The organism is Nioella nitratireducens (assembly GCF_001879715.1).
Classification (GTDB): domain Bacteria; phylum Pseudomonadota; class Alphaproteobacteria; order Rhodobacterales; family Rhodobacteraceae; genus Nioella; species Nioella nitratireducens.
Map to the genome: position 1 here is coordinate 169,432 of NZ_MNBW01000008.1, position 54,445 is coordinate 223,876.

The 54,445-nt window shown below is 63.6% G+C and carries 55 protein-coding genes and 1 tRNA gene (2 of these 56 running past the window's edge); 30 read left to right on the forward strand and 26 right to left on the reverse strand.

The annotated features are described in order from the left end of the window. From BKY27_RS10030 to BKY27_RS10050, 5 genes are all read right to left on the reverse strand, one after another. Positions 1 to 100 carry the 5' portion of a DUF3035 domain-containing protein gene (locus tag BKY27_RS10030; RefSeq protein WP_071674334.1) on the reverse strand. The gene continues 422 nt to the left of window position 1, outside the view, so only the first 100 of its 522 coding nucleotides appear in the window; the start codon lies at positions 98 to 100; its stop codon lies beyond the left edge, outside the window. Positions 101 to 145: 45 nt separating this feature from the next. Continuing rightward, a complete protein-coding gene (gene lspA / locus BKY27_RS10035) occupies positions 146 to 619 on the reverse strand; it encodes a signal peptidase II (protein ID WP_071674335.1) in 474 nt (157 codons plus the stop codon). A 145-nt stretch (positions 620 to 764) separates the two neighbouring features. Beyond that, positions 765 to 2,354: a bifunctional phosphoribosylaminoimidazolecarboxamide formyltransferase/IMP cyclohydrolase gene (gene purH, locus BKY27_RS10040; RefSeq protein WP_071674336.1), complete on the reverse strand. Its 1,590-nt coding sequence runs from the start codon at positions 2,352 to 2,354 to the stop codon at positions 765 to 767. A 16-nt stretch (positions 2,355 to 2,370) separates the two neighbouring features. Next, entirely contained in the window at positions 2,371 to 4,137 is a 1,767-nt protein-coding gene (locus BKY27_RS10045; protein WP_084667926.1) for a heparinase II/III family protein, read from the reverse strand. Between the two features lie 45 nt (positions 4,138 to 4,182). Further along, the gene (locus tag BKY27_RS10050) at positions 4,183 to 5,445 is read right to left on the reverse strand and encodes an RsmB/NOP family class I SAM-dependent RNA methyltransferase (RefSeq protein ID WP_071674337.1); all 1,263 of its coding nucleotides are present in this window, start codon (positions 5,443 to 5,445) and stop codon (positions 4,183 to 4,185) included. A gap of 69 nt (positions 5,446 to 5,514) precedes the next feature. Between BKY27_RS10050 and BKY27_RS10055 the strand changes: the two genes are divergently transcribed. Further along, entirely contained in the window at positions 5,515 to 5,706 is a 192-nt protein-coding gene (locus BKY27_RS10055; RefSeq protein WP_071674338.1) for a DUF1674 domain-containing protein, read from the forward strand. Positions 5,707 to 5,811: 105 nt separating this feature from the next. Here the strand turns inward: BKY27_RS10055 and dapB are convergent, their stop codons facing one another. Beyond that, positions 5,812 to 6,624 (reverse strand): 4-hydroxy-tetrahydrodipicolinate reductase, encoded by an 813-nt coding sequence (dapB, locus tag BKY27_RS10060; RefSeq protein ID WP_071674339.1) that lies wholly within the window; start codon positions 6,622 to 6,624, stop codon positions 5,812 to 5,814. A 117-nt stretch (positions 6,625 to 6,741) separates the two neighbouring features. On the opposite strand from dapB, the gene rbfA reads away from it, so the two are divergent. The 6 genes from rbfA (at position 6,742) to BKY27_RS10090 (ending at position 11,363) form a co-directional block, all read left to right on the forward strand. Continuing rightward, positions 6,742 to 7,152, forward strand: a complete 411-nt coding sequence (rbfA, locus tag BKY27_RS10065) for a 30S ribosome-binding factor RbfA (RefSeq protein ID WP_071674340.1) — start codon at positions 6,742 to 6,744, stop codon at positions 7,150 to 7,152. A 1-nt stretch (position 7,153) separates the two neighbouring features. Next, positions 7,154 to 7,900, forward strand: a complete 747-nt coding sequence (locus BKY27_RS10070) for a phosphodiester glycosidase family protein (protein WP_084667927.1) — start codon at positions 7,154 to 7,156, stop codon at positions 7,898 to 7,900. A gap of 41 nt (positions 7,901 to 7,941) precedes the next feature. Beyond that, complete coding sequence (gene truB, locus BKY27_RS10075) at positions 7,942 to 8,844, forward strand: tRNA pseudouridine(55) synthase TruB (protein ID WP_071674341.1); 903 nt, start codon at positions 7,942 to 7,944, stop codon at positions 8,842 to 8,844. A 161-nt stretch (positions 8,845 to 9,005) separates the two neighbouring features. Beyond that, the gene (locus tag BKY27_RS10080; protein WP_071674342.1) at positions 9,006 to 9,863 is read left to right on the forward strand and encodes a DUF2189 domain-containing protein; all 858 of its coding nucleotides are present in this window, start codon (positions 9,006 to 9,008) and stop codon (positions 9,861 to 9,863) included. 39 nt (positions 9,864 to 9,902) lie between these two features. Further along, positions 9,903 to 10,415, forward strand: coding sequence for a DUF1643 domain-containing protein (locus BKY27_RS10085; protein ID WP_071674343.1), 513 nt, complete (start codon positions 9,903 to 9,905; stop codon positions 10,413 to 10,415). 48 nt (positions 10,416 to 10,463) lie between these two features. Continuing rightward, the gene (locus tag BKY27_RS10090; RefSeq protein ID WP_071674344.1) at positions 10,464 to 11,363 is read left to right on the forward strand and encodes an alpha/beta fold hydrolase; all 900 of its coding nucleotides are present in this window, start codon (positions 10,464 to 10,466) and stop codon (positions 11,361 to 11,363) included. A 53-nt stretch (positions 11,364 to 11,416) separates the two neighbouring features. Here BKY27_RS10090 and BKY27_RS20580 read toward each other — a convergent pair whose 3' ends face one another. Next, positions 11,417 to 13,210, reverse strand: a complete 1,794-nt coding sequence (locus BKY27_RS20580) for a calcium-binding protein (protein WP_071674345.1) — start codon at positions 13,208 to 13,210, stop codon at positions 11,417 to 11,419. A gap of 391 nt (positions 13,211 to 13,601) precedes the next feature. On the opposite strand from BKY27_RS20580, the gene rpsO reads away from it, so the two are divergent. Then, positions 13,602 to 13,871 carry a 30S ribosomal protein S15 gene (gene rpsO / locus BKY27_RS10100; protein WP_071674346.1) on the forward strand — a complete coding sequence of 90 codons (270 nt, stop codon included), beginning with the start codon at positions 13,602 to 13,604 and terminating at the stop codon, positions 13,869 to 13,871. Positions 13,872 to 14,166: 295 nt separating this feature from the next. Then, positions 14,167 to 16,296, forward strand: a complete 2,130-nt coding sequence (gene pnp, locus BKY27_RS10105) for a polyribonucleotide nucleotidyltransferase (RefSeq protein ID WP_071674347.1) — start codon at positions 14,167 to 14,169, stop codon at positions 16,294 to 16,296. Positions 16,297 to 16,508: 212 nt separating this feature from the next. Here the strand turns inward: pnp and BKY27_RS10110 are convergent, their stop codons facing one another. Beyond that, entirely contained in the window at positions 16,509 to 18,653 is a 2,145-nt protein-coding gene (locus BKY27_RS10110; protein ID WP_199559095.1) for a hypothetical protein, read from the reverse strand. 198 nt (positions 18,654 to 18,851) lie between these two features. On the opposite strand from BKY27_RS10110, the gene BKY27_RS10115 reads away from it, so the two are divergent. Next, positions 18,852 to 19,412, forward strand: a complete 561-nt coding sequence (locus BKY27_RS10115; protein ID WP_071674348.1) for a L,D-transpeptidase — start codon at positions 18,852 to 18,854, stop codon at positions 19,410 to 19,412. 208 nt (positions 19,413 to 19,620) lie between these two features. Here the strand turns inward: BKY27_RS10115 and BKY27_RS10120 are convergent, their stop codons facing one another. Beyond that, positions 19,621 to 20,274, reverse strand: coding sequence for a peroxiredoxin (locus BKY27_RS10120; protein ID WP_071674349.1), 654 nt, complete (start codon positions 20,272 to 20,274; stop codon positions 19,621 to 19,623). A 226-nt stretch (positions 20,275 to 20,500) separates the two neighbouring features. On the opposite strand from BKY27_RS10120, the gene BKY27_RS10125 reads away from it, so the two are divergent. Further along, on the forward strand, positions 20,501 to 21,946 hold the full coding sequence (locus BKY27_RS10125; protein WP_071674350.1) for an aldehyde dehydrogenase family protein: 1,446 nt from the start codon (positions 20,501 to 20,503) through the stop codon (positions 21,944 to 21,946). A 70-nt stretch (positions 21,947 to 22,016) separates the two neighbouring features. On the opposite strand, the gene BKY27_RS10130 is transcribed toward BKY27_RS10125, so the two are convergent. Both BKY27_RS10130 and BKY27_RS10135 read right to left on the reverse strand, forming a co-directional pair. Further along, positions 22,017 to 22,667: an RluA family pseudouridine synthase gene (locus BKY27_RS10130; protein WP_071674351.1), complete on the reverse strand. Its 651-nt coding sequence runs from the start codon at positions 22,665 to 22,667 to the stop codon at positions 22,017 to 22,019. Positions 22,668 to 22,706: 39 nt separating this feature from the next. After that, on the reverse strand, positions 22,707 to 22,979 hold the full coding sequence (locus tag BKY27_RS10135) for a hypothetical protein (RefSeq protein WP_071674352.1): 273 nt from the start codon (positions 22,977 to 22,979) through the stop codon (positions 22,707 to 22,709). Positions 22,980 to 23,104: 125 nt separating this feature from the next. Here BKY27_RS10135 and BKY27_RS20135 point away from each other — a divergent pair, with 125 nt between their 5' ends. The 3 genes from BKY27_RS20135 (at position 23,105) to BKY27_RS10145 (ending at position 24,457) form a co-directional block, all read left to right on the forward strand. After that, on the forward strand, positions 23,105 to 23,269 hold the full coding sequence (locus BKY27_RS20135; protein WP_158514972.1) for a hypothetical protein: 165 nt from the start codon (positions 23,105 to 23,107) through the stop codon (positions 23,267 to 23,269). Between the two features lie 92 nt (positions 23,270 to 23,361). Further along, entirely contained in the window at positions 23,362 to 24,087 is a 726-nt protein-coding gene (locus BKY27_RS10140; protein WP_158514973.1) for an SDR family NAD(P)-dependent oxidoreductase, read from the forward strand. A gap of 52 nt (positions 24,088 to 24,139) precedes the next feature. Then, positions 24,140 to 24,457, forward strand: a complete 318-nt coding sequence (locus BKY27_RS10145) for a DUF3775 domain-containing protein (protein ID WP_071674354.1) — start codon at positions 24,140 to 24,142, stop codon at positions 24,455 to 24,457. Between the two features lie 58 nt (positions 24,458 to 24,515). On the opposite strand, the gene BKY27_RS10150 is transcribed toward BKY27_RS10145, so the two are convergent. The 3 genes from BKY27_RS10150 to BKY27_RS10160 all read right to left on the reverse strand — a co-directional run bounded on the left by BKY27_RS10150 (position 24,516) and on the right by BKY27_RS10160 (position 27,451). Then, positions 24,516 to 25,655: a saccharopine dehydrogenase family protein gene (locus BKY27_RS10150; protein ID WP_071674355.1), complete on the reverse strand. Its 1,140-nt coding sequence runs from the start codon at positions 25,653 to 25,655 to the stop codon at positions 24,516 to 24,518. Between the two features lie 70 nt (positions 25,656 to 25,725). Then, complete coding sequence (locus BKY27_RS10155) at positions 25,726 to 26,775, reverse strand: saccharopine dehydrogenase (RefSeq protein ID WP_071674356.1); 1,050 nt, start codon at positions 26,773 to 26,775, stop codon at positions 25,726 to 25,728. 16 nt (positions 26,776 to 26,791) lie between these two features. Beyond that, positions 26,792 to 27,451: a histidine phosphatase family protein gene (locus BKY27_RS10160; protein WP_071674357.1), complete on the reverse strand. Its 660-nt coding sequence runs from the start codon at positions 27,449 to 27,451 to the stop codon at positions 26,792 to 26,794. Positions 27,452 to 27,572: 121 nt separating this feature from the next. Here BKY27_RS10160 and BKY27_RS10165 point away from each other — a divergent pair, with 121 nt between their 5' ends. Continuing rightward, the gene (locus BKY27_RS10165; protein WP_071674358.1) at positions 27,573 to 28,781 is read left to right on the forward strand and encodes a hydantoinase/carbamoylase family amidase; all 1,209 of its coding nucleotides are present in this window, start codon (positions 27,573 to 27,575) and stop codon (positions 28,779 to 28,781) included. Here the strand turns inward: BKY27_RS10165 and BKY27_RS20245 are convergent. The 4 genes from BKY27_RS20245 to BKY27_RS10180 form a co-directional block, all read right to left on the reverse strand. Next, entirely contained in the window at positions 28,778 to 28,939 is a 162-nt protein-coding gene (locus BKY27_RS20245) for a hypothetical protein (RefSeq protein WP_199559096.1), read from the reverse strand. The genes BKY27_RS10165 and BKY27_RS20245 overlap by 4 nt on opposite strands. Positions 28,940 to 28,966: 27 nt before the next feature. Next, positions 28,967 to 29,365, reverse strand: a complete 399-nt coding sequence (locus tag BKY27_RS10170) for an MAPEG family protein (protein WP_071674359.1) — start codon at positions 29,363 to 29,365, stop codon at positions 28,967 to 28,969. Between the two features lie 88 nt (positions 29,366 to 29,453). Beyond that, positions 29,454 to 30,155 carry a response regulator transcription factor gene (locus tag BKY27_RS10175; protein WP_071674360.1) on the reverse strand — a complete coding sequence of 234 codons (702 nt, stop codon included), beginning with the start codon at positions 30,153 to 30,155 and terminating at the stop codon, positions 29,454 to 29,456. Continuing rightward, positions 30,152 to 32,080 (reverse strand): PAS-domain containing protein, encoded by a 1,929-nt coding sequence (locus BKY27_RS10180; RefSeq protein ID WP_071674361.1) that lies wholly within the window; start codon positions 32,078 to 32,080, stop codon positions 30,152 to 30,154. Before BKY27_RS10180 ends, BKY27_RS10175 begins: the two co-directional genes overlap by 4 nt. Positions 32,081 to 32,285: 205 nt before the next feature. Here BKY27_RS10180 and BKY27_RS10185 point away from each other — a divergent pair, with 205 nt between their 5' ends. From BKY27_RS10185 to BKY27_RS10215, 7 genes are all read left to right on the forward strand, one after another. Continuing rightward, on the forward strand, positions 32,286 to 34,262 hold the full coding sequence (locus BKY27_RS10185; protein ID WP_071674362.1) for an AMP-binding protein: 1,977 nt from the start codon (positions 32,286 to 32,288) through the stop codon (positions 34,260 to 34,262). Positions 34,263 to 34,264: 2 nt separating this feature from the next. Further along, complete coding sequence (locus BKY27_RS10190) at positions 34,265 to 35,080, forward strand: ABC transporter ATP-binding protein (protein ID WP_407668417.1); 816 nt, start codon at positions 34,265 to 34,267, stop codon at positions 35,078 to 35,080. Positions 35,081 to 35,181: 101 nt separating this feature from the next. Next, the gene (locus BKY27_RS10195; protein WP_071674364.1) at positions 35,182 to 36,171 is read left to right on the forward strand and encodes a branched-chain amino acid ABC transporter permease; all 990 of its coding nucleotides are present in this window, start codon (positions 35,182 to 35,184) and stop codon (positions 36,169 to 36,171) included. A 3-nt stretch (positions 36,172 to 36,174) separates the two neighbouring features. After that, positions 36,175 to 36,396 carry a hypothetical protein gene (locus BKY27_RS10200; protein ID WP_071674365.1) on the forward strand — a complete coding sequence of 74 codons (222 nt, stop codon included), beginning with the start codon at positions 36,175 to 36,177 and terminating at the stop codon, positions 36,394 to 36,396. Positions 36,397 to 36,399: 3 nt separating this feature from the next. Further along, positions 36,400 to 37,476 (forward strand): branched-chain amino acid ABC transporter permease, encoded by a 1,077-nt coding sequence (locus BKY27_RS10205; protein ID WP_071674366.1) that lies wholly within the window; start codon positions 36,400 to 36,402, stop codon positions 37,474 to 37,476. Positions 37,477 to 37,559: 83 nt separating this feature from the next. After that, complete coding sequence (locus BKY27_RS10210) at positions 37,560 to 38,843, forward strand: ABC transporter substrate-binding protein (RefSeq protein ID WP_071674367.1); 1,284 nt, start codon at positions 37,560 to 37,562, stop codon at positions 38,841 to 38,843. 79 nt (positions 38,844 to 38,922) lie between these two features. Beyond that, entirely contained in the window at positions 38,923 to 39,783 is an 861-nt protein-coding gene (locus BKY27_RS10215) for an ABC transporter ATP-binding protein (RefSeq protein WP_071674368.1), read from the forward strand. A 62-nt stretch (positions 39,784 to 39,845) separates the two neighbouring features. On the opposite strand, the gene BKY27_RS10220 is transcribed toward BKY27_RS10215, so the two are convergent. Beyond that, positions 39,846 to 40,697, reverse strand: a complete 852-nt coding sequence (locus tag BKY27_RS10220) for a hypothetical protein (protein ID WP_071674369.1) — start codon at positions 40,695 to 40,697, stop codon at positions 39,846 to 39,848. A gap of 128 nt (positions 40,698 to 40,825) precedes the next feature. On the opposite strand from BKY27_RS10220, the gene BKY27_RS10225 reads away from it, so the two are divergent. Further along, positions 40,826 to 42,043 carry a phenylacetate--CoA ligase family protein gene (locus tag BKY27_RS10225; RefSeq protein WP_071674370.1) on the forward strand — a complete coding sequence of 406 codons (1,218 nt, stop codon included), beginning with the start codon at positions 40,826 to 40,828 and terminating at the stop codon, positions 42,041 to 42,043. 36 nt (positions 42,044 to 42,079) lie between these two features. Then, complete coding sequence (locus BKY27_RS10230) at positions 42,080 to 44,146, forward strand: peptidoglycan-binding protein (RefSeq protein WP_084667931.1); 2,067 nt, start codon at positions 42,080 to 42,082, stop codon at positions 44,144 to 44,146. Between the two features lie 77 nt (positions 44,147 to 44,223). Here BKY27_RS10230 and ykgO read toward each other — a convergent pair whose 3' ends face one another. Together ykgO and BKY27_RS10240 are read right to left on the reverse strand one after the other, a co-directional pair. Beyond that, on the reverse strand, positions 44,224 to 44,349 hold the full coding sequence (gene ykgO, locus BKY27_RS10235; RefSeq protein ID WP_012177066.1) for a type B 50S ribosomal protein L36: 126 nt from the start codon (positions 44,347 to 44,349) through the stop codon (positions 44,224 to 44,226). A 68-nt stretch (positions 44,350 to 44,417) separates the two neighbouring features. Further along, a tRNA-Val gene (locus BKY27_RS10240) sits at positions 44,418 to 44,492 on the reverse strand. 134 nt (positions 44,493 to 44,626) lie between these two features. Here BKY27_RS10240 and BKY27_RS10245 point away from each other — a divergent pair. Then, positions 44,627 to 45,502 (forward strand): N-formylglutamate amidohydrolase, encoded by an 876-nt coding sequence (locus BKY27_RS10245; protein ID WP_084667932.1) that lies wholly within the window; start codon positions 44,627 to 44,629, stop codon positions 45,500 to 45,502. Between the two features lie 108 nt (positions 45,503 to 45,610). On the opposite strand, the gene BKY27_RS10250 is transcribed toward BKY27_RS10245, so the two are convergent. After that, positions 45,611 to 46,864 (reverse strand): DNA polymerase IV, encoded by a 1,254-nt coding sequence (locus BKY27_RS10250; protein ID WP_071674372.1) that lies wholly within the window; start codon positions 46,862 to 46,864, stop codon positions 45,611 to 45,613. 103 nt (positions 46,865 to 46,967) lie between these two features. Here BKY27_RS10250 and BKY27_RS10255 point away from each other — a divergent pair, with 103 nt between their 5' ends. Together BKY27_RS10255 and BKY27_RS10260 are read left to right on the forward strand one after the other, a co-directional pair. Continuing rightward, positions 46,968 to 47,870, forward strand: coding sequence for an SPFH domain-containing protein (locus tag BKY27_RS10255; RefSeq protein ID WP_071674399.1), 903 nt, complete (start codon positions 46,968 to 46,970; stop codon positions 47,868 to 47,870). After that, the gene (locus BKY27_RS10260) at positions 47,870 to 48,157 is read left to right on the forward strand and encodes an NfeD family protein (RefSeq protein ID WP_071674373.1); all 288 of its coding nucleotides are present in this window, start codon (positions 47,870 to 47,872) and stop codon (positions 48,155 to 48,157) included. The genes BKY27_RS10255 and BKY27_RS10260 overlap by 1 nt, the downstream gene beginning before the upstream one ends. A 117-nt stretch (positions 48,158 to 48,274) precedes the next feature. On the opposite strand, the gene BKY27_RS10265 is transcribed toward BKY27_RS10260, so the two are convergent. After that, entirely contained in the window at positions 48,275 to 48,646 is a 372-nt protein-coding gene (locus BKY27_RS10265; protein WP_071674374.1) for a winged helix-turn-helix transcriptional regulator, read from the reverse strand. A 108-nt stretch (positions 48,647 to 48,754) separates the two neighbouring features. Between BKY27_RS10265 and BKY27_RS10270 the strand changes: the two genes are divergently transcribed. After that, entirely contained in the window at positions 48,755 to 49,378 is a 624-nt protein-coding gene (locus BKY27_RS10270) for an NAD(P)-dependent oxidoreductase (protein WP_071674375.1), read from the forward strand. On the opposite strand, the gene pyrF is transcribed toward BKY27_RS10270, so the two are convergent. Both pyrF and BKY27_RS20140 read right to left on the reverse strand, forming a co-directional pair. Continuing rightward, complete coding sequence (pyrF, locus tag BKY27_RS10275; protein ID WP_071674376.1) at positions 49,375 to 50,064, reverse strand: orotidine-5'-phosphate decarboxylase; 690 nt, start codon at positions 50,062 to 50,064, stop codon at positions 49,375 to 49,377. The genes BKY27_RS10270 and pyrF overlap by 4 nt on opposite strands. A gap of 217 nt (positions 50,065 to 50,281) precedes the next feature. Continuing rightward, positions 50,282 to 50,458 (reverse strand): hypothetical protein, encoded by a 177-nt coding sequence (locus tag BKY27_RS20140; protein WP_158514974.1) that lies wholly within the window; start codon positions 50,456 to 50,458, stop codon positions 50,282 to 50,284. A gap of 225 nt (positions 50,459 to 50,683) precedes the next feature. Between BKY27_RS20140 and clpB the strand changes: the two genes are divergently transcribed. Further along, on the forward strand, positions 50,684 to 53,299 hold the full coding sequence (gene clpB / locus BKY27_RS10280) for an ATP-dependent chaperone ClpB (protein WP_071674377.1): 2,616 nt from the start codon (positions 50,684 to 50,686) through the stop codon (positions 53,297 to 53,299). A gap of 72 nt (positions 53,300 to 53,371) precedes the next feature. On the opposite strand, the gene BKY27_RS10285 is transcribed toward clpB, so the two are convergent. After that, on the reverse strand, positions 53,372 to 53,854 hold the full coding sequence (locus BKY27_RS10285) for a fasciclin domain-containing protein (RefSeq protein WP_071674378.1): 483 nt from the start codon (positions 53,852 to 53,854) through the stop codon (positions 53,372 to 53,374). A gap of 273 nt (positions 53,855 to 54,127) precedes the next feature. On the opposite strand from BKY27_RS10285, the gene BKY27_RS10290 reads away from it, so the two are divergent. Next, positions 54,128 to 54,445 carry the beginning of an FMN-binding glutamate synthase family protein gene (locus BKY27_RS10290; RefSeq protein WP_071674379.1) on the forward strand. The gene runs 1,170 nt beyond the window's last position, so 318 of the gene's 1,488 nt are visible here — the first part of the coding sequence; its start codon is at positions 54,128 to 54,130; its stop codon lies beyond the right edge, outside the window.

Genomic DNA, 54,445 nt, shown 5'->3' on the forward strand with positions numbered 1-54,445 from the left:
CGTCTGCACGCAGGTTCAGCAGACGGGGGTCCCCCCGGCTGCACGCCGCCAGTGCCATAAGCACAAGGCCCAAACCGATCGCTGTGCGAAACCTGCTCATCCAGTCTCTCCTCTCGGTCGGGTTTAGCGCAAGATTACACCGACGTCACGGGGTCATCTTCTTCGTATCGGCGAAGATCAGCAAGCCCAAGGCGCCCACGAAAATGCCCACATCCGCGATGTTGAAGGCAAAGGGGTTCTCGAAGCCGCAGCAGCTGGTGTTCAGGAAGTCGGCAACAGCCCCGTAGATCACCCGATCAGTCGCGTTCGACAGCGCCCCGCCCACGATCGCGCCAGCCGACAGCCACGAAATGGGGCGATGCATGCCATTGCGCGCCCACCACAGCAGCCACGCGGAAATGACGAAGGCCAGCGCCACCAGAAGCCAGCGGGTGGCGTTGGCGTCATTCGACAGCAGGCCGAAATTGACCCCGGTGTTCCAGCCCATGCGGAAGGTGAGATAGGGCGGGAAAACCGCGATCTCGCCTGCGTCGCGCAGGTTCATCCCGTAGAGGACAGCCCATTTGCTGATCTGGTCGATGCCGAACCAGAACAGGGCGGAAAGGAGGGTGAGACGCATGGCAGTGCCTTTTACTGGGCCGGTCAACTGGGCGGTCTGGGTGTTTCACCGCCTTGCGGCGGCGATGCGTGGCAGGGTGCTGCCCCCACACCCCCTAAAGTACCTCCCCAAGAAGAAGGGCTGGAGAGAGAAGGTTCAACCCCTTTCAGTGCCGGAAATGGCGCATCGCGGTGAAGACCATGGCAAGACCGGCCTCGTCTGCCGCCGCGATCACTTCGTCGTCGCGCATCGACCCGCCCGGCTGGATGACGCAGGTCGCGCCTGCGGCGGCGGCTTCCATCAGCCCATCGGGGAAGGGGAAGAACGCATCCGACGCAACGGCGGCCCCCTTGGTCAGCGGTTCGGGCAGGCCGAGCGCCTCGGCCATCCGTTCGGCCTTTTTCGCGGCGATCAGGGCAGAGTCGACTCGGCTCATCTGGCCCGCACCGACCCCCACGGTCGCGCCGTCACGCACGTAGACGATGGCGTTGGACTTGACGTGCTTGGCCACTTTCCACGCGAAAAGAAGGTCGCGCATCTGGGCGTCTGTGGGGGCCAGCTTGGTCACGACCTTCAGGTCGTCCATGCCGACGAAGCCGTTGTCCTTGTCTTGCAACAGGAAGCCGCCCGCGACCTGCCGGAAGGTCTGCCCGCCCGCGCGCGCATCGGGCAGGCCGCCGGTGGTCAGCAGGCGCAGGTTCTTCTTGGCGGCGAAGACCTCTTTCGCCTCGTCCGAGGCACCGGGCGCAATCACCACCTCGGTGAAAATACCGGTGATTTCGCGGGCGGTTTCTGCGTCGAGCGGCTGGTTCAGCGCAACGATCCCACCGAATGCACTGGTGCGGTCACAGTCGAAAGCGGCCTTGTAAGCATCGAGCAATGTCGCGCCGGTGGCCACGCCGCAAGGGTTGGCGTGCTTGATGATAGCGCAGGCGGGGCCCTGGGCCGGAGTGAACTCGGCCACCAGTTCAAAGGCCGCGTCGGTGTCGTTGATGTTGTTGTAGCTAAGTTCTTTACCCTGATGCTGGACAGCGGTGGCAACCCCTTCGCGACCCGAGCCATCGACATAGAAGGCGGCCTGCTGATGGCTGTTTTCGCCGTAGCGCAAAGTCTGCTTCAGTGTGCCGGCAAAGGCGCGGCGGCGGGGGGCCTTGTTTCCGAGTGCTCCGGCCATCCAGGCCGAGACAGCGGCATCATAGGCGGCGGTGCGGGAATAGGCGGCCAGGGCCAGTTGCTGGCGGAAGGAATAGGTCGTCGCGCCATCGTTCCGGGCCAGTTGGTCAAGCAGGGCGGCGTAATCCTCGGGGTCGGTCACGACGTTGACGAAAGCGTGGTTCTTGGCCCCGGCGCGGATCATTGCGGGGCCGCCGATGTCGATATTCTCGATGCAGTCGGCATAGTCCGCGCCCTTGGCGACGGTCGCCTCGAACGGGTAGAGGTTGACGACCAAAAGGTCGATGCCCTCGATCCCGTGCTCCTGCATCGCGGCCAAGTGGGCTTCGTTGTCGCGCAGGGCCAGCAGGCCACCATGCACCTTGGGGTGCAAGGTTTTCACGCGGCCATCCATCATCTCGGGAAACCCCGTGACCTCGGCCACGTCCTTGACCGCCAGGCCCGCTTCGCGCATCGCGCGGGCCGAGCCGCCGGTAGAGAGCAGCTCCACGCCCCGGTCGGCAAGCGCCTTGGCGAAGTCGATCAGGCCGGTCTTGTCGGAAACGGAAAGAAGGGCGCGGCGCAGCGGCACGAGGTCGGTCATGGTATCTCCTGTCATCTCAGAGCCGGAGAGGGTCTTGCGAATAGTCGCGGCGTCCCCGCGGCGCGTCGGCGGGTTTGGCAAGGCTCCAGCTTACGGCGCTGCCATAATCGGTTACGCGGGAAGATAGAACGATTTGTTTTGTCGCGCGCGGCTTCAGACGGCCGGATTCGAGGTAAACGCTCTTTTCCAGCGTCAGATTTGCCTCTCGACCGTGACGAAACACCCAGACTTCGCCGCCGCGCAGGGTCAACGACACGGCCGCGCCGCCCAGGTCCAGTTCGGCCTCGACATCGGGGTGCAAGTGGAAGCGCACGGAATAGGGGATGCCTTCGATGGGCAGGCGGGTCATCACCCGGTCCAGCGTGTCGCGGTCCTTGTCGGTAATGGCGGCCAGCCCATCTTCGCCTCGCAAAAGCCGCCCGTCACTTTCCAGACTGAGACTGCGCAGGTGGATCAGGCCGTGGGTCCGGCGGTATCCGTCATGGGAAAAGGCGACGGCGCGGGCGCCGCCGCTGTCGCTTTCCTGCACCTCAACGGTTTCCGGGCCTTCCAGAAGCGGTTGCTTGACCACGCCGTGATAGGCCGAGCGCGGTCCGAGCCGCGCCGAGGAATAGCCGTCGATGGCCAGTGTCGAATGCGAAGAGGTGGCCCGCCCCGCCCGGCGCCAGTCAGCCCCGAACCCCGCGCCGGACCCGCAATTGACGATCACCGGACGGCGACCGGACGTCAACTCGAAGGCCAGCGTGGAGGCGTGGGAATTATAGGCTTCTGGCCCCAGCATCGGCGCGGCCGCATCGACCACGACCGAGGTGCGCCCGCCGGCCAGCCGAGCATAGCCCATGGCAAGCCCCGAAACCGTTGCGGGCCGCACGCCCGATTGCGCCAGTGCCTGGTCGAGCCGCCCGGTCTGCCCACCCCCGCCGCCCTGAAACCGCGCCAGCCCGCCATCGGTGTGGCGCAGGCTGCGCAGGGTCGGCGCGATGCGCATGATCGCGGTATCGACCGCCGGGTCCGGGCGCTTGCCGGATTCCGCCAGCACGGCGGCGGTCCAGGTCAGCAGGGTAAAGACACCCAGCAATTCTTCCGGATTGCGTGTGACGATCCCGCCCGAGGCATCGACCTCGCGTGCGCATTCCTGTGCCAAGGCCTTGAGCGCCGGTTTCAGGTGGTGGGCCACACCCGTCAGCGAACAAGCCGAGTAGATCAGCCCTGTCAGTGCTTCGAACCGCGGCAGCCCGTGCGAGGTGGTGCGCCAGCGGCGGGCGAGGAAATCGGCCTGTCGCCCGAGGGTGGCATACAAGGCGCGTGTGTCGGTCTGGTCCTGCCCGCTCATCAAAAAGAGCGCATGGCTGATCCAGCGAATCTGGCGACGCCCGACAAGATCGGGGGTCCAGCCCGGCCCCTTGCCGGTGCCGTAGCGGGTCAGCCAGCTTGCCAGCCAGTCCTGAGCCATCGGGCGGCCCGATCCATCGGCCACGGCGGCCAGATGGTCGAGCCATTCGAAGCCATGCAATTCGTCCTCGAACGCGTCCGAGGGCGGATCGAGTGCCCATGGCACATCCCGTGGCATCTGCACCAGAACCCCGGCGAACAGCAGGTTTCCGGCCATCAACTGCCGTCCGCGCGCATCCGACCCGATCGAGCGCGGAACGGGCTGCGAGGTAAAACCTTTGGGATTGGGCCCATAGCCCGCCCGCCACGCGGCCCACCGATTGGCGAACCGGCGCAAATGCCCGGGACGCTCCCTGAGGGAGACCGGGGCAGGGGACAGGGTGTCGGACATGTGAAGCGGACTGCTCTTATTCTTGTGTCCGCAGGATAGCAGGTCTCAGCCGCGTTTCAAAAGGGCCATGTAGAAGCCGTCCATTCCGCCCATGTCGGCCCAGAAATCGGGGCGCAGACGCAATCCGCCCTCGGGGCTGGCCCAAATCTGATCGCCGCCGAGCGGGACGGGGTCGATGGGGACAATGGTCAGATCGTCATGGCGCTTCAGCGCAGCCTTGACCTGATTCTCACCCTCGTTCGGCAACAGCGAACAGGTGCAGTAGACCATGCGCCCGCCGGGCTTTAGCAGCGTGTGCGCCTTGTCGATCATCTGCATTTGCAAACGGGTCAGGGATTCGACCTCGGCCGAGGTCTTGACGAAGGGCAGATCGGGGTGGCGACGGATGGTGCCGGTCGCCGAACAGGGCGCGTCCAGCAGGATCGCGTCGAAAGGGTCGGCGTCATAGGTCAGGGCATCATCGGCGACAAGGCTGGCGGTCAACCGGGTGCGCGAGAGGTTTTCCGCAACCCGCCTGAGCCGCGACTCGGACACATCGAGGGCGGTTACATCGGCCCCGGCGGCGGCAAGCTGCATGGTCTTGCCGCCGGGTGCGGCGCACAGGTCGAGCACGCGTTGGCCCGCGACATCGCCCAACAGCCGGGCGGGCAGGGCGGCAGCGGCGTCTTGCACCCACCAATCCCCGGTCTCGTAGCCAGGCAGGGCCGTGACCTGCGCCTGAGCCAGACGATAGGAGCCGGTGGGCAGCAACGTGGCGCCCTCCACGGTGACGCCGGGTTTTGGGGTGATGTCGATCGGGGTGGCGCGTTCATGAGCGGCCTCCATGGCCGCGACGGCCTCGACCCCATAGGCCTTGTGCAGCGGTTTGCGCAGCCAGATCGGCAGGGCCTGCGGGGGGGTGCTGGCCCATGTGTCGCGCGCTTCTGCATCCAGTTTGCGCAGGACAGCGTTGATCATGCCCGAGGCGCGGGACCAGCGGGGATGGCGCTTGGCAATCTCGACGAGCGAGGCGACGACGCCGTGGGGTTCCGAGCCATCCACCAGCAATTCCGCCGCCCCGAGGCGCAGCAGGTTCTGCACGGCAAGCGTGGGGCGACGTTGCAGATAGGGCCGCAAGACGGCATCGAGCCGCCCCAAATGCCGCAAAACCGTAAGGGCCAGCCGGTGCGCGCGGGCGGCTTCTTCGCCCGACAGCTCTGCGGGGGTGGGCAGGTGCGACAAAAGCCGATGCTCCATCATGACGGCGCGCAGGGCGTCCAGCGCTGCACGGCGGGCGGGCAGGCCGGTATCGTTGCCGGTCTCAGACATGGGCGGTCCTCTTGTCACTCAACCCGGGCGGGGTATATCAAAGCCACAGACCGCACAAGGATGGCACAGATGTCCGATCAGAGCCCGCAAGACGCGCCCCCCGACCTGCCCCCCGCAGCACAGCGTGCGCTGGCCGAGGCAGAGGAACGGCGCAAGGCCGCGAAGGCGTTGGACCTTCCTACGGAACTTGGCGGGCGCGACGGACCCGAGCCCGTGCGGTATGGCGATTGGGAAAAGAAGGGCATCGCGGTCGATTTCTGATGCCAGACGCACGGTCACCTCGTCTGGCCGCAAGCGTCTTTCCCCGGACTGAACAGTTGTGCACCCTGCCTCGACCCAGCCCCGACCTGCCGCGGAGGGCTGGCTTCAGCGCATCCCCAAAACATCGAGCATGTCGAAATCGCCGGGGCCCTTGCCCTGCCCCCAAAGCGCAGCCTTGAGCGCGCCGCGGCCGAAGATGGCGCGGTCGGTGGCGACGTGGCGCAACACGATGCGCTCGCCCTCGCCCGCGAACAGCACGTCATGCTCGCCCACGATGTCGCCGCCGCGGATGGCGGAAAAACCGATATGGCCGCGTGTCCGGGCCCCGGTGATGCCGTCTCGTCCCCGGTCGGCTGCCGCGTTAAGGTCGATGCCGCGCCCGTCTGCGGCGGCCTGCCCCAGCATCAGCGCGGTGCCCGAAGGCGCGTCGACCTTGTGGCGGTGATGGGCCTCGATCACCTCGATATCGAAATCGGCGTCCAGCGCGGCGGCGACCTGCCGGGTGATCTGCACCAGAAGGTTCACGCCGAGGCTCATGTTGCCGGCGCGGATGATCGTCGCGTGGCGCGCGGCATGGCCGAGCGCGGTTATGTCGGCATCGGACAGGCCGGTGGTGCCAATGACGTGGACGCAACGCGCCTGCGCGGTCAGTTGGGCATGGGCCAGCGTCGCGGCGGGCGAGGTAAAGTCGATCACAGCCTGCGCGTTCACGATGGCATCAATAGGGTCGCCATGGACCATTACGCCAGTGGCTGCCCCGCCCATGCATTCGCCCAGATCGCGGCCCGCCCAGTCATGGTCCGGTCGTTCGGTCACTGCGACCAGATGCGCGGCGGGGCTTTCGGTCACCAGTTTGATCAGCATCTGGCCCATCCGGCCCGACGCGCCCATCACCGCGATTCCTACGCTGCCCTGCATGGTCTTCCCCTTTGGCTGAAACCTGCCAATTGCTCTACCGCACCCGTGGCGTGCGCGAAAGCGGTTGCTTGCGAGGGGGCGGGTGATCCCATAAGTGGGGGTCAAAGGATGATACCCATGGCAAAGAACAAGTTTCACGACGGCCCCGGCCCCTCGCAGCGGCAGCTTCGGGTGGGCGAATTGCTGCGGCGCACCCTGTCGGATGTGCTGATGCAGGGCGATATTCACGACCCCGAGCTGAACCAGCTGTCGATCACCGTCAGCGAGGTGCGGACCTCGCCCGATCTGAAGATCGCGACAGTCTATGTGCTGCCGCTTGGTGGTGGACATCGGCAAGAGGCGATTCAGGCGCTCAAGCGCAACAAGGGCGAATTGCGTCGCGTGATCACCAAGCAGATGAACCTGAAATATGCACCTGACCTGCGGTTCCTGATCGACGACACGTTCGACAAGATGGACGACACCCGGGCGCTGTTTCAACAGGAAAAGGTCCGTCAGGATCTGGACCGGGACGAGGACGACGACTGAGATGCGCGCGGCCCTTCTTTCGCTGATCCTGTCGCTGGTGGCCGTGTCTGCCCCCGCAGAGGAATGCCGACAGGAGCGATTCGAACAGGCCCGGTATTCGGTTTGCGAGGTGGACCTGACACAGGATGACCTGAGGCTGTTTTTGCGCGATGCGTCGGGCGAGGCTTTTGGCACCTTTTCGCGGGTCGAGGACAGCCTTGGCCCCGGTCGGCGCCTCGGCTTTGCGATCAATGCCGGGATGTATCACGATGATCTGGCACCCGTGGGCCTCTATATCGAAGATGGCCAACAGGAAATGCGCGTCATTACCTCTGACGGGCCCGGTAATTTCGGGCTGCTGCCCAATGGCGTCTTTTGCATTCAAGAGCGCCGCGCGCAGGTGATCGAAAGCCGCGCCTACGCCGCCAACCCGCCCGAGTGCCGCTATGCGACCCAATCGGGGCCGATGCTGGTGATCGACGGGGCGCTGCATCCGCGTTTCCTGCCGGGCAGTTCGTCGCTCAACATCCGCAACGGTGTGGGCGTAGATGCCAACGGCACGCGGGTGGTCTTTGCAATTTCGGACGATCCGGTGAATTTCGACACGTTCGGGCGGTTCTTTCGGGATCGCCTGCACACGCCCAATGCGCTTTACCTCGACGGTCGGGTGTCGCGGCTTTATGCGCCGCAGATCGGGCGCGATGATTTCGGCTTTCCGATGGGGCCGATCCTCGGCACGGTTGTTGACGGGGCGCAGAAGTCCCGCTAGCAGAAGCGCCCTTCTGATAGGGTTGTGAACGGAGGCCCGGAATGGGGCGCAAGCGCAAGGGACGCGATATTTCTGGCTGGCTGGTCGTGGACAAGCCCGCGGGGGTGACCTCGACCGCCGTGGTGGGCAAGGTCCGGTGGGCGTTGGAGGCCAGGAAGGCCGGTCATGCCGGGACGCTGGACCCCGAGGCGACCGGCGTTCTGGCGGTGGCGCTTGGCGAAGCGACCAAGACCGTGCCGTTCATCACCGATGCGATGAAATCCTATGTCTTCACGGTGACCTTCGGGGCCGCGACCAATACCGACGATGCCGAGGGTGAGGTGATCGCGACAAGCGACGCGCGCCCCACGGATGACGAGATCACCGCCGCGCTCAAGGCGTTTGAGGGGGACATCATGCAGGTGCCGCCCAAGTTCTCGGCGGTGAAGATCGACGGCGAACGCGCCTATAAATTGGCTCGCGACGAGGAAGAGTTCGAGATCGCCGCGCGACCGCTGTTCTTGGAAAGCCTTGTCTTGCTGGACCGGCCCGATGCCGACCATGCAGTGTTGGAAATGGTCTGCGGCAAGGGCGGTTATGTCCGCGCCATCGCGCGCGATCTGGGGCAGGCGCTTGGCTGCTACGGCCATGTGAAACAGTTACGCCGGGTGTGGTCTGGTCCCTTCGACGTTGACGAGGCGGTGAGCTTTTCGGTGATCGAAGAACTGGCCAGAACCGCCGATCTCGATCAATACCTGTTGCCGCTGGAACTGGGCCTGTCCGATCTTGACGAACTGCGCGCCACCGATCTGGGGTTTGCCCGGCTCAAGAACGGCAATCCGGGGCAGGTTCTGGGCCATGCCGAGTATGGCGACGAGGTCTGGGTGTCTTACAATGGCACCCCCGTCGCGGTCGGCATCTATCGCGGCGGAGAGGTTCACCCGAACCGCGTTTTCAACCTGTAACGCTTGGCTTTCACGCCTCGGTCGCGCAGCTGTGTTCGCGTTTTGACCCCTGCCTGTGCTAGGGTGGCCGTGGGAGAACCGTCTGGTTTCGCCCGTCTCGCCCGAGTTACGGGCGGAACCTCCCGGTGTCGTCCTGACCATTCAGGATGCAGGAGGTTACTATGGTCAAAACTATCGGAAATCCCTTGTCATGGACTGCCGGGGCCGTTGTTCACGGCGGCAGCCACCTTGTGGATATGACCGCCCATGTCGGCAGCGAGCGGATCGACAAGCCGCCGGTTGTGAAGAAAATCGGTATGGCGGATCTGGGTTACGCCCTGCGGCACGGGGTGGATGATTTCGCGGCGTTTCGCTCGGATGTCATCTTCCTTTGCCTGCTTTACCCGGTGATCGGGCTGGCGATGGTGTGGATGGGGTTCCAGAACGAAATGATCCACCACATCTTTCCGCTGATGTCCGGCTTTGCCATCCTGGGTCCGGTTGCCGCCGTTGGTCTGTACGAGCTCAGCCGACGCCGCGAAAAAGGGTTGGCACCGACATGGGGCAATGCCCTGGCCCTGATCCGCGCACCCTCGATGGGGCCTATCCTTGTGTTCGGTGTGTACCTGCTGGCGTTGTTTTCGGTCTGGATGTTAACGGCGCACATGATCTTTCTGTTTACGATGGCGGGCGAACAGCCGGTGAATGTCTTACAGTTTTTCCGCGATGCGATGACGACTGCCGAAGGACAGCGGATGATGCTGATCGGTATCCCCGTGGGCGCGGTCTTTGCCGCGTTGGCGTTGGCCATCGGGGTTGTGACGGTGCCTCTCTTGCTGGATCGTGACGTCGGCGTGCCGGTGGCGATTGCCACCTCTCTCAAGGTCATGGCCAAGAACCCTGTCGTTACCTGCGTGTGGGGGGGCTTCATCGCCCTCTCGCTGGCGGTCGCTTCGATCCCGTTCCTTCTGGGGCTGGTCGTCGTGATGCCGATCCTTGGCCATGCCAGTTGGCACCTCTATCGCCGCGCGGTGGACTGACACCTTGCGCCCCATTCTGCCCCGCGCCACAAGCGGGGCATGATCACACGGGTGTTTCAAAAGGGCGATGCCGCGAGCGATGCGGTCTATTCCGATTGCGAGCGGTATCGTTACGCGCTGACGCGGGTCTGGGACCAGGCCGCGCCGCGCCTTTTGGTCGTGATGCTCAACCCCTCGAAGGCTACAGAAGTTCAGAACGACCCCACGGTCGAGCGCTGCGAACGGCGGGCGCGGGTGTTGGGCTATGGCGGGTTTCGGGTGATGAACATTTTTGCGTGGCGCGAGACCGATCCGAAACTGTTGCGGCAGGCCGAGCAGCCGGTGGGGCCGGAAAACAACCGCCTGCTGACCGCGGGCGTTGCATGGGCCGATGCCGTGCTGGCCGGGTGGGGCGTGCACGGCGACCATCTTGGGCGGGGTCCAGAGGTCGAGGCGCTGTTGCGCAACGCCGGGGCCGAGTTGCTTTGTCTGGGCCTGTCCAAGGCAGGCCATCCGCGCCATCCGCTCTACATTGCCTATGCCACTGCGCCGCAGGTCTGGCGTGCCCGTTGACCTTGGGCCGTGCGGGCCGCAGTCTGACCGCCAAGGGAGGGCCGCGCCATGTCGGATATCGCCGGGTTCACGCAAAGCTACATCGAGACAAACGGTCTTCGCTTGTCGGTGCATCAGGGCGGGCAGGGGGTGCCCTTGGTGCTGCTGCATGGCTATCCGCAGAACCACATGTGTTGGGCAAGGATCGCGCCCGCGCTGGCACAGGATTTCCACGTCATCATCCCCGACCTGCGCGGCTATGGCGACAGCGACGCGCCCGCCGATGATGCCGACCACCACACCTATTCCAAGCGCGAGATGGCCAAGGATGTGATCGGGGTGCTCGATTACATGGGTCTGGAGCGGGCGCATATCCTCGGTCACGATCGCGGGGCGCGGGTGACCTACCGGCTGGCGCTGGATCACCCCGACCGGGTGGATCGGTTGGGGATCATCGAAGTGGTGCCGACTGGTGATTTCTGGGGTGCGTGGGATGCGGAACTGGCGCTCAAGGCCTATCACTGGACCTTTCTTGCCCAACCCGCGCCCTTGCCAGAACGGATGATCTCGGCTGATCCGCGCACCTATTTTGACTGGACCCTGTCGAGTTGGACCCAGTGCCGGACATTGGCCCCCTTTGAGGGCCCGGCATTGGAAAGCTACCGCCGCCAGGCGCGCGATCCGGCCCGCGTGGCGGCGATGTGCGCCGATTATCGCGCCGGGGCCGGCATTGACCGCGCGCTGGACGAAGCCGACCGGTTGGCCGGCAACAAGATCGCCGCGCCGTTGCATTTTGTCTGGGCCAGTGCGGGGTTCCCGGCGCGCGCAGGCGACCCCAAGGGAATCTGGCAGGCGTGGTGCGCACAACCTGTGACAGGGCAGGAATTGCACGGCACCGGCCACTTCGCGATGGAGGAAGTGCCGGATGCGGTGCTTCAGGCGGTGCGCCCGCATTTCCTGCCGGACTGAGCCAACGTAAAAGGGCGCCAACGAGGCGCCCTTGGTCAGCCGAGGAAAAGATCTTAACCAGTTTCGGCCATGTCGTCGAGACGGATGTCGCGCAGCATGATGTCGGTCGGGTCGAGCCCTTGCGCCCCTACAACCCGCAGCACGACATGGCCATCGACCATGATGCTGGCGCCGCTGCCATCCTCGAAATCGACAACGCTGATCTCGGGGTCCGGTGTGACCTCCAGATCGACGCTGACCTGAATCAGGTCGTCTGCCGGGTCGAAATCGGTCACCAGACCGGCGTCGCTATCGTTTTCCACGTAGACGCCCGATTCGAAGATGTCGGACCCGTCGCCTCCTGTGGCCACGTCATTTTCGCCAAGGAACAGGTAGTCATCTCCTGCGCCGCCATCCATCGTGTCGGCTTGATCCTCGTCATAGGGGCCAAACTGGTCGTCGCCACCGGCAAAAGTGCCGTCGAGCGTGTCGTTGCCATCGCCACCCTGCATGTGGTCGGATCCAAAGCCGCCACTGAGGAAGTCTTCGCCCGCACCGCCATCAAGGCTGTCATCGCCATCCGCGCCGTAGATCAGATCATTGCCGTCGCCGCCCGAAAGTGTATCCGTGCCGTCGCCGCCACCCAGCAGGTCGTGGCCGTCGCCGCCTTCGATGGAATCATCTCCCTGATCGCCATAAAGCTCGTCATTTCCACCTTCCCCGAGGATGGTGTCATCGCCCTCGTTGCCGAAGGCCAGGTCGTTCTGCGCGCCGCCGTCGACCAGATCGTCGCCAGCGCCGCCGGTCAGGGCATCGGCATCCTGCTGGCCAAACAGGTCATCCATACCTTCGCGTCCGCGCAGGATATCGTCGGCGGTGCCGCCATTCAGCACGTCGTTGCCATTTTGCCCGTCGATCGTATCGCTGCCGTCACCCCCGGCGAGGGTGTCATTGCCATCGCTGCCGGTGATCGAGTCGCCGCCATCGGGGTCGGTCGGCTCTTGTTCAAGCTGCACGTCGTCGAGGGTGAGGCCGGTGGTGTCATCAAGGTGCAGAATCTGGGCCCCGTCCGAGAACACGGCGGTGCTGTTGTTTTCGGCGTTCTCTTCAAAGGTGATTTCGGGCGGCGTGTCGCCGTCATAGCGCACAAGGATCGTGTCCACGCCGGGCATGAAATCCGACAGGATCGGCACGTCGTCGGGCACGTCCGCGCGGGTCAGGAATTGGTCTTCGCCGTCGCCACCCATGGCCATATCGCCATCGCCAAGGATCAGCAGGTCGTCGCCAGGGCCGCCGTCGAGGGTATCGGACCCGTCGCCGCCGTCGAGCGTGTCACTGCCAGTGTCGCCTGCAAGGCTGTCGTTGCCGTCACCGCCCGCGAGGGTGTCATCACCCGTGCCACCCGCGATCAGGTCGTCGCCGCCGTCGCCGTACAGGTCATCGTCGCCATCGAAACCAGAGATATCGTCATTCCCGTCGGCACCGTGAATCTCATCGTTGCCGGTGTCGCCGTGCATGGCATCAGCGGCGCCGGTGCCAAAGATCGGGGTGGTCGCGAAGCTCGGGTCCGCATCGCTGCCGCCGCCGGTCGCCGGGTCGTTGACGAAGATGTCGTCGAGGATGTTGCCGCTGTCAGCCTGGTCCTGGGGCGCGCCGGTGTCACCGGGATTGCCCATGCCATCGGACCCGAACAGCAAATCGTGCAGATCGGATGTGTAGACCGAGGCGTCATACGCATTTTGGGCGCTGCCGCCGTCTGGCGCCTCTGCACCGTCATTGCTTGTGTCATCGGTCTCGTCGCCGGAAAACAGCCCTTCGAGCGCGAACCCGACAAGCATCAGCAACAATACACCACCCGCTGCAATCATTTTCTTTCCTTTACCTCAATCTCAGGCCCCGGGGGGAAGAGCCGTCTGATACGATTGTGAATGAACCTGCGCCCGGCCTTGGGTCATTTGCCGACGTCCACAAGGTTTTCCTGTGGAATAATTGTGGCGCTGTTTCCGAGGAGTGAATCCATCGCTCCGAACTGCGGGGCATTCTTCGAAGCTTTTAGGAAAAGCTCAATGAAATCGTTTCTAACTGGTTAACGCAGGCGGGTCCGACCGGCCCCTTTTGCGCCAGAAACTTGGCGCTTTCCTTCGTCGGTCTTTTCCCCTATACGCCCGCAATCGCCTGCTATGGGCGAGTCTCTCCATGGGCCTTGCTGGACGACATCCCGGCCTGCGCCATCCACTCAAACCCGCAAAGGAGACCCCGATGTCGATCACCGCAGAAGAGAAAGCCCGCCTGATCGCCGAATTCGCAACCAAGGAAGGCGACACCGGTTCGCCGGAAGTCCAGGTTGCGATCCTGACCAGCCGGATCAACACGTTGACCGAGCACTTCAAAAGCCACAAGAAAGACAACCACTCTCGTCGTGGTCTGCTGATGATGGTTGCTCAGCGTCGTAAGCTGCTGGACTACCTCAAGGGCAAGGAAGAGGCACGTTACCAGTCTCTCATCAAGAAGCTCGGTATTCGCCGCTAATCCTGCATCGTCAGAGATGATCGTTGGCGCGCCCCGGGAAACAGGGGCGCGTTTTTTCGTTGCCAGGCACGGCCTTCCCGGACGGCGATCTGCGTGGCGGCGGCGCCTGGTCCTGCAAAGGGGCAGGCGATATCGTTGCTTTCCAAATCCCAAGAATTCCTGTATGCGCCGCACATCTGAGACGTGATGCCTTTGACCCCGGGCGCATGAACAAGATTGGGGTCGGCGGCAATGGGGCCGCCAGTCAAACGGGGACCCGGGATACGCTCGGGAGTGCCCCAAACAGGATACGATGATGTTCAACGTTACGACGAAAACCATGCAGTGGGGCGAAGAAACGCTCACACTGGAAACGGGTAAGATTGCCCGCCAGGCAGATGGCTGTGTCATCGCCACCCTTGGCGAAACCTCGGTTATGGCCGCGGTGACCTTCGCCAAGGAACCGAAAGAGGGGCAGAGCTTCTTCCCCCTGACGGTCCACTACCAGGAAAAATATTATGCCGCCGGTAAAGTGCCGGGTGGCTTCTTCAAGCGCGAGGCGCGTCCGACTGAAAAGGAAACGCTGACCGCGCGCCTGATCGACCGGCCGATCCGCCCCTTGTTCGTTCCCGGCTTCAAGAACGAAGTCCTCGTCATGTGTACGGTGCTGTCCCACGATCTGGTCAATGACCCCGATATCGTGGCGATGATCGCCGCGTCGGCCGCGCTGACCATTTCCGGCGCACCGTTCCGTGGCCCGATTGCCGGTTGCCGTGTGGGCTATGAGGATGGTGACTACATCCTGAACCCGACCGTCGACGACATGCAGGATCTGCGTAACAACCCCGACCAGCGTCTGGACCTTGTTGTCGCCGGCACCAAGAACGCCGTGATGATGGTGGAATCGGAAGCCTACGAGTTGTCCGAAGAGGAAATGCTCGGCGCCGTGACCTTCGCGCATGAGCAGATTCAACCGGTGGTCGACCTGATCGTGTCTCTGGCCGAAGACGCCGCGAAAGAGCCCTTCGACTTCACCCCGCCGGATTATTCCGAGCTTTATGAGGTCGTGAAAGCCGCTGGCGAAGAGCAGATGCGCGCCGCCTATGCGATCACCGACAAGCAGGAACGCACTGCCGCGGTGTCCGCTGCCAAGGACGCGATCATTGCCGGGCTGACCGAAGAGCAGCAAGGCGACGCCAACCTCGGCTCTGCCCTGAAAAAGCTCGAGTCGGTCGTGCTGCGCTCGGATGTTGTCAAGAACGGCCGCCGCATTGATGGCCGCGCGCTCGATCAGGTGCGCCCGATCGTGTCGGAAACCGGTCTGCTTCCGCGGACCCACGGTTCGGCGCTGTTCACCCGTGGTGAAACGCAGGGTCTGGTTGTGACCACGCTTGGCACCGGCGATGATGAGCAGATCATCGACGCGCTGCACGGCAACTTCCGCTCCAATTTCCTGCTGCACTACAACTTCCCGCCCTACTCGGTTGGCGAAGCTGGTCGCGTTGGCCCTCCGGGTCGTCGTGAAATCGGCCACGGCAAACTGGCATGGCGCGCCCTTCAGGCCGTTTTGCCCGCCCCCACCGATTTCCCCTACACGATCCGCGTCGTGTCCGAGATCACCGAATCGAACGGCTCCTCTTCGATGGCGTCGGTCTGTGGTGGCTCGCTGTCGATGATGGACGCAGGTGTGCCGCTGAAAGCGCCTGTCGCCGGTGTGGCCATGGGCCTCGTGCTGGAAGATGACGGCGAATTCGCCGTGCTGACCGACATTCTTGGCGACGAGGATCACCTCGGCGACATGGACTTCAAGGTTGCCGGCACCGAAAACGGCATCACCTCGTTGCAGATGGACATCAAGGTCGCGGGCATCACGCCGCAGATCATGGAAAAGGCTCTGGCACAGGCGAAAGCGGGCCGGATGCACATCCTTGGCGAGATGGCCAACGCGCTGACCGAGGCGGGCTCGTTCTCGATCCACGCGCCACGCATCGAAACCATGCAGATCCCGACCGACAAGATCCGTGAAGTGATCGGCTCGGGCGGCAAGGTCATCCGCGAGATCGTGGAAGTCTCCGGCGCCAAGGTTGACATCAACGACGACGGCATCATCAAGATTGCCTCGCCGAACGGTGAAGCCATCCAGAAGGCCTATGACATGATCCATTCGATCGTGGCAGAGCCGGAAGAAGGCCACATCTACAAGGGCAAGGTCGTGAAGATCGTCGATTTCGGCGCCTTCGTGAACTTCTTTGGCAAGCGTGACGGGCTGGTGCATGTCAGCCAGATCGAGAACCGCCGCCTGAACCATCCCTCCGACGTTCTGAAAGAAGGTCAGGAAGTGTGGGTCAAGCTGCTCGGGTTCGACGATCGCGGCAAGGTCCGTCTGGCCATGAAGATGGTCAACCAGGAAACCGGCAAAGAAGAAGCACCGGAAAGCGACGAATAATCCTCGCACCGCTTTGGAAACTGGAAAGCCCCGGGGTCACGCTCCGGGGCTTTTGCTTTCTACGGGGGCACAGGAAAAACCCCGGCAAGCGAAGCCTGCCGGGGCGTTGAACCAATAACTCGGTGATGAAATCCTGTAGGGTGCGCGAGAGGCGGACCCCGGAAACGGGCGGCGGTAGAGGGGCCGCCCGTTCCAATGCTGTCGCCTGCGGTTCAGACCGGCAGGTTCAAGCGGAACATGAACACCTGACCGCCATTGTCCGACTGGGTCTCGGCCACGGCACCGCCCGAGTCGCCGCTGTGCTGAACCACACCGATGAAGGTCTGCTCGTTGATCGGCAGGCTGCCGGTCACCTCTTGAATGCCCATCCCGGCCAGCTCGTCGGCAGTGTAGAAGCTGCCGTCAGCCTTTCGTGCGACAAGGGCCGTCACCGGCCAAGTGCCCGAGAATTCCGACGCTTTGGCGCGAACGTTGGTGCCGCCATAGGCCGAAACGCCCGACATGCCGCGCGGGTTGTTGCTGCCGCCAGCCATGGCAAGGAAGTAGCCGGTGCCGGGGGTGGCGAGCTGCATGGTCTGAGTGTCGAGGACCAGTGCGTATTTCCGATCGCCGTAGTCGTTGCCCGAGTCTTCATCGACCAGCAGCACGTCGGCGTCAGAGGCCTTGACCCACATCAGGCCATCGTTCTGCACGGTGCGGGCGGTTCCGTCTTCCCAAGTGGCATGGGTGCCTTCGCCGCCATGCTTGATGCCCTTGTTGCTGATCTCCAGCGTCAGCGAGCCATCGTAGGCGGGCAGCGTGCGAGTTGCCGAGGCTGTCAGCATCTCTGGCAGCTCGCCACCGGCCGCTGCCAGAGCGTCGGCAAGCGTAGGCATTTCCACGGCAAGAATGCCACCGGCTTGGCTGAGGTTCTGAACCCAACGATGCTTGCTCGGGTCGGGATCGACCGCGGGGTGCTCGGTCTTGCTGTCGCCGACGAAATAGGTGTGGCCCGCAGGCTGTTCGGCGGCGTCCTGCCACTTGAACACTTCCGTTTCACGCACTGCCACCGGCGCATCCCATCCGCCCCACTGGTACGAGGTCGGCACGAAGGCGGCGTCAAAGGTGTCGGGGGCGTTTTCATCGGCCATGTAGGCGTCGAGCATCCGCACAGAGGTGTCGATCTCGGCGATGCCCAGATCGGCGTAGGCGTCATTTGCGACGGCCATGCCGTAGATCTTGCCGTAGAGCAGGCCGTTCCGCGCGAGGAACTGGTCACGCTGCGACGCATCGGCGGCCAGCGGTTGGCCGTTGGCATCCAGACCCTTGCGGCCGATATAGATGGCCATGGGGGCGGGTTCGACATCGAAATTGTAGCCGGACAGGACGATGGCAACGTAATCCGGGTGACCGGGGTTGATCGGCAACAACTTCTCATAGCCGGACTGGCCAAGGGCCGGGGCGGTGTAGGCCACCTTGTTGGCGATATCCACGACGACCGAGGCAAGGCCCATGGTGTCAGCGGTGTCGATCAGGCTTTCGACAAGGTTGCCTTCGGAATCGGTGACGTCGAACATTTCCTGAATGTTCCACTCTTCGGCGGTCAGCCACACATCGTCAGCAAAGCCGATGCCCTCGCCATATTTGTTGGCGACTTCGTAATAGGCCCCGCAGTAAGAGTTCACGAAGAAATCGGCCTCGGTCAGCTGCATGGCCGGTGCGAACTCGACCAGCGTGCCATCGGCGCGCGTCTGGTTGCCCCAGACACCACCGTCGGCTTTCGGCAGAACCTCGTCGCCGAAGACGTTGTAGATGGTGTTGTAGAGGTGGCCCGAGCCGCGCACCATGTCTGCCGCTGCGGTGTCGTTCGACAGGAAGTCGGCAAATGCGACGCGGTCATAGTCGATGGTGTGGATATGGCTGCCGGTGAAGGTCACGCCCGAGGTCATGACCTGCGGATAGGTTTCCGAGGACATGGTGCCATAGGATTCGGACTGATAGATCACGCGAACGGTGGTCTCGTCGGCGAGGAAGGCCGCGTGGCCATCGGGGTAGCCGGTCAGCGCCATGCCGGTGTCTGCGTCGACCTCACCGATGGTGGCGATCGGCTTCATGCGGGCAATGAACGGGAAATCAATGTCGCCGGACTGGCCGTCGATCAGGAATTCCGGCGTGTTGCCTGCGGTCGAGGCCTCGGCGATCAGGGCGGTGACCTGACCGATCGACTTGATGACGGCGGTCTGCGCCAGAACAGAGGTCGAGCGCAGAAGGCCCGCGCCGAGAGCCGTGGCGCCAGCACCGGCGGCGATCATGCCGCCCATGAATCCGCGGCGGGAAACCTGGCGGCTGGTGGAAGAGCTTTGAGCGAAATCTTTCATGACAAGCCTCTTGTTGAGTAGTGGGGGTCGCTGGCGTTCTGGCTACTCTTTGCCTGTCAAAAGAACATGACGCTCCTGAAACAGATTTATGATGCTCACGAGGGGCACTCACGGGAACGTTGGTTAACAAAGGCTTGCTGTATCCGCCCCTGATCGGCCAAGCTTTGCCGAGATCATTTTTTTCGGGGAGAGGGCGCGATGCTGACCCGCCGCCATTTCATTTCTACGGGGGCCGCTTTGGCGCTGACGCCGACCATTGCCAAGGCGCAAGAGGGTTGGCGGCTCCCCAGCCGGTTCCGGCCGCATGTGGTCGAGATCAATCCCGGCTTTGAGCCGGGCACCATCCATGTCGATATGGGCGCACATTTCCTTTATTTCGTGCAGGATGGCGATACCGCCATGCGGTTTGGCGTGGCCGTGGGCCGCGAAGGACGGCAGGCGGTCGGACGCTTCCGCGTCGGACGCAAGGAAGAATGGCCAAGTTGGCAGCCAACGGCGAACATGATCGCGCGAGAACCCGAAGTCTATACGCAGTTCGCTGGCGGCATGGAGGGCGGGCCGGACAACCCGCTTGGTGCGCGGGCGCTCTACCTCTACGCCGGGTCGCGCGATTCGCTTCTTCGCATCCACGGCACGCCGCAACCGTGGTCGATTGGTCTGTCGGCCTCGTCGGGCTGTATCCGGATGGTCAATGATCACGTGATCCAGCTTTACGATATGGTCGATATCGGCACGCCGGTGCAACTGCACCGGGTGTAAGAAGGCGACCAGTGGCAACGCCCGGTCAGCGGGCCTTTGCAGACACCAGGGGTGGCCGCGCATCGCCGCCCGCCGCCTGACGCTGAGTGGATTGTCGGGGATGTGCCCGATCACTTTGCCATCCAATTCATGGTGGAGTCCCTCTCGGCGGCCACAAAAAAGGCCCCCGCGGTCGCACGGGGGCCTTTCGCGTAACTGGAACGGTCTCTTAACCCGGCAGCTTGGCCATCCGCAGATAGGGCAGCTTGGTGTCGATCGAGCCGTATTTGGCAATTGCATCTTCGTCGCTGACCGACAGCGGCACCACGACATCACCGCCCGGAGTCCAGTTGGCCGGGGTGGCCACCGTCTCGCGGTCGGCCGTCTGAAGGCCATCGAGGGCGCGCAGCACTTCGGCAAAGTTCCGTCCAACGTTCATCGGGTAGGTCATCGACAGGCGCAGCTTCTTGTTGGGGTCGATGATGAAGACGGTGCGCACAGTCTGGCTGTCAGCCGGGGTCGGGTTGTCGGACAGGTAGTAGTCGGCCTGAAGCATGTCGAAGGCTTTGGACAGGTCCAGATCCTTGTCCGCCACGATGGGGAACCCCGCCTTGGCGCCGCCAACCGCCGCGATATCTTCTTTCCACTTCACGTGCTCGTCCACGCTGTCGACCGAGATGCCGAGCACCTTGGTGTCGCGCTTTGCCCATTCATCGGCCAACTGCGCCACGGCGCCGAATTCGGTCGTGCAGACCGGGGTGAAATCCTTGGGGTGGCTGAACAGGATGGCCCAGGAATCGCCGATCCAGTCATGCAGCGTGAAGGTGCCCTGATCTGTTTCGACGGTGAGGTTTGGGATCGTGTCGTTGATGCGGAGACCCATGTCCGAACTCCCTTTGATTGGTTGCGAGTGTCAAATTTTAAGTAGGATGCCGGGGGCACTGTTGCACGGGTCCGGGGCAGACTCACACGAAAAAAGGAACGGACATTCCGCCGCACCCGGCCCTTCGCGGACAGCGGTTTCCATGGGGTCGCTGCGTCACGAACGGCAGACCTTGTCCTTGGTCGGCGGCAATGTCAGGCTCTGCGCCAAATCAGGGAGATAGACCATGCCCAACACCACGGATTTCTACATCAACGGCCAGTGGGTGGCCCCGCAAGCAGGCACCCCGTTCGACGTCATTAACCCCTCGACCGAAGAGGTCTGCGCCACCATTTCCCTTGGCGGCCAGGCCGATGTGGATGCTGCTGTCGCCGCTGCGCGCACCGCGTTCGAAAGCTATGCCTACACCTCCAAGCAAGAGCGCCTGGCACTGCTCAATCGCGTGCTGGAGGTTTACCAAGCCCGTTCGGACGACATGGCCGAGGCGATCAGCACCGAGATGGGCGCACCGATCGACATGGCGCGCAGTTCGCAGGCCCCGGCGGGAAGCTGGCACATCAACAATTTCATCCGCGCGCTGGAAGAGTTCGAGTTCGAGCGACCCCTTGGCAAACACGCCCCCAATGACCGGATCATCTACGAAGGTGTCGGCGTCGTCGGTATGATCACCCCGTGGAACTGGCCGATGAACCAGGTGACGCTCAAGGTGATCCCGGCGCTGGCGACCGGGTGCACCATGGTTCTGAAACCCTCGGAAATCGCGCCCCTGTCGTCACTGATCTTCGCCCAGATCCTTGACGAGGCCGGGGTGCCTGCGGGCGTCTTCAACCTGGTCAACGGCGACGGGGCGGGCGTGGGCTCGATGATGACAAGCCATCCGGGCATCGACGCGATCAGCTTTACCGGCTCGACCCGCGCGGGCATCGCCATTTCCAGAAACGCGGCGGAAACGCTGAAACCCGTGCATCTGGAGCTTGGTGGCAAGGGCGCCAACATTGTCTTTGCCGATGCCGACGAAAAGGCGGTGAAGCGCGGTGCGCTGCATTGCTTCAACAACACCGGCCAATCCTGTAACGCGCCCACGCGGATGCTGGTGGAACGTTCATATTACGACGAGGCGGTCGAGATCGCCGCAGCCACCGCCGAGAAATGCACTGTCGGTCTGGCCAGCGAACCCGGTCGTCATATCGGCCCGGTGGTCAGCGCCGCGCAATATGACAAGATTCAGGGCCTGATCGAAACGGGCATCGAGGAAGGCGCGCGGCTGGTTGCGGGCGGTCCCGGTCGCCCGGAGGGCTTCAATCGCGGTTATTTCGTGCGCCCCACGGTCTTTGCCGATGTGAATAACGACATGACCATCGCGCGCGAAGAGATCTTCGGCCCGGTCCTGTCGATCATCCCCTTCGCGGATGAGGCCGAAGCGTTGAAAATCGCCAATGACACCGAATACGGCCTGACCAACTACGTCCAGACTCAGGACGGCGCACGCCGTAATCGTCTGGCGCGGCACCTGCGCTCTGGCATGGTCGAGATGAACGGCCAGTCGCGCGGCGCGGGCAGCCCCTTCGGTGGCATGAAGAAGTCCGGCAACGGGCGCGAAGGTGGTGTCTGGGGGCTGGAAGATTTCTGCGAGGTCAAGGCCGTATCCGGGTGGTCGCCTGACGACGCCTGATGGGCAAAGCCGGGTTTGACACCCAGTGATAAAGGGCCGGGGACGGCCCTTTGTTCTGGCGTGGTGCCGTTCAGAACGGGGCCTTGGCCGAAAAACTCAGCCCCTTGCCCCCATCGGGGTGACGCAAGCGCAGGCTTTCGGCATGAAGCATCAGTCGGGGAAAGTCGCGTGCGGCCCCGGTGGCGTAGAATGGGTCGCCCAGAATCGGATGGCCAAGCGCCAGCATGTGAACGCGCAACTGGTGCGAGCGCCCGGTGCGGGGGTAAAGGCGCACCCGCGTCTCATCCCCGGCCTTGCGCATCACCCGCCATTCGGTTTGCGCCGGTTTCCCCGTTTCATGGCAGACCTTTTGCAATGGCCGGTTGGGCCAATCGACGATCAGCGGCAGATCGACCTCGCCGGTCTTTTCCGCGATCAGGCCCCAGACCCGCGCGACATAGGTCTTTTTCATGTGCCGTTTTTCGAATTGCAGCCCCAGATGGCGCTGCGCGTGCGGGGTCAGGCCAAAGACCATGACGCCGGATGTGTCCATGTCCAGCCGATGCACCAAGAGCGCCTCGGGAAACGTATCTTGCACGCGGGACAGCAGGCAATCGGACAGATGATCCCCCTTGCCGGGCACGGACAGCAGGCCGCTTGGCTTGTTCACCAGCAGCAATTCATGGTCGTGGTGCAGGATATCCAGCGGGTCCTGCGGGGGGCGGTAGTCGAGTGGTTGCATGTGGCGTGATCTATTGCCTTTGGGGCCGTGCCGAAAGGGCTATTCCACCAAGGGCGCGGTCACGGCGATCAGGACCGAGGGCATGACCACCGCCACCAGCGCCGCGCCCCACAGCACCTGAACGCCCCGGTTTGCAGGATCGCGCAGCCAGACCGCGGCGGCGCGAAGAAACGACAGTGGGCCGGGAAACAGCCGGTCGGTCTGACCAACCGCTATCGCCCGGATCTGGAAGATCGCGCGAAACGACAGACTGGCCCATATCAGGAAGCATATGCCTTGAAGGACCATCAGGAACAGGGTGAGCATCGACATCGGCGGGGCCTTTCTGGGGCGGTCACTTCAATTCAACCCATATTGCAGCGCGCTGTTAAGACCCTGCTAACAGATTTCCCGCCAGACTGATCCTGCGTGGGGGCGTGAACCAACAGGGGAACGTCATGGTCAAACAGTCTTCCGAAACGCGGGTCATCAAACTGAGAGAGACTCATCCCGAGGAAATTTCGCGGGGCAGCGATGCAATGGCGGTGTTCCGTATCTGGTCGCTTCTGGGCGGCGCGGCGCAAACACGGGACCGCACCATCGTCAATCGGGTGCTCAGCTAAGCCAGCACTGCGACGAAGTTGTCGCACCCCTTGGCTGGACCTGCCGGGCCGGTCGTGAAACGGTCCCTCCCGACGAACGGACGGAGATGACCATGCGCGATTGGGCCGGCAAACGATACTGGCTGCTTGGGGCAGATACCGGGCTGGGGGCGGACCTTGCCCGCACGCTTAGCCGGGCGGGGGTTGAGCTTGTCCTTTCCGGCAAGGACCAAGGCGCACTGGAAGACCTGATGGTCACGCTGCCGGGCAGGTCCAGCTATATTCCGCTCGATGTCACCTTTTGCGACAAGCTTGACGGGGTTGCGATCGAACTTGGCGCCGTCGATGGCATGGTCTACGCGCTGGACACTCAACTGCCCTTGCGCCTCGCGGATTGGAATGTGGCTGCCGCGAACAGGATGTTCGCCGAGAACCTCGGTGGTATCTCCAATGCCCTTTCGGTGGCGCTTCCCGCCTTTCAGACCAAGGGCGAAGGGCATGTCGTGTTGCTCGACAGTATTGCCGGTCTCGACGGGGTGTCGGGGGGGCTGGGGTATGGTGCGGCCAAGGCCGGCGTGCGCGTTCTGGCCGAAAGCCTGTTTGCCGAGGGCCGGCCGCACGGCCTGTCCGTGCAACTGGTCACCCTAGGCTTGCCGTCGGGGTTGTTTTCGCCCACGCCCGCGCAGGCCGCCGCCGGAATTTTCGAGCATATGGGCACCGACCGGTTCCGCCGCACGGTGCCACCGCTGGCCGGGGCCTTGATGCGGGTGTTGCGACTTCTGCCGATATGGTTGGCGCGGCCGCTGGTTGCACGTCTGACGAAAGGCGCGCAAGATTGATCCGGGCGCTCTTTGCCCGGCGAATCTGTCACAAACATCGGGAGGACACGCCATGTTGACCATCTCACCCCGCAAGGTCGCGCAGATCATCCTGATGGGGCACGAATTGCAACGTGCGGAAGGTGAGCTTCGGGGTCTTGTCGCGGGCCTGAACGAGGACGAGCAGGTTGAACTGGTGGCGATCATGTGGGTGGGTCGCGGCAGCTTTGAAGCCGAGGATCTCGCCGATGCGCTGGAAACCGCGCGGACCGAGGCGACGACGCCGACCGCCGATTACTTGATCGGGACACCGCATTTTTCCGACCATCTGGAGGCCGGGCTGGAAGCGCTCGGCATTGATCCGACGGACGCGGAAGACGACGTTCTGTGAAGAAAAAGGGGCCTCGTGGCCCCTTGCTTTTATGGAATTTCAGGGTGTTGGGAAGATCCTAGGCGTGGTCGACGATGGCCAGATGCTGCGCCAGATCGGCGACGACGCCCATCCATTCCGCGACCAGCACCGGGTCTGACGGCGCGGCGGAGACGCCGGCACCGATGCGGCCCGCCAAGGCGGCTTCGACTGCAAGCGACACGGGAACCGAGACCAGCCGCGCCATCGCTGTGCCTTGGGCGTCGCCCCATGCGTCCATCACGTAGGTCTTGTGCCAGACGGTCTGACCATCCCTCTCGGCCTTGAGCGAAACGCACAGCACCACGCGGTCCGGTTCGCCCTTGTCATAGGCGTTTTCGGACCAGAACTGGTCGGACATTTCCTTGAGCCGTGCGTCGCCCTCGGGGCCGATAAGGGCCTCAATTTCCTTGAAAACCGGGGTCCAGGCCTGTGTCCAACCGTCGAGTCGAAGGGTGCCGCGCACGAAGGTGTCGACGCTCCAGTCCGAGGCAAATCCGTACTCTGCCATGAAGGGCAGGGAATCGCGGTTGGGGTAGACTTCGAAGGTTTCTGGCGTTGGCAGCGGGGCCTCGTAGCTGCTGATCGCGTCCCACGGGCGGGTGACGATCTTTTCCGCGCCGCCTGCCAGTGATTTCGAGGGCGAGCGCAGCGCCTTCAACACGCCAAGCGGCGACCAACTGAACTTGTAGCGGAAGGGGTTGGCGATCTTGGGGATACCGCCGCAATAGCTGGTGAAGCTGTGGGTGTTGGCCGGGTCGAACGCGTCCGAGGCGCGGTAGTCGGCCACCAGCGCATGGGCCATCAGGTGGTCGATACCGGGATCGAGCCCGACCTCGTTCACCAGGGCAAGGCCTGCATTTTTCGCTTTGGAATCAAGGGCCCGCATCTCGGGTGCGATGTAGGAGGACGACACGAAATTTGCCCCCTTGGAGATGCACAGCTCGGCCAGCGGCACGTGCCAGTCGCCGGGCAGCATGGACACGGCCACGTCGCCGGGCTGCAACGCCGCGCCGATGGCGTCCATGTCGAAGATGCGGATGTCCCGGGTCAGGTCGCCGACGGCTTCCTGCGCTTTTTCGAGAGTCCGGTTCCAGACGACGACGGGTTGGCCTGCTTCGATCAGGCGGCGTAGGCCGGGGATCGCGGAAAGGCCGGTTCCGCACCAATGGATGGTCATGTTGCTTCGCTCCTATCCGGGTTTTTCCGACACACCTGTCGGAAATTTCTGACATCTCTGTCGGGTTTTCTTAACCAATGTGCTTGTCAAACTCGGCCTTCGCCCGCGCCCAGACTCCGCCACCCAGATCGGACAGGGTCAGCAGCGAGGGCAGCAATTGCGCGGCGTAGTCTTGCGAGGATTCGACGGGCAGCATGGAGGGCAGGTTGTCGATGGCCACCACGTCGAGCGGCGGATCGACATGCACGCGGCGGGCGGGCGCGGCCCATGTGGTGGCTTCGCTGTAGACCGGCACCGGGTTGTAGTCGCTGTCGGGGTCGCAGGCGACGTCGCCGATCACGGTGAGGCTGCGGTCAGCGTCGAGCGCCGCGCGCGGGACAAAGACCGGCGTGCCGGGGCGCGCGAAGATGCAGTTGAGGAAAATCTGGTGATCGAGGATCTCCGGGAAGGGGCCGCCGCTGGCGGTTTCGGCCATGTCCCACTTCGTGACCTCCAGCCCCATGTCCGTGCAGAGATCGGACGCGCCGGTTCCGACGCGGCCAAGCGCGCCGATGACGATGGCGCGTGGCGGGGTGGTGTCGCAACGGGTCAGGTCAGTGTGCAGGTCGGTCAGCAGCGCATCCTTGGATGGGTAGCCGCCAACCGGGCCGCAGATCGTGCCCTGTTGCTGGGCGAGCCATGCCTTGAGCGCGACAGCCGCGCCCGCGAACCCGGCCCAATAGCCGAACGCGGCAACGCGGCGGCCAGACTCGTCGACCAGATATTCGAGATCATAGAGCGTGCCGCCGCCCGCCTTGAACCTGTCGAGCAAGGTGCGGCCCGAAAACTGACCCTTGAAGGCATGGCCGAACATGATGTGGCGATGCGGCAGGGGCGTGCCGTCGTCGGGCAGCTCCTTGAGCCCGAAGATGATCGCGTCGGCGGGGGCATTGGGCCAACTGTTTTCCGGTGCGATATCGGCGCCCGCTTCGGCATAGCCGGTCAGGCCCTTGGCGCGGACCGAGCTTTCCTCGACCGTCACTTTGATACCCGCCGCGATCAGCGCCTTGACGCCTTCGGGCGTGATCCCGGCGCGTTCCTCGTTCGGGCGCTGTTCGGCCCGGACCCAGAGATGTGTCATGGCGCGTGTCCTCCGATCACAGGTGGGTGCGCGCGAATTGCCGATCCGGTGTTTCCAGATGCGGCAGCGCGTTGAATTGGGTCAGCGCCAGTGCGCCATGCAGCGACAGCCAGCGGCTGAGCGATGTATTCTCGATGGCCAGACAGGTGCGCGCGAAGGCATCCATATCAAGCCCGAGCGTGATCCGCATCGCCATGCCGATGACCCCGCCCGACGTGACGACGATGGCGCGCCCTTCGCCATGCGACCAGTCGTTCAGCGCGTCGCTTACGCGGGCCTCGAACGCCGCGAAGCTTTCGGGGGGATTGTCGATCTCGCCCGCGGCCCACGCCTTGAACATGCGCGGCAGGTGTATGGTGAAATCTTCCCGGTTGTCGGGGATCGGCACGCCATGTTGCGCCTCGAACAGTTGCGCCATGGTGAAAAATTCAAGCTCGTTGAAGCGCGGGTCGATTTCGGGTGCGTCATGGCCGTCGAGCGCCAGACCCGCCGCGGTTTCGCGGTGGCGTTGCAACGAGCCGGAACACATGCGGGCAAAGCGTTCGCCGGTCGCCTCGAAATGATGGCCGAGCCAATGCGCCTGCTGGCGGCCAAGATCGCTCAGCCGGTCATAGCTGTCTTCGTCGCGTGCGCTGGTATTGGCCTGACCGTGGCGCACGAGGGTAAGGTAGGACATGGCATTTCCCCGTAGGCTGTTGCCCCCGCATTAGGCCGTCGCGGCGCGGGGGGAAAGGGGGGTGCGGCGGAAATCCTCGCGTTGCACTGGACCGGCGCGGCGAAGAGCGTAGAAAGGGGGTATGACCCAATCGCTTCCCATAGACCCCGCCCGCTTTCTGTCTGACCTTCACGCGCTGCGCGGCTTTGGCCAAGCTGGCCCCGGCGTTGTGCGGCCCGCGTTTTCCGAGGCGGATATCGCGTCGCGCGCCTGGCTGACGGGGCGGATGCAGGAGGCCGGGCTAGCGACCCACATGGACCCGGCGGGCAATTTGTTTGGCCTGACAGACGGACCGTCGCTGTTGATCGGGTCGCATTCCGATACCCAGCCCGAAGGCGGCTGGCTGGACGGGGCGCTGGGCGTGGTGATGGGGCTGGAGATCGCCCGCGCGGCGCGTGCGGCTGGGGTCGCGATTTCCTGCGTCAGTTTTCAGGATGAAGAAGGCCGCTATGGGGCGTTGACCGGCAGCGATATCTGGGTTGGAAACACACCGCTGCTGGAGGCCGACCTGTTCCAGGCGCGCGACGGCCAGAGCTTTGCCGAGGGCCGGCGCGCGGTGGCGCATCTGGCGGAGGACGGGTTTGTCGACCCCGCGCGGTTCACCGGGTTCCTTGAGGCGCATATCGAACAAGGCCCGGTTCTGGACCTGTCGGGCGAAGCGGTTGGCGTCGTGACCTCGATTGTCGGGTCGCGGCAAATTCAGGTTACCGTGTCGGGGCAGCAGAACCATGCGGGCACCACGCCGATGTCGATGCGCAAGGATGCGTTCCAAGCCGCGGTGCAGATCGCCACGCGGCTGAACGAGCGGCTGCAAAACGTGGTAACGCCGCAGACCGTCTGGACCATCGGCCATTTCCGGCTGTCGCCCAATGCGCCGTCGATCGTGCCGGGGCAGGCGGTGTTCACCGTGCAATGGCGCGATGGCGAGGAAGACCGGCTGCAAAGGATGGACGATGTGATTCTGGCCGTGCTGGACGAGGTGGCCACGGAAACCGGGCTGACGGTGGAGGCCGAGCGCCTGCGCCAGAGCCTGACACCGGTGCCGATGCACGCGCCCTATCAGGCGGCTTTGGCCGAGGCGGCCGAGGCGGTGGTGCCAGGCAAATGGCGCAGGATGCCCTCGGGCGCGCTGCATGATGCGTCGAACGTGTCGAGGCGGCTGCCGGTGGGGATGCTGTTCGTGCCGTCGATCGGCGGGATCAGCCACAATTTCGACGAGGACACCGCCGAAGCCGATCTGGTGACCGGTCTCCGGGTTCTGGCGCGGGCGGCTGCTGCGCTGGCGCCCTAAAGGCCCAGGTTGGCGCGCAGGGTCGGCAGGGCGCCGGCCGCAACGATCCCGACAAGGGCGCCGATCACAAGGCGCATTGGCGCCCGCCCGAGCGATGGCCCCACCAGTCCGAGCACACCGCAGACGAGGGCGTAGAAGGTCATGGTCACAGTGTCCATTATGGCTCCTTTCCTGTGGGATGGGCCTCAGATGACGCCGAAGAGGCGCAGGGCCAGCGCCGCCGTCGACAGGGCCGCGACAACGAAGGCCAGCGTTCGCAGCACCGGAATGCCCAGAACGTATATGATGTAGTGGGCAACGATGGCGAAGAAATAGGCCATCGCCAGCGTGCCGGGATAGCTGTCATCGGGCAGGCGGGTCATGGCCATCAGGGACAGCGGGGCGAAAGCGACGAAGCTTTCAACCGCCACGGTATGCGCCCGCATGGCCCGCTGCGCCCACGCCGATTGCGGGGCAGCGTCGGGGCCGGGGTTGGCCATGGCGCCCATCAGGCCGCGGGTGAATGCACGGTCAAGAATGTAAGGCGCCCAGCACAGGCCGATCCAGAGCGCGCTGAGGGTGGTGTAGAATTCGAGGGTGGTCATCGGGATATCCCCGCAATTGGTTGCTGACTGCCCGGATGTTACCACATCTTGTATAATAGTCGAAGCGCGTTGAGACGCTCCCTTTGGGTCAGTCCCACTTGACGTCGCCAAGGAAAATATAGCCCGCGCCGTAGATCGTCTTGATCAGGCGCGGGTTCTTTGGATCTTCCTTGAGCTTGGTGCGCAGGCGGGAAATGCGGACATCCATCGCGCGATCAAAGCTTTCGCCTGCCGCGCCGCCAAGGGCCTCTTGCATCTGCTGGCGGCTGATCAGGCGCTTGGGGCTGTGCAGGAACAGGCGCAGCACCTCGCCTTCGGCGTGGGAAAAGCTGACCTCTTCGCCTTGGGCGCTGGTCATCACATAGCGGTCGAAATAGGCGGTCCAGCCCTCGAACCGGGCGGTTTCGGATTGGGCGGGGCGGGTTTTCGCATCGCGAAGGCGCACCCGCACGCGGGCCACCACTTCGGCAGGGTCGAAGGGTTTGATGATGTAGTCATCGGCGCCAAGTTCCAGCCCGGTCACGCGGTCCTGCACCTGTGCGCGGCCCGAGATGATGATGATCGACGCCCCCGATTCCAGCGCCAGTCGGTGCACCAGCGCCAGCCCGTCGCGGTCGGGCAGGCCAAGATCGACAAGGCAGACATCGGGGGCGGAATTGCGCAGGGCGGCCTCGAATTCGGTTGCGCGGGAAAAGGCGGCGGTGCGAAAGCCCGCTTCGGTCAGCGCCTCGGACAGCATCAGGCGAATCTGCGGTTCGTCATCGAGGATGGCGATCAATGGCTCGGTCATGCGGCGGCCTCTTCGGCGATGATGGCGTGAAGCTGGCGGCTGTCGAAGGGTTTGGGCAGAACCGGCCAGCAGGCGGCGCCGCGTTGGCGCAGGGGGTGGGCTTCGGGCAGCGAGGTCATGAGCGCCAGTTTCAACTCGGGCCGCCGCCGTGCGATCCGTGCCAACAGATCAACGCCGGTGGTGTGACCGGACAGCTTGATATCGGACAGGACCATGTTGATCGCGGGCAAGTCGGCCAGGTCATCCGCTTCGGCGAAACTGGCGGCCTCGATCACCTGATGGCCCAGATCGGTCAGCATCTCGCGCACCGAGACGCGCAGGTCCGGCATATCTTCGACAAGAAGAATGAGCAGCGGTTGCGCCTGTGCCCTGGGCACCGTGCGCAGCGGCAGGCGATAGGTGACGCGCGCCCCGTTTCGGTGGTTTTCCAGTTTCACATTTCCGCCCGAGAGCTTGGCGAAATCGAAGACCATCGACAGGCCAAGCCCCGAGCCTGCCTGCCCCTTGGTGGTGAAGAACGGGTCGAGGGCGAATTCCAACGCCTCTTTGGAAAAGCCGGGGCCGGTGTCTTCGACCACGATGTCGAGCCATGTGTCGCGCACCTTTTGCGCGCGCACCTGAATTTCCCCGCCAGTCGCGCCGATGGCGTCGCGGGCATTGAGCACGAGGTTCAACAGGCTGTCCTGAAGTGAGCCTTCGTCGAGCAGCAGCAGTTCATCGGGCACGCTATGGGTGATCGACAGGCGCATGTTGTCGGGCAGCGGCGCGCGGGCGAGGGGGCGGAAGGTCTCGAAAAATCGGCCCATGTCGATGGGCACCGGGTGCAATTCCCGCTTGCCCGATATCTTGGCGATCCGGTCCAGCAGCGTGCCGCCCCGGCGGGCTGCGGCGGTGGTGGCCTCGGCCAGTTCCGACGCCTCGGCTGGCAGGTGGAGCTTTTTCATCCGGCTTTGCAAGCCAAGGATGATCGTCAGCAGGTTCGAGAAATCATGCGCCAGCCCGCTGGTCAGTTGCGCGGCCAGTTCGCGCTTGTGGGTCTGGGTCAGCACGGCGCGGGCCTGCGCCTCTTCCGTCACGTCGGTGGACAGCAGGTAGACGCCATTGATCGGCCCCTCGTCGCCCACCCGGTCGGGGGTGAAGGCGGTGCGGATGCGGCGGCCCGACTCTTCATCGGTAAATTCCAGCACGGTCGATTCGCCGGTCAGCGCGCGTTCGAGATTGGGGCGCAGCCGCCTGGCCACCGTAAAGCCGAGCGCCTCGTCATAGGGCAGCCCGACAATGTCCGAGCGGCGCCCCGGCAGAACCGAGGACAAGCGGCGGTTGGTGAAAGTATAGACGCCATCGGTATCGACATGGCCGATATGGGCCGGTGTCATTTCGGTCGTCAGCCGGGTGCGGGCCTCCATCTCGGCCAGTCCGCGTTTGGTTTCTTCCAGTTGCGCGATGGTCGATTCCAGTTGGCGGTTGGTGCGGGCCAGTTCCTCGGCATGGGTCAGCAGTTGATCCGACAATTCCTCGGACCGGGCGCGCAGCAGCCCTTCTTGCTGCTTTATGGCGGTGATGTCGGTATAGACCGTGATCCAGCCGCCTTCCGGCAGGGGGCTGCCCTCGACGCTGATCATCCGGCCATTGGCGCGGCGGCGTTCCATGTAGTGGGGCACGAAGGCGCGGGCCTGTTGCACCCGGGTCTTCACGAAGTCCTCTGTCGCGTCCACTTCGCCGTATTCGCCACTTTCCACGAGGAACCGGATGGTTTCCTCGAACGAGGCGCCGGGTGTGACAAGGTGTTCGGGCAGGCCGAACATGGTTTGAAACGGGCGATTGCAAACCGCAAGGGTCAGGTCGCTGTCATAGATCGACAGGGCCTGCTGGATCAGGTTCAGACCCGCCCGGGTCATCTGTGCGGTTGCGTCCAGTCTTGCCATTCAACAGCCCCTCCCGCGTTTGGGCTACACTTTGGCGTCCGGGGGGCCAAGCCCTGCGCCGACGCCCGTTACAATTCGTTAGGATTGAGAAAAAGTCAGGAAAAATTTGACCGCCAAGGATTTCCCCAACACGGTAGGTGAGCGGACTCGCTCTCGCAAGCCAGCCGCGTGGGCGCCGGGGATACCGGCGAAGGGAGGATAAACTTTGGCTGAAAACACAGCGGTTTCGGGCGTGCCCGAATCCGTGCCTGCATTGCTGGCGCGGAACGTGGATGAATTCGGAAGCAAGCCCGCCTATCGGGAAAAAGAATTCGGAATCTGGCAGACATGGTCCTGGGCAGAGGCCGCCGACGAGATCGAAGCGATTGCGCTTGGTCTGCTGGCGCTTGGCGCGGAGCGGGGCGATTACGTTGCCATTATCGGGCGCAATCGCCCGGCGCTATACTGGTCGATGGTCGCGGCGATGAAGGTCGGGGCGATTCCGGTCCCGCTGTATCAGGACGCGGTGGCCGAAGAGATGGCCTATGTGCTGGAACATTCCGGCGCGCGTTTTGCGGTCTGCGGCGACCAGGAACAGGTCGACAAGGTGATCGAGGTGCAGGAAACGGTGCATTGCATCGAGCACATCATCTACCAAGACGCCCGTGGCCTGCGGAAATACGACCATACCCGTCTGCACGCGCTGGCCGATGTTCAGGCCGAAGGACGCGCCGCACACGAGCGCCTTGAACGGGAATTGCGCAGCCGCGAGGCCGAGCTGACCTACGACAGCACTTGCGTGATGCTGTATACCTCGGGCACCACGGGCAAATCCAAGGGCGTGGTCCTGTCCAACCGCAACGTGATCGAAACCGCCAAGAATTCGTCCGAGTTCGACCACCTGCGGTCCTCGGACGAGGTGCTGGCCTATCTGCCGATGGCATGGGTGGGCGATTTCATCTTCTCGATCGGGCAGGCCTATTGGACCGGCTTTTGCACGAACTGCCCGGAATCGCCGGACACCATGCTGACCGACCTGCGCGAGATCGGGCCGACCTATTTCTTTGCGCCGCCGCGCGTGTTCGAGACCACGCTGACCACGGTCATGATCCGGATGGAAGACGCCGGGAAGATCAAGAAACGTCTGTTCGACAAATACATGGCGCTGGCCAAGCGGGTGGGGCCGGATTTGTTGGATGGCAAGCCCGTCGGTGGCATGGACCGGCTGCAATACTGGATTGGCGACAAGCTGATCTACGGCCCGCTGAAAAACACGCTGGGGCTGACCCGCGTGCGTGTCGGATACACGGCGGGCGAGGCGATCGGGCCGGAGATCTTTGAATTTTACCGCTCGCTCGGGATCAACCTGAAACAGCTTTACGGCCAGACGGAAGCGACCGTGTTCATCACGCAGCAGCCCGATGGCGAAGTGCGTGCCGATACGGTGGGCGTGCCGAGCCCCGGCGTCGAGATCAAGATCGGCGACAATGGCGAGATCTACTACCGCAGCCCCGGCACCTTCGTGGAGTATTACAAGAACGCGGACTCGACCAGGGACACCAAAGACCCGGAAGGATGGGTGGCCACGGGGGACGCGGGGTTCATCGAGGAAGCCACCGGGCACCTGCGCATCATCGACCGTGCCAAGGACGTGGGCAAGATGGCCGACGGGCGGCTTTTCGCGCCGAAATACGTGGAAAACAAGCTAAAATTCTATCCCAACATCCTAGAGGCCGTGGTCTTCGGCAATGACCGCGACATGTGCACGGCCTTCATCAACATCGACCTTGCGGCCGTGGGCAACTGGGCCGAACGGAACAACATCGCCTATGGATCCTACCAGGAACTGGCGGGCCACAAGCAGGTGATGGACACGATCCAGGCCCATGTGGAAGAGGTGAACCGCTCGGTCGCGGAAGATCCGATGCTTTCGGGTTGCCAGGTGCATCGCTTCCTTGTGCTGCACAAGGAACTGGATGCCGACGATGGCGAGATGACCCGGACCCGCAAGGTGCGCCGCCGGATCATCGAAGAGAAATACGCCGACCTGATCGCGGCGCTCTATGATGGCAGCAGCTCGATCTACACCGAAACCGAAGTGACTTACGAAGACGGTCGCAAGGGCAAGATCAGCGCCACGCTGGAAATCCGCGACGCCAAGGTCGTGGAGCCTGCGGGCCAAGCGCAGGTGGCCGCGGAATGAGCATGATGCAATACCAACCCTACGAGACCGAGGACGGTCGCACCATTGGCAACACGCTGATGGAAATGAAGAATATCACGCTGCGCTTTGGCGGTGTGGTGGCGATCAAGGACATTTCCTTTGACATCCGCGAAGGCGAGATCCGCGCCATCATCGGGCCGAACGGAGCCGGCAAGTCCAGTATGCTCAACGTCGTCTCGGGGTTCTACAACCCGCAAGAGGGCGAGGTCTGGTTCCGGGGCGAGAAGCGCCCGCAGATGCGGCCCTTCGAGGTGGCGCGGCTTGGCATTGCGCGGACGTTCCAGAACATCGCGCTGTTTGACGGGATGAGCGTGCTCGACAACATCATGACGGGCCGACTGAACTTCATGAAATCGACCTTCGTCGATCAGGCGATCTGGTGGGGCAAGGCCGAGCGCGAGGAAACCGCCAACCGCCAGAAGGCCGAGGAAATCATTGATTTCCTTGAGATTCAGGCGATCCGCAAGACGCCGGTGGGGCGTCTGCCTTATGGCCTGAAAAAGCGGGTGGAACTGGCGCGTGCGCTGGTGGCGGAACCCAAGCTGTTGCTGCTGGACGAACCGATGGCGGGCATGAACGTCGAAGAGAAGGAAGACATGTCGCGCTTCATCCTCGACGTGAATGACGAGTTCGGCACCACCATCGCCCTGATCGAGCACGACATGGGCGTGGTCATGGATATCTCGGACCGCGTGGTGGTGATGGATTACGGCAAGAAGATCGGCGACGGAACGCCCGACGAGGTGCGGTCCAACCAGGAGGTGATCGACGCCTATCTGGGGGTGGCGCATGACTGATTTCACCCCGAAAACAGGGGGGTGCCCCCCGTACACCCCCTGTACACCCCCCGTACACCCCGCGTGCAGACAAAATGCGCCCCTGATGACCGGAGGCATTCATGCCCGATAATCTCATTTTCGCCATGGAGGTCACGCTGAACGGCCTCATGACCGGGGTGATGTACGCCCTCGTCGCGCTTGGCTTCGTGCTGATCTACAAGGCCAGCGGAATCTTCAACTACAGCCAGGGCGTGATGGCGCTGTTCGCGGCGATGACGCTGGTCGGCATTCAGGAGGGGCGGGTGCCCTTCAGCCACCTGATCAACGCGATCTTCGGCACGTCGTTGCATAATTTCGCCTGGAACAGCGTTCCGGCGCTGCTGGCGATCCTGCTGACGGTGGCGGTGATGGTGCTGTTTGCGTGGGCGGTGCAGAAATTCGTCTTTGGGCACTTGGTCGGACAAGAGCCGATCATCCTGTTCATGGCCACCATCGGCCTTGCCTATTTTCTGGAAGGCATGGCCGACCTGATGTGGGGCTCGGAAATCCGCACGCTGGACGTGGGGCTGCCGCAGGGGCTGAACACGGTGATCGACGACACCACCTATGGCTGGTTCGGCTACGGATTCTTCATCGACAATCTCGATATCGTCGCGTCCATCGTCGCCGCCCTGTTGGTGGCGGGGCTGGTGGCCTTTGCGCAATACACCAAGCAGGGCCGCGCCATGCGCGCCGTGGCCGACGATCACCAGGCGGCGCTGTCGGTGGGCATCTCGCTCAACTTCGTGTGGATCCTCGTGTGGTCGCTGGCAGGGTTCGTGGCGCTGGTCGCGGGCATCATGTGGGGCAGCAAGTCGGGCGTGCAGTTCAGTCTGTCGCTGATCGCGCTGAAGGCGCTGCCGGTCTTGATGCTGGGCGGTTTCACCTCGATCCCCGGCGCGATTGTCGGCGGGCTGATCATCGGGGTGGGCGAGGCGCTGTTCGAATTTGCCGTTGGCCCGATGATCGGTGGCGCGACCGAAAACTGGTTCGCCTACGTTCTGGCGCTGATCTTCCTCGTGTTCCGGCCGCAGGGCCTGTTCGGCGAAAAGATCATCGAAAGGGTCTGAGCGATGCGAAAGCTGATTGCCATCATCAACGTGATCTCATGGGCCGGGTTCTGGGCGTTCGGGTATCTTGCCCTGACCTCGGACCAGCCCGACAGCAGCCAGACGCTGATTGCCCTTGTCCTCGCCGCCGCGGGAATGCTGGCCGGTGTCTGGGCCTATCTCAAACTTTCCAAGGGGCAGCAATTGCCGGCCCCTCCCAAGAACACCAACCGGTCGGAGGCCTGATCCATGTTCTACCGTGAAGCCGGCGATTTCAAAACGAGCTACGCCGAGGACAACCAGACCTTTCCGATCAAGTTCGATCGCTATCGCTATTACTTCGTTCTGGTTGTTGCACTGCTGGTGATCCCCTTCGTGATCTCGGACTATTGGGCGAACGCGGTGCTGCTGCCCTTCCTGATCTACGCCATCGCCGCGATCGGGCTGAACATCCTGACCGGTTATTGCGGGCAGGTGTCGCTTGGCACCGGGGGGTTCATGGCCGTGGGCGCCTATGCCACCTACAAGCTGATGACGGCGTTTCCGTGGATGGACATGGTGAGCGTGACGCTGCTGTCGGGGCTGGTGACGGCCATTGTCGGCGTGCTCTTCGGGCTGCCGTCGCTGCGCATCAAGGGGTTCTACCTGGCCGTGGCGACGCTGGCGGCGCAGTTCTTCCTGGTGTGGCTGTTCAACCGGGTGCCGTGGTTCTACAACTACTCGGCTTCGGGCCAGATCAGCGCGCCGGAACGCAGCATGTTCGGCATGGCGGTCACTGGCCCCAATGCCGAGGTCTGGGTGAAATACCTGTTCTGCCTGTTCTTCGTGATCCTGCTAAGCTGGGTTGCCCGCAACCTGACGCGCGGCTCGGTCGGGCGGCAGTGGATGGCGATCCGCGACATGGATATCGCCGCCGAGATCATCGGGGTGAACCCGCTGAAATCCAAGCTGACGGCCTTTGCCATCTCGTCCTTCTTCGTCGGCGTGGCCGGAGCGTTGCTGTTTTCGGTCTATCTCGGCGCGGTCGAGGTGGGCGAAGCCTTTGGCATCCAGAAATCGTTTCTGGTGCTGTTCATGATCATCATTGGTGGCCTTGGCAGCATCTTCGGCAGCTTCGCGGGTGCGGCCTTCATGGTGCTGCTGCCAGTGTTCCTGAAGATCCTCGGCGTCGATATGCTGGGATGGGCGACCGACATCGTGGCCCATATCCAGTTGATCGTCGTTGGCGGGCTGATCGTCTTTTTCCTGATCGTGGAACCGCACGGGCTGGCGCAGCTTTGGCGTCTGACCAAGGAAAAACTGAGACTCTGGCCGTTCCCGCACTAACGCGGGGCCAGCCAAACCCCGGCGCCCGGAGGAGAGCGCCGGAATAAGAAGAACATCGGACAAACCAAGGGAGGACCTTACCGATGAAGAAAATCTTGACCCTGGCCGTGGCTGGCTTGATGGCTGCGGGCCCCGCGATGGCGGACCTCGTGTTCCCGTCGCTGTCCTACCGGACGGGCCCCTATGCTGCAGGCGGTATTCCGTTCGCGGATGGATATGCCGACTATTTCACGCTGCTGAACGAGCGTGACGGCGGCATCGGTGGTGTAATGACCAGCGTGCCGGAATGCGAAACGGCTTATAACACCGAGCGCGGTGTGGAGTGCTATGAGTCCACCAAGGGCGAAGGTGCGCTGGTCTATCAGCCGCTGTCGACCGGCATTACCTATCAGTTGATCCCGCGCGTGACCGCCGACCATATCCCGCTGCATTCGATGGGCTATGGCCGAACCTCTGCCGCGAATGGCGAAGTGTTCGAATGGGTGTTCAACTACCCCGGCAACTACTGGGATTCGGCCAGCGTGATCGTCAACTACCTTCTGAGCCAGAATGACGGCTCGCTGGAAGGTCAGAAGATCGTGCTGCTCTATCACAACTCGGCCTATGGCCGCGAGCCGATCCGCACGCTGGAAGTGCTGTCTGAACAGTATGGCTTCGAGCTAGTTCAGCTGCCCGTCGACCACCCCGGTCAGGAGCAGGGCAACCAGTGGCTGACCATCCGCCGCGAGCGTCCCGACTATGTCGTGATGTGGGGCTGGGGCGTCATGAACCAGGTTGCCGTGCAGGAAGCGGCTAACATCCGGTTCCCGATGGACCACTTCATCGGCAACTGGTGGGCCGGTGCCGAGCATGACGTGATGCCCGCAGGCGACGCCGCCGACGGCTATCTCTCGCTCAACATGAACGGCGTGGGCGACTTGCCGGTCTTTGACGAAATCCGTGAATACGTTGTCGATCGCGGCCTTGCGGCTGGTGACGGCTCTAACATCGGGTCGGTTCTCTACATCCGTGGCATGTATGCCGCGATGCTGGCCGCTGAAGCAGCCGCCACCGCTCAGGAAATCCATGGTGTGGCGCAGATCGACGCAACCATGATGCGGGACGGCATGGAAGCGCTGAACATCACCGAAGAGCGCATGGACGAACTGGGCATGCACGGTGTCGGTCCGGCCTTCCAGGTGTCCTGCGCCAACCACGGTGGGCCGGGCATGGGCCGTATCCAGCAGTGGAATGCCGCCGATCAACAGTGGGTCACGGTGACCGACTTCATCGCGCCCGACGACTCGGTCACTCAGCCGCTGATCGACGAAGACTCGGCAGCCTTTGCCGCGGAAAACGACATCACCCCGCGTGATTGTTCGAACTAAGCGGCCCTGAGGCCCTGACACTTTCCGGCGGCGGCCAATCCGCGTCGCCGCCGGACCCCGAGAAAAAAGGCAACGGACTATGCTGGACCAGGTTCACGAAGTGCACGGAAGCGGGATTGCCCCGGAAGACGAAGGCGCGGAAACGCTGCTGGAGGTCAACAATATCGAGGTGATCTATAACCACGTGATCCTCGTGCTGAAGGGCGTGAGCCTCAAGGTGCCCAAGGGCGGCATCACGGCGCTGCTCGGCGGCAACGGCGCGGGCAAGACCACGACGCTCAAGGCCATTTCCAACCTGCTGCATTCCGAACGCGGCGAGGTCACCAAGGGCTCGATCATCTATCGTGGCGAGCGGGTGCAGGATCTGTCGCCGTCCGATCTGGTGGATCGCGGCGTGATCCAGGTGATGGAAGGCCGCCATTGTTTCGAACACCTGACCATCGAGGAAAACCTGCTGACCGGCGCCTACACGCGCAAGGACGGCAAGGGCGCGGTCAACGCGGACCTTGAGATGGTCTATAATTATTTTCCCCGGCTCAAGGAGCGCCGCAAATCACAGGCGGGCTACACCTCGGGCGGGGAACAGCAGATGTGCGCCATTGGCCGCGCGCTGATGAGCCGGCCGGAAACCATCCTGCTGGACGAACCCTCGATGGGTCTGGCCCCACAGCTGGTGGAGCAGATTTTCGGCATCGTGAAATCGCTGAACGAGGGGGAAGGCTATACGTTTCTGCTGGCCGAGCAGAACACCAACGTGGCGCTGCGCTTTGCCCATTACGGATACATTCTGGAATCGGGCCGCGTGGTGATGGATGGCCCGGCCAAGGAATTGCGCGAAAACCCGGATGTGAAGGAATTCTACCTCGGCATGTCCGACGAGGGGCGCAAGAGCTTTCGTGACGTGCGGTCCTACCGTCGCCGCAAGCGGTGGCTGAGCTGATGCAGACCCAAGCGATCTGCCAAGGCAACGCGGCGGACCTGGCTGGCGTGGTGCGAGGGGCGTTAATCGCCCGCCGCAAGCTCGTCCTTGATCTCGGCCAGTCGTTCCATGGCTTCCTGCCGCGTGTTGCGAATGTTGGGGCGGAAGCCTTGGCTTTCGGCGCGCATACGGATGTCGGCCTCGGTTTCCGATCCGGCGGCGTAGCGGACGGAGCCAAGGGAATGGGCGATGTTCAGCTCTTTGCCGCGATACGCGTATTGCACCCAGGACGCGGGCGGGATTTCGCAGTTGTTGAGGTTTACAAGGAAGAACCACTTGCGGCCGGTCGCGCTGATGACCTCGTCGAGGTAGTCGTAGAAATCATCGACATCGCGGGCGTTATGGAACGCGAAGTTCGAGAAATCCGCCTCCATGATCTGGTCAGCCTCGTCGAAGCTGACTCGTCCGACGAATTCCGCGCGCTCGTAATTGGGCTGCTGCATGACACGTTTGACCCGCTTGCTCGGCAAGGATTTGAGCCGCTCGATGGCCGTGTCGCGGTCGGCATGCAGGTTGGGATCGAAGGCCTCGGTGTTGGCGTCCCGCTCGATCTGGCGGCGGGTGGCCTCGGACGGGTCGAAGCGGACGGAGCCCATGGAATGCGCCATGTTCAGCGCCTTGCCGCGGCGCGAGTAGTCGAACCAGACGGCGGTGTCGATATAGGCGTCGCTGAGATTGATGAGGAAGAACCACAGCGGTTCGCCGGTCGCGGCGATGCGGGCCTCGGCCCGGTCATAGAATCGGTTGACGGTTTCGGTGTCTTCGAAGCGGAAGGACGTGAAATCGACCTCCATGACCTGCAAATCGTCATGAAAGATGATCCGGGCATCGAGATCGTCGTCGGTCACGGGCGGGCTGTTGGTCGGTTCTTTCACGGAGACTCCTCCTTCACTCAACAAAAAAATGCAACAGCATACAAAAGTATACCAATAATGCCCGGCCCGAGCGGTGCCGAACAATTAGGCAAGCTGTCGCGGCTTGCATCAGGGTGGAGACAGATCGCATGAGCGCTTTTTACGACAACCTTGAAACCCGCAGTGCCGATGCGCGCGCCGCCGATCTGGCGCGGGCGCTGCCCGAACAGATCGCCCGTGCCAAGGCGCTGCCGGGTTATGCCGAGAGCCTTGCCGACGTGGCCCCGTCCAGCGTCAGCGATGCGGGCGCACTGGCCGGGCTGCCGGTTCTTCGCAAATCCGAGATCGGCACGGCCCAGGCGGCCAATGGCCCGCTTGGCGGGTTTGCGGGGCCTGCAAGCGGGTTTGCCCACGTCTTTCAAAGCCCCGGCCCGATTTATGAGCCGGGCGGGATCAGCCATGACTGGTGGCGGATGGGCCGGTTCCTGCATGCCGCAGGGGTTGGCGTGGGCGACATCGTGCAGAACTGCTTTGGCTATCACCTGACACCGGCGGGGATGATTTTCGAGAATGGCGCGCGAGCCGTGGGGGCCGCCGTGGTGCCCGCAGGCACCGGCCAGACCGAATTGCAGGCCCGCGCCGCCCATGACATCGGCGTCACCGCCTATGCTGGAACGCCGGATTTCCTGAAGGTGATCCTCGACAAGGCCGACCAGATGGGGCTGGAGCTGAAGATCGCCAAGGCCGCCGTAGGGGGCGGGGCCCTGTTCCCCAGCTTGCGTCAGGAATACGCGGATCGCGGCATCGCCTGTCTGCAAAGCTATGCCACCGCCGATCTGGGCAACATCGCTTATGAAAGCGCGGCGATGGAGGGGATGATCGTCGATGAAGGTGTGATCGTGGAAATCGTGCGCCCCGGCACCGGCGACCCCGTCGCGCCGGGCGAGGTGGGCGAAGTCGTGGTCACGACCCTGAACGCCGACTATCCGCTGATCCGGTTCGCCACCGGCGACCTGTCCGCCGTGATGGCGGGCGAAAGCCCCTGTGGCCGCACCAACATGCGCATCAAGGGCTGGATGGGTCGTGCCGACCAGACCACCAAGATCAAGGGCATGTTCGTGCGCCCAGAGCAGGTGGCGCAACTGGTCGCCCGGCATCAGGACGTGGGCCGTGCCCGCGTGATTGCCGACCGCGAGGGCGAAATGGACGTGATGACCGTTCAGATCGAAACCAGCGGCGCTGACGGAAGCGTTTATGAACAATCGGTTCTGGATACGCTAAAGTTAAGGGGGCGAATCGAGCTTGTTCCCGCCGGGTCTCTGCCCAACGACGGCAAAGTGATCGAGGATCGGCGCAGCTACGAATGATCTCGAACCGCCCTTTGAATCAAGGAGGTTTGAGCCATGCGCACAGTCATTCGAGCCCTCATGCTGATGGGGGTCGCCCTGCCCGCGGCGGCCGATACGGCGTTTGTCGTAGGGACGGTCGATCAGTCGGCCACAAGCAGCTATGGCGCGCCGCGCTACCTTGGCACGGCGTTCACCCCGCTGGACCAAGCGGGGTTCCGCTTGCTGACGGCGGTGGATGCGGAATCGGAGACGCTGCGCGGGTTGGTCTCGCAGCTGGTGGCGGCGGGCGAAGACACGCGCCTTGTCATCGCGCTGTCGGGCCGGTTCGTCCAGGGCGGCGGGCTGACGTGGTTTCTGGGCCGGGACGCGGGCCAGCAGGATCTGGGTAGCGTGTCGGGCTTTGGCATTCCGCTGGAACTGCTGCTGGATCTGGGGGCCGAGAGCGATGCCGACGTGGTCATCCTGCTTGCGCCCGAGGATCAGGGGGTTGCGCTTGGGGCGGGGCTGGAGACCGGGATCGGTCCGCTCGACATCCCCGATGGGCTGACGCTGGCCACTGGGCACCCAGCCTCGGTCGCGCGGTTCCTGCGGTCGGACTTGCTGGTGCCGGGCCGCCCGCTGCGCGACAGCTTTGCCGTTGCGCCGGGGCTGACCGTGCAGGCGCTGAGCGCGCCCTATCAACCGTTTGTGCCCGCGCCTGTGGCGACCCCGACGGTGCCCGCTGCCGAGCAATCCTATTGGGACTCGATGGTGACGCTGGACAACGTGTTTGCCTATCGCGCGTACCTTAATCGCTATCCCAACGGCTATTACGCGGGACAAGCCCGCGCCCGCATTGCCGAACTGGAACCGCCGCAGCCGCAGTTGACCCCGGAGGAGGTGGAAAATGCGCTTTCGCTCAGCCGCAATGCCCGGCGCGATATCCAGCGCGATCTGGCGGTGCTGGGGTATTACAACAGCGGCATCGACGGTATTTTTGGCCAGGGCACACGCGGCGGCATCCAGTCGTGGCAGCAGGCCAACGGGCTTCAGACCACCGGCTATCTCGACGCGGCGCAGATCACCCGGCTGAGCGATCAGGGCGATGTGCGGCGCGAGCAGATCCGCGCCGAGGATCGCGCCTATTGGCAGCAGACCGGCGGCGGTCAGGACGAGGCGGGCCTGCGGGCCTATCTGGGGCGCTACCCGAACGGGGAATATTCCGATCTGGCGCGCCAGCGGTTGCAAGCCATCGAGGCCGAGCAGGAACGGCAGGCCGATATTGCCTTTTGGACCCAGACGGGACGCGGACAGGACATCGCGGGCCTGAGAACCTATCTCAACCGCTATCCAAACGGCGAGTTTTCGCAACTGGCGCGTCAGCGGCTGCAACAGATGACGGCGCAACAGGAACAGCAGGCGTGGCAACAGGCGCAGGCGGCGGATTCGATCCAGGCCTATCGGGCCTACCTGAACGATTTTCCGAACGGCCCCCACGCAGGACAGGCCAATCAGCGGTTGCAACAATTGCAGCAGGTCGCGGGAGAGCCCGGCGCGTGGCAACAAGCGCGCAATACAGACACCGTCGCCGCCTACCGGGCCTATCTGAACGCCTATCCCAATGGGCCGCACCGGCAGGAAGCCCAGAACCGGATAGCGGCGATTCAGTCGGACGAACAGGCGTGGCAGGCCGCGCAGGCGACCGACACGATCCCTGCCTACCGCGATTACCTGAATTCCTTCGTCAGTCCGCGTCATGGGCAGGCGGCGAGCGACCGGATTACCGAAATCCGTGACGATAACCAAGCGTGGCAGACGGCCCAAGCGGCGGATACTCAGCAGGCCTATCGGGACTATTTGCAGGCCTATCCGAACGGTCGGCATGCCAGCGATGCCCGGCAGCGCCTGTCAGAGCTGGAGGCCAACGATCCCGCGATCGGGCGGAACAACCCGATCCAGCTGCAACTGGCGGCCCAAGCGTTGACGCGGCAGGGTTATTTCGACACCCCGCCGCAATCCGAAGCCGACATCGTCGCGGCCATCCGCCGGTTCCAGCGGAACAACGGTCTGCGGGAAACCGGTATCCTCGACGGAGAGACCCTGGGGCGGCTGGCGATTGGCGGGCTACTGGGCGGCAACTGAGCCGCCCGGCCCCCGCCCACACAGAAAAACGCCGCAGGGGCGACCCTGCGGCGTTTTTCCTGAAAATCTCCAGCCGTTCAGCCCTGACGGGCTTTGAACCGGCGTTGCGTCTTGTTGATCACATAGACGCGGCCCTTGCGGCGCACGACGCGGCAATCGCGGTGGCGCTGCTTGAGCGAGCGGAGCGAGTTCTTGACCTTCATCGGCCCTCTCCTTCGTCGCGGCGCGGCGGTGCGCGCTTGGGGTTAAGCCCTTGATACAAGGGCGGAAATGGTGGGCGATACTGGGATCGAACCAGTGACCCCTTCGATGTCAACGAAGTGCTCTACCGCTGAGCTAATCGCCCCTAAATTGCAAAACCGAGCCAACAATTCCTTGCCAGCCGCAGCCCTGCCACGTTGGGTAGCGCGGTCTATAAAAGGAGTCGGAAGGGTGTTCAAGGGCTTTTGACACCACAAAATTCGGGTAATGTAAAAATCAATGACCGAGACCACACCATACCGCCCGCCATACCGGCTGGAAATGCCCGAAACCTGGGCAGGACCGGTCGTTGTGGCGTCGCCGCATTCAGGCCGTTATTACCCGTGGAGCTTTCTGCGGCAAAGCCGGTTGGATGAACGCGCGATCCGGTCGTCGGAAGATGCCTTTGTGGATATGCTGGTGGCGGACGCCCCGATGCTTGGGGCACCGCTGTTGGCGGCGGAATATCCGCGCGCCTTTGTCGATCTCAACCGCGCCTGCGACGAGATGGACCCGGCGGTGGTCGAGGGGCTGCGGCGCGGTGCCGTCAATCCCCGCATCAGTTCGGGGCTGGGGGTGATTCCCCGTGTCGTTTCCGGCGGGCGGCCGATCTACCACGGAAAACTGTCGCGCGATGAGGCCGACCAGCGACTGATACAGGTCTGGCGACCCTACCATGCCCGCCTGGATGCGCTGATGGATGACAGCGTCGCGCGGTTCGGCGAGGCGATCCTGCTCGACATGCATTCGATGCCGCATGAGGCGCTGGATGGCCTGTTGCACAAGCCCGGTCAACGGCGGCCCGACGTGGTTCTGGGGGATCGCTTCGGGGCCTCTTCCTCGGGTGAGATCATCGACCGGCTGGAGGCGGTCTTTGCCGGGGCCGGGTTGATCGTCAGCCGCAACAGCCCCTTCGCCGGGGCCTATATCGCGCAGCACTATGGCCGCCCGTCCCGCGGGCGCCACGCGGTGCAGATCGAGGTGGACCGGTCGCTTTACATGAACGAACGCGACATCCGCCCCAACAGCAATTTCCAGAGCGTGAAGGCGCTGATGCGCGATGTTCTGCGCCAGATGATCGGCGGCGGCGAGGCGCTGCCGATGGCGGCGGAGTAGGGGCCGGAGCGTGTCGCGTTCATTCCCGATCACGCGCGCCCGCTCTCCGGTATTCATGTCGCATGTCCGAGGAACGCAAGATCGGTTGCCGCTTTGGCCCGACACGCTTCAGCGCAGCGATCGTCCTTTCACGATGGCATCCACGCCGAAGCGTTTGCGGATCTCGTCGCTGGCGCGCTCTGCCTTGATCCGGGCGGCTTCGTGTGGGTCCAGCAGGTTGCCAGAGCGATCAGCCATGTCGCCCGGCCCCAGATCGGACAGGCCAACGCCGATCAGGCGGTAGGGACGGTTGTGGGGGGCGGCGTCAAACAGCTCTTTCGCAGCGCGATAGATGCGGTCGGCCAACTGGGTGGCGTCGGAAAGGCTGCGTCGCCGCGTGATCAGTTTGAAATCCGACTGCTTGAGCTTCAGCACCACCACGCGCCCCGCCAGCCCTTTGGCCTTGAGCCTGTCGGCCACCTTTTCCGACAGCCGCCACAGGTGCCCGTCCAGCAGGTCGGGATCGGCGGTGTCCTCGAAAAACGTGGTCTCGGACGAGATGCTTTTCATCGGGGCATCGCGGCTGACCCGGCGTGTGTCCTGACCGCGCGCGAGGTGCCAGAGACGCGCGCCCATCGACCCGAACCGAGCCACCAGGTCCTCGCGCTCCCACCGGCGCAGATCCGCGAAGGTGCGGATGCCCACCTTGTCGAGCGCGGCCTGCCCGGCTTCGCCGATGCCCCAGATCATCCGAACGGGCTTCTGTTCGAGGAAGTCCATGGTCTCGGCCGCGCCAATCACCGAGAATCCGCGCGGCTTGTCGAGATCCGAGGCGATCTTGGCCAGAAACTTGTTGTGGGACAGGCCGATACTGCCGGTGATGCCCAGCTCGTCCTGCATCCGCTTCACGAGCCGCGCCAGCATCACGGCGGGCGGGCGACCATGTAGCCGGGCGGTGCCAGACAGATCCATGAACGCCTCGTCCAGCGACAGCGGCTCGATGGCGGGGGTCATCTCTTCCATCATCGCCCGGATCTGGCGGGACACGGCGGCGTAGACGTCCATCCTGCCGCGCACGACCACCGCCTCGGGGCACAGGTCCAGCGCCTTGAACATCGGCATGGCGGACCGCACCCCCTTTATCCGCGCGATATAGCAAGCAGTCGAGACGACGCCGCGTTTGCCGCCGCCGATGATGACGGGCTTGTCGCGCAGGTCCGGGTTGTCGCGCTTTTCAACGCTGGCGTAGAAGGCGTCGCAATCCATATGCGCGATGGATAGATCGAAGAGTTCCGGGTGCGACACGACCCGGGGCCGCCCGCAGGCGGGGCAGCGGGCGCCGGTCTCGAACGGGGTCAGGCAGTCGCGACAGAGGGCGGGCATGGGGACTCGGGTCTTGCGCCCCGCGTGTTTCGGGGCCAAATGTGTCTAGCACATTTTCAGACCCCAATGCATAGTTCCAGACATGAAGAACGAGGAACCCATCATGGATAATTTCGATATCCAAGCAATCTTGGACGCCCTTCTGGGCGGTAATCTGGTGGTCCTGCTGCTGGCAGGTTTCATCATCCTGTGCATCTACCTCGGTATTCGCATCGTGCCGCAGAGCCAGAAGTTCGTGGTCGAGCGCTTCGGGCGGCTGCGTTCGGTGCTTGGGCCGGGGATCAACTTCATCATCCCGTTCCTCGACCGGGTGGCGCACAAGATTTCCATCCTCGAACGCCAGTTGCCCAATGCCAGCCAGGATGCGATCACCAAGGACAACGTGTTGGTGCAGATCGACACCAGCGTGTTCTACCGCATCCTTGAGCCGGAAAAGACCGTCTACCGTATAAGGGACGTGGACGGCGCGATATCGACCACCGTAGCCGGTATAGTGCGCGCGGAAATCGGCAAGATGGACCTTGACGAGGTGCAGTCGAACCGGTCGGCCCTGATCACCGAGATCAAGGCAGCGGTCGAGGATGCCGTCGATGCCTGGGGGATCGAGGTCACACGGGCCGAAATTCTCGATGTGAACCTTGATCAGGCAACGCGCGACGCGATGTTGCAGCAGTTGAACGCCGAACGCGCCCGGCGCGCGCAGGTGACCGAGGCCGAGGGCGCCAAGCGCGCGGTGGAGCTGAACGCGGATGCCGAGCTCTATGCCGCCGAGAAGACAGCCGAAGCGCGCAAGATCCAGGCCGATGCCGAAGCCTACGCGACGCGCGTCGTCGCCGATGCGATTGCCGAAAACGGACTGGAAGCGGCGCAATACCAGATCGCGCTGAAACAGGTCGAGGCCATCGCGCAGGTGGCGCGGGGGCAGGGGACGCAGACCATCGTGGTGCCTGCCGATGCCGCCGATGCCTTTGGCAAAGCCTTCCAGATGCTGAAGGGACGCGTCTGATGCTCTGGAATGACTGGTGGGTCTGGGGGGCGGCGGCGATCCTTCTGGCCATTGGCGAAGTGATCCTGCCGACTTTCGTTCTGCTGGGCTTCGGCATCGGCGCGGCGGCGGTCGCCGTCTTGCTGTTCGTCGGGGGGCCGCTGGCGGCGTTCATCACCGACAGCGTGCCGGTGCTGGTGTTGTCCTTCGCGGTCATCTCGCTGGGGGCATGGCTGCTGCTGCGCCGGTTCCTTGGCGTGTATCGTGGGCAGGTGAAAACCTTCGACCATGATATCAACGATAACTGAGTCCCGGAAAATTCAGCTAAAATTGTCCGCACCCCCTTCTTCTTGGTGCAAATACTCCGGGGGTTTGGGGGCTGGCCCCCAAGGACCGTCTGGCTGTGGCCGGGTCTGCGATCGGGCCTATTGCGCTGCCTCAAGGCTCGCGTCATAGGCGGCGCGGGCCTCGCGGATGGCGGGCTGGTTGGTTTCGGCCCATGCCGCAAGCTCGCCCATGGCGCGATGCAGCGAGGCCCCGGTCGTGGTCAGCGCGTATTCCACCTGTGGCGGCGATGTCTCCAGCACCCGGCGGCTGACCAACCCGTCGCGTTCCAGGTGGCGCAGAGTGACCGAGAGCATCCGGGCAGAGATACCGTTGACCACCCGTTGCAGCGCGTTGAAGCGGCAGGGGCCGCCCGCCAATTCCATGATCACCAGGACCGACCACGCATCGCCGACGCGGTCGAGAACGTCGCGGATGGGGCAGGCGTAGCTGGTGGCGCGTTTCGCCGGCATGAGCTTCCTTCCAGGTAACTATGTGACGGCAAACACCGTCTTTCGCCGAAAATATCAAATGCGTATCTGGTTACCGATCGTAACTTATCCAACCTGGAGGATCAACGCATGAAGATTTTGATACTGGGCGCATCCGGCATGATCGGCAGCCGTATCTTGGCCGAGGCCCTGTCGCGCGGGCACGCGGTGACCGGTACTGCCCGCAGCCCCGAGGCAATCGCCGATGGCGCGACCAAGGTGGCGCTGGACATGGCCGTGCCCGAGGGGCTGGCGGATCTCGCCAAGGTTGCCGACGTGGTGGTCGTGTCGATCTCGCCGCGCAGCTCGGGCGATGCCTATGCCGATATGGAACGGGTCGCCGAGGTGATCGAGGGCCAGCTTGCCCCCGCGGGGACGCCGATCATCCATGTCGGAGGTGCAGGCACGCTGAACCTGCCCGATGGTGCGCCGTTGGCCGACATTCTGCCCGACGCCTACCGCGCCGAAGCGCAGGCCATGCGCAAAACCTATGAGCGGCTTGCGCCCAAGGGCCTGGACTACACGTTCATCGCCCCCGCCAGCCTGATTGCGCCCGGCGACAGGACCGGCCAGTACCGGACCGGATGGCGCGAGGCGATGGTCGCCGCCGACGGCAGCCCCAGCACGATCAGTGCCGAGGACTACGCCGTCGCCCTGCTGGACGAGGTCGAAACCGGCACACGGCGCGGAACGGCCTTTCAGGTCGCCAACTAGGACAGCTCGGCCAGGATCGCCTCGGCCGCGGCGCGCGGGTCGGCGGCCTGCCAGATCGGGCGGCCGACCACGATGTGATCGGCCCCGTCGCCGATGGCCCGAGCGGGCGTCGCCACCCGCTTCTGATCGCCTAGCGCCGCGCCCGCCGGGCGCACGCCGGGGGTCACGATCAGACGGCCCGTCGCCTCGGGCAGCGCGCGGATAGCGGCGGCTTCCTGCGGGCTGGCGATGACGCCATCCGCCCCCGCCCCGAATGCCTTCGCGGCGCGTTCCAGCACCAGATCCTGAACGTCGCCCGGCTTGATCAGGCTCGCGTCGAGGTCTGCGCGGTCCAGCGAGGTCAGGATGGTCACGGCGAGAATCTTCAGGTCCTTGCCCGACGCGCCTTCTTTCGCGGCGCGCACCACGTGGGGGTCGCCATGCACGGTCAGAAAATCGAGATCGAACTGCGCCAGCCCGCGCACCGCCGCCTCGACCGTCGCGCCGATGTCGAAGAGCTTCATGTCGAGGAAGATGCGCTTGCCGTGATCCTGCTTGAGCTCCATCGCCAGCGCCAGCCCGCCGCCGGTCAGCATCCCCAGCCCGATCTTGTAGAAGCTCACGGCGTCGCCAATGGTCTTGGCCAGCTCCAGTCCGGCAAGGGCATTGGGCACGTCCAGCGCGGCGATCAGGCGGTCATCACTCATCTCGGGGATCCTTATGGGCTGCGGTCGCGCGATGCTTAGTGGGCAAAGGACTCTCTGTCCATGGCGGTCCCTGTCGGAAACGGAAATCGGCCCGGTCGCGACGGGACAGGCGCGACCGGGCCGGGCAGCAGGGGACCGAGAGGGACGGGGTCCACCTGGCTGGGGCGCGGCCTATGAGAGGGACAGGGCAGGCGGCCGCGCCTTTGGGGAGGGGTCTTTACCGCATGTGGCGACGGGCCTCCTTGGCGAGGCCATCGGCTATGCGGGGAAAGCTGGCGCCCTGCGGTCCGTGCCAGCGGCAGGACACGCGCCGGGTATCATCGACAAGGGCCTCGGCGCGAAAGCAGGCGCGGCGGGCGTCGTAGGCGACATGGGTCAGGGCAAGGCGGGTCATTTTGCGGCGCTCCAATCGGCGGGTTCAGAGATGTGTCGCAGGGCGCGGGCGGCGGGTTCAAAAAAATCTGTGGCACCATGCGACCAAATTTCAAAACGCTTTCTCTGCTCTCGATCTTGTGAAGGCCGAAAGGCTTCCCCATCTATCTACCGAGGCTCGCGAAAGTCCCTGTGCCGCGTGGTCGGGCAGGGCGAAGGGCGGGCGCTTGAGAAAAGGAGAGACGTGATGAACTTGGAGAAGTTCACCGATCGCGCGCGCGGTTTCCTTCAGGCCGCGCAGACCATTGCGCAGCGGGAAGACCATCAGAAGCTGGTTCCCGAACATTTGCTGAAGGCTTTGCTTGACGACGATCAGGGGATGGCCGCCAACCTTATCAACCGTGCCGGCGGCGACGCCAAGCGGGTGAGCGAGGCGTTGGAGCTGTCCTTGTCGAAGCTGCCGAAAGTGACCGGCGATGCCGGGCAGCTTTACATGGACGGGCAGACCGCCAAGGTGCTGTCCGAGGCCGAGAAACTGGCCGAGAAGGCGGGCGACAGTTTCGTTGCCGTCGAACGGATGCTGACCGCTCTGGCCATGGTGAAATCCAAGGCCAAGGACGCGCTGGATGCGGGTGCGGTTAATGCGCAGGCGCTGAACGCTGCCATCAACGACCTGCGCAAGGGCCGCACGGCGGACAGTGCCGGGGCTGAAGACAGCTATGAAGCACTGAAGAAATACGCCCGCGACCTGACCGAAGCGGCGCGTGAGGGCAAGATCGACCCCATTATTGGCCGGGATGAGGAAATTCGCCGCGCGATGCAGGTGCTTTCCCGCCGGACCAAGAACAACCCGGTGCTTATCGGGGAACCCGGCGTCGGTAAAACGGCGATTGCGGAAGGTCTGGCGCTGCGCATCGTCAATGGCGACGTGCCGGAATCCTTGCGTAACAAGACGCTTATGGCGCTGGATATGGGCGCACTGATCGCCGGGGCGAAATACCGGGGTGAGTTCGAGGAACGGCTGAAAGCCGTCCTGAACGAGATCACGGCAGCCGCTGGCGAGATCATCCTTTTCATTGACGAAATGCACACCCTTGTGGGCGCGGGCAAATCCGATGGTGCGATGGATGCCGCGAACCTGATCAAACCGGCGCTTGCGCGGGGCGAGCTGCACTGCGTCGGCGCGACCACGCTGGATGAATACCGCAAATACGTTGAGAAAGACGCGGCCCTTGCACGCCGGTTCCAGCCCCTGATGGTGGAAGAACCGACCGAACAGGACACCGTGTCGATCCTGCGCGGTATCAAGGAGAAATACGAGCTGCACCACGGGGTGCGTATTTCCGACGCGGCACTGGTGGCGGCGGCGCAACTCAGCCATCGCTACATCACCGACCGCTTTCTGCCGGACAAGGCCATCGACCTGATGGACGAGGCCGCAAGCCGTCTGCGGATGGAGGTAGACAGCAAACCCGAGGAGCTGGACGCGCTGGACCGCGATATCCTGCAAAAGCAGATCGAGGCTGAAGCCCTGAAGAAAGAGGATGACGCGGCGTCCAAGGACCGGCTGGAGAAGTTGCAGAAAGACCTGTCCGAACTGCAACAGAGATCGGCCGAGATGACGGCCCAGTGGCAATCGGAACGCGACAAGCTGGAAAGCGCGCGCGGGCTGAAAGAGAAGCTGGACCAAGCCCGTGCCGAGCTGGATCAGGCCAAGCGGCAGGGCGATTTGGCCCGTGCCGGGGAACTGTCCTATGGCGTGATCCCGCAGCTTGAGAAAGACCTTGCCGTGGCGGAAAGCCAGGAAGAGGATGTCATGGTCGAAGAGGCCGTACGCCCCGAACAGATCGCGGCGGTCGTCGAGCGTTGGACGGGCATTCCGATGTCCAAGATGCTGGAAGGCGAGCGCGAGAAGCTGTTGCGCATGGAGGACGAAATCGGCAAGCGCGTGATCGGTCAGAAGACCGCCGTCAAGGCCGTGTCGAACGCCGTGCGCCGCGCGCGGGCGGGTCTTCAGGACGAGAACCGGCCACTGGGCTCGTTCCTGTTCCTCGGGCCGACCGGTGTGGGGAAAACCGAGCTGACCAAGGCGTTGGCCGAATACCTGTTTGACGACGATCAGGCGATGGTGCGGATCGACATGAGCGAGTTCATGGAGAAACACGCCGTCGCCCGCCTGATCGGCGCGCCTCCGGGCTATGTCGGCTATGACGAGGGCGGAGTGCTGACCGAAGCGGTGCGGCGCAGGCCCTATCAGGTCGTGCTGTTCGATGAGGTCGAAAAGGCCCACCCGGACGTGTTCAACGTGCTGTTGCAAGTGCTTGACGACGGGGTGCTGACCGATGGTCAGGGCCGCACCGTGGACTTCAAGCAGACGCTTATCGTGCTGACCTCGAACCTCGGGGCACAGGCGCTGAGCCAGTTGCCCGACGGCTCGGACAGTGCCGATGCCAAACGCGATGTGATGGATGCGGTCCGGGCGCATTTCCGGCCCGAGTTCCTGAACCGTCTGGATGAGACGATCATCTTCGACCGGCTTGGCCGGGATGATATGGACGGGATCGTCAAGATCCAGATGCGCCGGTTGGAAAAGCGTTTGGCAGAGCGCAAGATCGCGCTCGATCTGGATGATGGCGCACGCAAGTGGCTGGCCGACGAGGGTTATGACCCGGTGTTCGGGGCGCGTCCGCTCAAGCGTGTGATCCAGCGCGCGCTGCAAGATCCGCTGGCCGAGATGATCCTTGGCGGCGACATTCTGGACGGCGCGACGGTGCATGTCAGTGCCGGGGCCGATGGTCTGATCGTGGGCGACCGCGTGTCGGCGTCGAACCGGCCCGCGCCGGGTGATGCCGTGGTTCACTAACGCCCTGCAATAGCCGCAAAGGAAAGCCCCCGTTCGGTTGGACGGGGGCTTTCTGCGTCATGGGGGATGATCTTACATCTCGGGGATCAACACTGCGTCGATCACGTGGATCACGCCGTTCGAGGCTTCGATATCGGCTGTGACCACGTTGGCACCGTTCACTGTGACCCCGTCCATCGTGCCGATGGTGATATCGCTGCCTTGCGCGGTGGTGGCCGTCATGCCGTTCATCAGGTCGCCGGACATCACGGCGCCCGGTACCACGTGGTAGGTCAGGATGGCGACCAGTTGGTCACGGTTTTCTTCCATCAGCAGGCTTTCCACCGTGCCTTCGGGCAGGGCGGCAAAGGCCTCATCCGTGGGGGCGAAAACGGTGAACGGACCTTCCCCGCGAAGGGTGTCTTCCAGACCGGCGGCCTGAACGGCAGCCACCAGCGTGTTGAAGCTGCCAGCGCCCACGGCAGTATCGACGATGTCCATCGAATGCCCGCCGGCAAAGGCCGGTGCGGCGATCATCGTGGCGGCGGCGAAACTTAGAAAACTACGGCGAAACATGTCTTGCTCCTTAATGTTGGTCCTGTCCTCACCCGGCCAATCACCGGGCTTGCGAGGCAGATGGAGCATGGGGGAGCTTGGTAAAGAGGCGGCCGGGCGTGGTGCCGGTCTTGCCAAATTCAAACCGTGCCCTAAGCCGCGTTGTCTTCAGGTTTCCAGTAACAAATTCTTGTTGTGGGCGTGATCGGCGACTGCCCCGCGCCACGCCGCATTGCCAGCGGCGGACATGGCGGGCACAGTCGGCACAGGCAATATAGCAAGGGACGGCATTCGATGTTTTTGTTCGTGGAGTTTCTGGCGCAGGTCTTTCTGTTCGCGGTCGGGGCGCTGGTTCTGATTGCCTTGGTGCTGGCCATCTATGACCGGGTGCAGACCAAGGATGCCATCCGCCGCAACTATCCGGTGATCGGGCGGTTCCGGCATCTGTTTTCGACGTTGGGTGAATTCTTCCGCCAATACTTCTTTGCCATGGACCGCGAGGAAATGCCGTTCAACCGGGCACAGCGCGATTGGGTGAACCATGCCTCGGAGGGGGGATCGAACACGTTGGCCTTCGGCTCTACCCGCAATCTCTTTATTCCGGGCACCGCG

Excerpts from the sequence above, each read along its gene's own strand:
- lspA (WP_071674335.1), bottom strand. The coding sequence starts at position 619 with ATGCGTCTCACCCTCCTTTCCGCCCTGTTCTGGTTCGGCATCGACCAG.
- purH (WP_071674336.1), bottom strand. The coding sequence starts at position 2,354 with ATGACCGACCTCGTGCCGCTGCGCCGCGCCCTTCTTTCCGTTTCCGAC.
- BKY27_RS10045 (WP_084667926.1), bottom strand. The coding sequence starts at position 4,137 with ATGTCCGACACCCTGTCCCCTGCCCCGGTCTCCCTCAGGGAGCGTCCC.
- BKY27_RS10050 (WP_071674337.1), bottom strand. The coding sequence starts at position 5,445 with ATGTCTGAGACCGGCAACGATACCGGCCTGCCCGCCCGCCGTGCAGCG.
- BKY27_RS10055 (WP_071674338.1), top strand. The coding sequence starts at position 5,515 with ATGTCCGATCAGAGCCCGCAAGACGCGCCCCCCGACCTGCCCCCCGCA.
- dapB (WP_071674339.1), bottom strand. The coding sequence starts at position 6,624 with ATGCAGGGCAGCGTAGGAATCGCGGTGATGGGCGCGTCGGGCCGGATG.
- rbfA (WP_071674340.1), top strand. The coding sequence starts at position 6,742 with ATGGCAAAGAACAAGTTTCACGACGGCCCCGGCCCCTCGCAGCGGCAG.
- BKY27_RS10070 (WP_084667927.1), top strand. The coding sequence starts at position 7,154 with ATGCGCGCGGCCCTTCTTTCGCTGATCCTGTCGCTGGTGGCCGTGTCT.
- truB (WP_071674341.1), top strand. The coding sequence starts at position 7,942 with ATGGGGCGCAAGCGCAAGGGACGCGATATTTCTGGCTGGCTGGTCGTG.
- BKY27_RS10080 (WP_071674342.1), top strand. The coding sequence starts at position 9,006 with ATGGTCAAAACTATCGGAAATCCCTTGTCATGGACTGCCGGGGCCGTT.
- BKY27_RS10085 (WP_071674343.1), top strand. The coding sequence starts at position 9,903 with ATGATCACACGGGTGTTTCAAAAGGGCGATGCCGCGAGCGATGCGGTC.
- BKY27_RS10090 (WP_071674344.1), top strand. The coding sequence starts at position 10,464 with ATGTCGGATATCGCCGGGTTCACGCAAAGCTACATCGAGACAAACGGT.
- BKY27_RS20580 (WP_071674345.1), bottom strand. The coding sequence starts at position 13,210 with ATGATTGCAGCGGGTGGTGTATTGTTGCTGATGCTTGTCGGGTTCGCG.
- rpsO (WP_071674346.1), top strand. The coding sequence starts at position 13,602 with ATGTCGATCACCGCAGAAGAGAAAGCCCGCCTGATCGCCGAATTCGCA.
- pnp (WP_071674347.1), top strand. The coding sequence starts at position 14,167 with ATGTTCAACGTTACGACGAAAACCATGCAGTGGGGCGAAGAAACGCTC.
- BKY27_RS10110 (WP_199559095.1), bottom strand. The coding sequence starts at position 18,653 with ATGAAAGATTTCGCTCAAAGCTCTTCCACCAGCCGCCAGGTTTCCCGC.
- BKY27_RS10115 (WP_071674348.1), top strand. The coding sequence starts at position 18,852 with ATGCTGACCCGCCGCCATTTCATTTCTACGGGGGCCGCTTTGGCGCTG.
- BKY27_RS10120 (WP_071674349.1), bottom strand. The coding sequence starts at position 20,274 with ATGGGTCTCCGCATCAACGACACGATCCCAAACCTCACCGTCGAAACA.
- BKY27_RS10125 (WP_071674350.1), top strand. The coding sequence starts at position 20,501 with ATGCCCAACACCACGGATTTCTACATCAACGGCCAGTGGGTGGCCCCG.
- BKY27_RS10130 (WP_071674351.1), bottom strand. The coding sequence starts at position 22,667 with ATGCAACCACTCGACTACCGCCCCCCGCAGGACCCGCTGGATATCCTG.
- BKY27_RS10135 (WP_071674352.1), bottom strand. The coding sequence starts at position 22,979 with ATGTCGATGCTCACCCTGTTCCTGATGGTCCTTCAAGGCATATGCTTC.
- BKY27_RS20135 (WP_158514972.1), top strand. The coding sequence starts at position 23,105 with ATGGTCAAACAGTCTTCCGAAACGCGGGTCATCAAACTGAGAGAGACT.
- BKY27_RS10140 (WP_158514973.1), top strand. The coding sequence starts at position 23,362 with ATGCGCGATTGGGCCGGCAAACGATACTGGCTGCTTGGGGCAGATACC.
- BKY27_RS10145 (WP_071674354.1), top strand. The coding sequence starts at position 24,140 with ATGTTGACCATCTCACCCCGCAAGGTCGCGCAGATCATCCTGATGGGG.
- BKY27_RS10150 (WP_071674355.1), bottom strand. The coding sequence starts at position 25,655 with ATGACCATCCATTGGTGCGGAACCGGCCTTTCCGCGATCCCCGGCCTA.
- BKY27_RS10155 (WP_071674356.1), bottom strand. The coding sequence starts at position 26,775 with ATGACACATCTCTGGGTCCGGGCCGAACAGCGCCCGAACGAGGAACGC.
- BKY27_RS10160 (WP_071674357.1), bottom strand. The coding sequence starts at position 27,451 with ATGTCCTACCTTACCCTCGTGCGCCACGGTCAGGCCAATACCAGCGCA.
- BKY27_RS10165 (WP_071674358.1), top strand. The coding sequence starts at position 27,573 with ATGACCCAATCGCTTCCCATAGACCCCGCCCGCTTTCTGTCTGACCTT.
- BKY27_RS20245 (WP_199559096.1), bottom strand. The coding sequence starts at position 28,939 with ATGGACACTGTGACCATGACCTTCTACGCCCTCGTCTGCGGTGTGCTC.
- BKY27_RS10170 (WP_071674359.1), bottom strand. The coding sequence starts at position 29,365 with ATGACCACCCTCGAATTCTACACCACCCTCAGCGCGCTCTGGATCGGC.
- BKY27_RS10175 (WP_071674360.1), bottom strand. The coding sequence starts at position 30,155 with ATGACCGAGCCATTGATCGCCATCCTCGATGACGAACCGCAGATTCGC.
- BKY27_RS10180 (WP_071674361.1), bottom strand. The coding sequence starts at position 32,080 with ATGGCAAGACTGGACGCAACCGCACAGATGACCCGGGCGGGTCTGAAC.
- BKY27_RS10190 (WP_407668417.1), top strand. The coding sequence starts at position 34,265 with ATGATGCAATACCAACCCTACGAGACCGAGGACGGTCGCACCATTGGC.
- BKY27_RS10195 (WP_071674364.1), top strand. The coding sequence starts at position 35,182 with ATGCCCGATAATCTCATTTTCGCCATGGAGGTCACGCTGAACGGCCTC.
- BKY27_RS10200 (WP_071674365.1), top strand. The coding sequence starts at position 36,175 with ATGCGAAAGCTGATTGCCATCATCAACGTGATCTCATGGGCCGGGTTC.
- BKY27_RS10205 (WP_071674366.1), top strand. The coding sequence starts at position 36,400 with ATGTTCTACCGTGAAGCCGGCGATTTCAAAACGAGCTACGCCGAGGAC.
- BKY27_RS10210 (WP_071674367.1), top strand. The coding sequence starts at position 37,560 with ATGAAGAAAATCTTGACCCTGGCCGTGGCTGGCTTGATGGCTGCGGGC.
- BKY27_RS10215 (WP_071674368.1), top strand. The coding sequence starts at position 38,923 with ATGCTGGACCAGGTTCACGAAGTGCACGGAAGCGGGATTGCCCCGGAA.
- BKY27_RS10225 (WP_071674370.1), top strand. The coding sequence starts at position 40,826 with ATGAGCGCTTTTTACGACAACCTTGAAACCCGCAGTGCCGATGCGCGC.
- BKY27_RS10230 (WP_084667931.1), top strand. The coding sequence starts at position 42,080 with ATGCGCACAGTCATTCGAGCCCTCATGCTGATGGGGGTCGCCCTGCCC.
- ykgO (WP_012177066.1), bottom strand. The coding sequence starts at position 44,349 with ATGAAGGTCAAGAACTCGCTCCGCTCGCTCAAGCAGCGCCACCGCGAT.
- BKY27_RS10245 (WP_084667932.1), top strand. The coding sequence starts at position 44,627 with ATGACCGAGACCACACCATACCGCCCGCCATACCGGCTGGAAATGCCC.
- BKY27_RS10250 (WP_071674372.1), bottom strand. The coding sequence starts at position 46,864 with ATGCCCGCCCTCTGTCGCGACTGCCTGACCCCGTTCGAGACCGGCGCC.
- BKY27_RS10255 (WP_071674399.1), top strand. The coding sequence starts at position 46,968 with ATGGATAATTTCGATATCCAAGCAATCTTGGACGCCCTTCTGGGCGGT.
- BKY27_RS10260 (WP_071674373.1), top strand. The coding sequence starts at position 47,870 with ATGCTCTGGAATGACTGGTGGGTCTGGGGGGCGGCGGCGATCCTTCTG.
- BKY27_RS10265 (WP_071674374.1), bottom strand. The coding sequence starts at position 48,646 with ATGCCGGCGAAACGCGCCACCAGCTACGCCTGCCCCATCCGCGACGTT.
- BKY27_RS10270 (WP_071674375.1), top strand. The coding sequence starts at position 48,755 with ATGAAGATTTTGATACTGGGCGCATCCGGCATGATCGGCAGCCGTATC.
- pyrF (WP_071674376.1), bottom strand. The coding sequence starts at position 50,064 with ATGAGTGATGACCGCCTGATCGCCGCGCTGGACGTGCCCAATGCCCTT.
- BKY27_RS20140 (WP_158514974.1), bottom strand. The coding sequence starts at position 50,458 with ATGACCCGCCTTGCCCTGACCCATGTCGCCTACGACGCCCGCCGCGCC.
- clpB (WP_071674377.1), top strand. The coding sequence starts at position 50,684 with ATGAACTTGGAGAAGTTCACCGATCGCGCGCGCGGTTTCCTTCAGGCC.
- BKY27_RS10285 (WP_071674378.1), bottom strand. The coding sequence starts at position 53,854 with ATGTTTCGCCGTAGTTTTCTAAGTTTCGCCGCCGCCACGATGATCGCC.